40 protein-coding genes and 1 pseudogene are annotated in these 50,122 nt (G+C 43.4%); 36 read left to right on the forward strand and 5 right to left on the reverse strand.

Annotated features, from left to right (window positions below; all coding sequences use genetic code 11):
- The 6 genes from G625_RS20590 to G625_RS20600 form a co-directional block, all read left to right on the forward strand.
- The coding region (locus G625_RS20590) for a transposase (protein WP_044933332.1) at positions 1-140 on the forward strand (140 nt) is incomplete at its 5' end.
- Positions 141-533: 393 nt separating this feature from the next.
- A complete protein-coding gene (locus G625_RS0116470) occupies positions 534-926 on the forward strand; it encodes a pyridoxamine 5'-phosphate oxidase family protein (protein WP_029201969.1) in 393 nt (130 codons plus the stop codon).
- Between the two features lie 275 nt (positions 927-1,201).
- On the forward strand, positions 1,202-1,966 hold the full coding sequence (locus tag G625_RS0116475; RefSeq protein ID WP_029201970.1) for an enhanced serine sensitivity protein SseB C-terminal domain-containing protein: 765 nt from the start codon (positions 1,202-1,204) through the stop codon (positions 1,964-1,966).
- A gap of 102 nt (positions 1,967-2,068) precedes the next feature.
- Entirely contained in the window at positions 2,069-2,215 is a 147-nt protein-coding gene (gene scfA / locus G625_RS22145) for a six-cysteine ranthipeptide SCIFF (RefSeq protein WP_081828078.1), read from the forward strand.
- Between the two features lie 221 nt (positions 2,216-2,436).
- Entirely contained in the window at positions 2,437-3,846 is a 1,410-nt protein-coding gene (gene scfB / locus G625_RS20595) for a thioether cross-link-forming SCIFF peptide maturase (protein ID WP_044933336.1), read from the forward strand.
- Entirely contained in the window at positions 3,821-5,344 is a 1,524-nt protein-coding gene (locus G625_RS20600; RefSeq protein ID WP_049895978.1) for an aminotransferase class I/II-fold pyridoxal phosphate-dependent enzyme, read from the forward strand. The genes scfB and G625_RS20600 overlap by 26 nt, the downstream gene beginning before the upstream one ends.
- 135 nt (positions 5,345-5,479) lie before the next feature.
- Here the strand turns inward: G625_RS20600 and G625_RS23545 are convergent.
- Positions 5,480-5,581 (reverse strand): annotated as a pseudogene (locus tag G625_RS23545) (transposase); the annotation flags it as partial.
- Positions 5,582-5,937: 356 nt separating this feature from the next.
- On the opposite strand from G625_RS23545, the gene G625_RS0116500 reads away from it, so the two are divergent.
- From G625_RS0116500 to G625_RS0116530, 6 genes are all read left to right on the forward strand, one after another.
- Positions 5,938-7,077 carry an RNA-guided endonuclease TnpB family protein gene (locus G625_RS0116500; RefSeq protein ID WP_029201972.1) on the forward strand — a complete coding sequence of 380 codons (1,140 nt, stop codon included), beginning with the start codon at positions 5,938-5,940 and terminating at the stop codon, positions 7,075-7,077.
- A gap of 688 nt (positions 7,078-7,765) precedes the next feature.
- Complete coding sequence (locus G625_RS0116505; RefSeq protein WP_029201973.1) at positions 7,766-8,989, forward strand: NAD(P)-dependent oxidoreductase; 1,224 nt, start codon at positions 7,766-7,768, stop codon at positions 8,987-8,989.
- A 399-nt stretch (positions 8,990-9,388) separates the two neighbouring features.
- Positions 9,389-10,129, forward strand: coding sequence for a DeoR/GlpR family DNA-binding transcription regulator (locus G625_RS0116510; protein WP_029201974.1), 741 nt, complete (start codon positions 9,389-9,391; stop codon positions 10,127-10,129).
- 3 nt (positions 10,130-10,132) lie between these two features.
- Entirely contained in the window at positions 10,133-11,056 is a 924-nt protein-coding gene (gene pfkB, locus G625_RS0116515; protein ID WP_029201975.1) for a 1-phosphofructokinase, read from the forward strand.
- An 18-nt stretch (positions 11,057-11,074) separates the two neighbouring features.
- Positions 11,075-13,111 carry a PTS fructose transporter subunit IIABC gene (locus G625_RS0116520; protein ID WP_029201976.1) on the forward strand — a complete coding sequence of 679 codons (2,037 nt, stop codon included), beginning with the start codon at positions 11,075-11,077 and terminating at the stop codon, positions 13,109-13,111.
- Between the two features lie 576 nt (positions 13,112-13,687).
- Entirely contained in the window at positions 13,688-13,915 is a 228-nt protein-coding gene (locus tag G625_RS0116530) for a hypothetical protein (RefSeq protein WP_029201977.1), read from the forward strand.
- A 184-nt stretch (positions 13,916-14,099) separates the two neighbouring features.
- On the opposite strand, the gene G625_RS0116535 is transcribed toward G625_RS0116530, so the two are convergent.
- Positions 14,100-14,720 (reverse strand): uridine kinase family protein, encoded by a 621-nt coding sequence (locus G625_RS0116535; RefSeq protein WP_044933338.1) that lies wholly within the window; start codon positions 14,718-14,720, stop codon positions 14,100-14,102.
- A 259-nt stretch (positions 14,721-14,979) separates the two neighbouring features.
- Between G625_RS0116535 and G625_RS0116540 the strand changes: the two genes are divergently transcribed.
- The 3 genes from G625_RS0116540 (at position 14,980) to G625_RS0116550 (ending at position 19,775) form a co-directional block, all read left to right on the forward strand.
- Positions 14,980-17,157, forward strand: coding sequence for a Tex family protein (locus tag G625_RS0116540; protein ID WP_029201979.1), 2,178 nt, complete (start codon positions 14,980-14,982; stop codon positions 17,155-17,157).
- A gap of 287 nt (positions 17,158-17,444) precedes the next feature.
- On the forward strand, positions 17,445-19,184 hold the full coding sequence (locus tag G625_RS0116545; protein WP_029201980.1) for an ABC-F family ATP-binding cassette domain-containing protein: 1,740 nt from the start codon (positions 17,445-17,447) through the stop codon (positions 19,182-19,184).
- Positions 19,185-19,346: 162 nt separating this feature from the next.
- On the forward strand, positions 19,347-19,775 hold the full coding sequence (locus G625_RS0116550; protein ID WP_044933340.1) for a DUF3237 family protein: 429 nt from the start codon (positions 19,347-19,349) through the stop codon (positions 19,773-19,775).
- Between the two features lie 133 nt (positions 19,776-19,908).
- On the opposite strand, the gene G625_RS0116555 is transcribed toward G625_RS0116550, so the two are convergent.
- A complete protein-coding gene (locus tag G625_RS0116555; protein ID WP_029201982.1) occupies positions 19,909-20,817 on the reverse strand; it encodes a LysR family transcriptional regulator in 909 nt (302 codons plus the stop codon).
- 192 nt (positions 20,818-21,009) lie between these two features.
- Between G625_RS0116555 and G625_RS0116560 the strand changes: the two genes are divergently transcribed.
- The gene (locus G625_RS0116560; RefSeq protein WP_029201983.1) at positions 21,010-22,533 is read left to right on the forward strand and encodes a UxaA family hydrolase; all 1,524 of its coding nucleotides are present in this window, start codon (positions 21,010-21,012) and stop codon (positions 22,531-22,533) included.
- A gap of 269 nt (positions 22,534-22,802) precedes the next feature.
- Here G625_RS0116560 and G625_RS0116565 read toward each other — a convergent pair whose 3' ends face one another.
- Complete coding sequence (locus G625_RS0116565; RefSeq protein ID WP_029201984.1) at positions 22,803-23,732, reverse strand: LysR family transcriptional regulator; 930 nt, start codon at positions 23,730-23,732, stop codon at positions 22,803-22,805.
- A 202-nt stretch (positions 23,733-23,934) separates the two neighbouring features.
- Between G625_RS0116565 and G625_RS0116570 the strand changes: the two genes are divergently transcribed.
- The 10 genes from G625_RS0116570 to G625_RS0116620 all read left to right on the forward strand — a co-directional run bounded on the left by G625_RS0116570 (position 23,935) and on the right by G625_RS0116620 (position 36,807).
- On the forward strand, positions 23,935-25,266 hold the full coding sequence (locus tag G625_RS0116570) for an enolase C-terminal domain-like protein (RefSeq protein ID WP_029201985.1): 1,332 nt from the start codon (positions 23,935-23,937) through the stop codon (positions 25,264-25,266).
- 479 nt (positions 25,267-25,745) lie between these two features.
- Positions 25,746-26,240 carry a tripartite tricarboxylate transporter TctB family protein gene (locus G625_RS0116580; protein ID WP_029201986.1) on the forward strand — a complete coding sequence of 165 codons (495 nt, stop codon included), beginning with the start codon at positions 25,746-25,748 and terminating at the stop codon, positions 26,238-26,240.
- 16 nt (positions 26,241-26,256) lie between these two features.
- Entirely contained in the window at positions 26,257-27,768 is a 1,512-nt protein-coding gene (locus tag G625_RS0116585) for a tripartite tricarboxylate transporter permease (protein WP_029201987.1), read from the forward strand.
- A 172-nt stretch (positions 27,769-27,940) separates the two neighbouring features.
- Positions 27,941-29,002 (forward strand): tripartite tricarboxylate transporter substrate binding protein, encoded by a 1,062-nt coding sequence (locus tag G625_RS0116590; protein WP_029201988.1) that lies wholly within the window; start codon positions 27,941-27,943, stop codon positions 29,000-29,002.
- A gap of 214 nt (positions 29,003-29,216) precedes the next feature.
- Positions 29,217-30,137, forward strand: a complete 921-nt coding sequence (locus tag G625_RS0116595) for a hypothetical protein (protein WP_029201989.1) — start codon at positions 29,217-29,219, stop codon at positions 30,135-30,137.
- Positions 30,138-30,268: 131 nt separating this feature from the next.
- Positions 30,269-31,600 carry an enolase C-terminal domain-like protein gene (locus G625_RS0116600; RefSeq protein ID WP_029201990.1) on the forward strand — a complete coding sequence of 444 codons (1,332 nt, stop codon included), beginning with the start codon at positions 30,269-30,271 and terminating at the stop codon, positions 31,598-31,600.
- Between the two features lie 180 nt (positions 31,601-31,780).
- The gene (locus tag G625_RS0116605; RefSeq protein WP_044933342.1) at positions 31,781-33,130 is read left to right on the forward strand and encodes an enolase C-terminal domain-like protein; all 1,350 of its coding nucleotides are present in this window, start codon (positions 31,781-31,783) and stop codon (positions 33,128-33,130) included.
- 446 nt (positions 33,131-33,576) lie between these two features.
- Positions 33,577-34,512: a phosphatase PAP2 family protein gene (locus G625_RS0116610; RefSeq protein ID WP_029201992.1), complete on the forward strand. Its 936-nt coding sequence runs from the start codon at positions 33,577-33,579 to the stop codon at positions 34,510-34,512.
- Positions 34,513-34,585: 73 nt separating this feature from the next.
- Positions 34,586-35,299, forward strand: coding sequence for a DUF975 family protein (locus G625_RS20605; protein ID WP_044933345.1), 714 nt, complete (start codon positions 34,586-34,588; stop codon positions 35,297-35,299).
- 248 nt (positions 35,300-35,547) lie between these two features.
- Positions 35,548-36,807 (forward strand): 6-phosphofructokinase, encoded by a 1,260-nt coding sequence (locus G625_RS0116620; RefSeq protein WP_029201993.1) that lies wholly within the window; start codon positions 35,548-35,550, stop codon positions 36,805-36,807.
- A gap of 157 nt (positions 36,808-36,964) precedes the next feature.
- Here G625_RS0116620 and G625_RS0116625 read toward each other — a convergent pair whose 3' ends face one another.
- The gene (locus G625_RS0116625; protein WP_029201994.1) at positions 36,965-37,894 is read right to left on the reverse strand and encodes a LysR family transcriptional regulator; all 930 of its coding nucleotides are present in this window, start codon (positions 37,892-37,894) and stop codon (positions 36,965-36,967) included.
- A 410-nt stretch (positions 37,895-38,304) separates the two neighbouring features.
- Between G625_RS0116625 and G625_RS0116630 the strand changes: the two genes are divergently transcribed.
- From G625_RS0116630 to G625_RS0116675, 10 genes are all read left to right on the forward strand, one after another.
- On the forward strand, positions 38,305-39,300 hold the full coding sequence (locus G625_RS0116630; protein WP_044933347.1) for a Bug family tripartite tricarboxylate transporter substrate binding protein: 996 nt from the start codon (positions 38,305-38,307) through the stop codon (positions 39,298-39,300).
- 308 nt (positions 39,301-39,608) lie between these two features.
- Complete coding sequence (locus G625_RS21665; protein WP_049895979.1) at positions 39,609-40,067, forward strand: tripartite tricarboxylate transporter TctB family protein; 459 nt, start codon at positions 39,609-39,611, stop codon at positions 40,065-40,067.
- 13 nt (positions 40,068-40,080) lie between these two features.
- Positions 40,081-41,571: a tripartite tricarboxylate transporter permease gene (locus G625_RS0116640; protein WP_029201996.1), complete on the forward strand. Its 1,491-nt coding sequence runs from the start codon at positions 40,081-40,083 to the stop codon at positions 41,569-41,571.
- Positions 41,572-41,595: 24 nt separating this feature from the next.
- On the forward strand, positions 41,596-42,432 hold the full coding sequence (locus G625_RS0116645) for an MBL fold metallo-hydrolase (RefSeq protein WP_029201997.1): 837 nt from the start codon (positions 41,596-41,598) through the stop codon (positions 42,430-42,432).
- Between the two features lie 461 nt (positions 42,433-42,893).
- Positions 42,894-43,796, forward strand: coding sequence for a 2-hydroxy-3-oxopropionate reductase (gene garR / locus G625_RS0116650; RefSeq protein ID WP_256377653.1), 903 nt, complete (start codon positions 42,894-42,896; stop codon positions 43,794-43,796).
- 67 nt (positions 43,797-43,863) lie between these two features.
- Positions 43,864-44,763 (forward strand): dihydrodipicolinate synthase family protein, encoded by a 900-nt coding sequence (locus tag G625_RS0116655; protein WP_029201999.1) that lies wholly within the window; start codon positions 43,864-43,866, stop codon positions 44,761-44,763.
- Positions 44,764-45,043: 280 nt separating this feature from the next.
- Positions 45,044-45,898 carry an aldo/keto reductase gene (locus G625_RS0116660; protein WP_029202000.1) on the forward strand — a complete coding sequence of 285 codons (855 nt, stop codon included), beginning with the start codon at positions 45,044-45,046 and terminating at the stop codon, positions 45,896-45,898.
- Positions 45,899-46,217: 319 nt separating this feature from the next.
- Positions 46,218-47,132 (forward strand): LysR family transcriptional regulator, encoded by a 915-nt coding sequence (locus G625_RS0116665; RefSeq protein ID WP_029202001.1) that lies wholly within the window; start codon positions 46,218-46,220, stop codon positions 47,130-47,132.
- A 243-nt stretch (positions 47,133-47,375) separates the two neighbouring features.
- Complete coding sequence (locus G625_RS0116670) at positions 47,376-48,698, forward strand: SLC13 family permease (protein ID WP_049895980.1); 1,323 nt, start codon at positions 47,376-47,378, stop codon at positions 48,696-48,698.
- Positions 48,699-48,812: 114 nt separating this feature from the next.
- Positions 48,813-49,727 (forward strand): MBL fold metallo-hydrolase, encoded by a 915-nt coding sequence (locus tag G625_RS0116675; RefSeq protein WP_029202003.1) that lies wholly within the window; start codon positions 48,813-48,815, stop codon positions 49,725-49,727.
- Positions 49,728-50,122: the final 395 nt, after the last annotated feature.

Consider the following 50,122-nt stretch of genomic DNA (forward strand, 5'->3'; position numbering starts at 1 on the left):
TGAAGCTGATCAAAATAGCTGCAAAAGTAGTTCGATCAGCAAGATACATGGTATTCAAACTCTGTAGCAGTTGTCCATATCAGGAAGAGTTCATTGAGACACTTTCAAACATCAGGCAACTTCAAGTTGAGTTGGAATAGCAACTTAGTGGAACTTTGACAGCTTAAAAGGATTTCTTTCCAACGATTACGGGATTTTTGCGCCCTTTTTTCGGTAGATAACTGTTGATTCTTTTAAGGTTGTTTTTAAAATTATCCGCAGAGGCTAAATTGAGTGAACTTATACCTCCGTGAATAATTCAGGTATAAGATGAAGAAGCTGTATGTGATTGATTTAATGCAGTCAGGATAAAAAATGAAAAGCAACGGGATTAAGGAAAATTCTATATTCCGTAGCTTTTTTGCTGCCAAAGAGTTGTATAATAAAGTAAATAAATGAACAAAGACTTTAGGCTGACTGACCAGCTGAGAGTTCTTTGTTCAAATGTGAAAAAGTATGTTGCGGAAAAACGTGACTGACAGAAAGGAAAAAATATGCAGAGAGCAGAAAAGTTTTTAAAGGAAGCAGGAACCTATTATCTTGCAACAGTTGAGGGAGATCAGCCCAGAGTAAGACCCTTCGGGACAGCAAACATTTTCGATGGAAAGCTGTACATCCAGACAGGAAAGAAGAAGGATGTTTCAAAGCAGATTCACAAAAATCCAAAGGTTGAGCTTTGCGCCTTCAAGGATGGCACCTGGCTTAGAATAGCTGGCGAGCTTGTTTCTGATGACAGACGTGAGGCAAAGCAGGCAATGCTTGATGCATATCCCTCACTTCAGGGTATGTATTCCGCTGATGATGACAACACAGAGGTGCTCTACCTCAAGGATGCAACAGCAACCTACTGTTCATTTACAGCAGCTCCGGAAGTTGAAAAGTTCTAATTTTATAAAGCAATGAAAAGCCGTTTGCGGTCGAGAGGCCTGCAGCCGGCTTTTTTTAAGAGACTGAATAACAATTTAAGTTCAGCCGGGAACTGCCCTATTTATGTCCCGGCTGAATTGCTATGAATGACCACTTGCGGGTTTCTCTTTGCAGAATAATCCCTTATCGACAGCAAAGTCAAACTATGGTAAAATACCTCGGTATCTTTAAGAAAAGAATAAGCGAATGCAGTGTACAGGATGTAGGTATTCGCCTGAACCAGGAGGTTTTATATATGGCAGATTATACAGAGAGAGCCAATGAAGAGTTCGTTGAGGCTATCACCAGGATCAAGGAATCAAAGGGCGCAGATAAGGAAGCAAATGAGAAAGTTACAGAGCTTCTTTTAAACGGCACAGCACAGTTCCTTATGCCGGTAATGATCACAGATGAGCCCGCAAAGGAAAGAAAGATTCTTTACGGAGTTATAGCTGGCAAGGACGGTCAGCCCTTCTACATGCTTTTTACAAGCAAGCAGAAGATCAAAGAGTGGAACAAGGAAGGCAGGAAAATAAAGACTGTTACACATACCTTTGAGGAAGCTGCAAACAAAGCGGTTGGAGATCCGAGAATCTTTGGATTTGTAATCAATCCTATGACAGACGACTTTATCATCGGCCGTGCAGTTATTCAGGGGCTTCTTACAAAAGTGAACGGAAAGGCTTTTGGTCTTGAAGGTGAGAAGGTCAATGAAGATGAGGATGTAACCTTCAAGGATGTCCGTGAGGATGAGGTTACGGAAGAGCTTAAGTCTTCTCTTACAGAATTCTGCGAGAAAAATGATGATATCATAAAGGTTTACCTCAGAGATATGATTAGAAACGGACACCTTGATTATGTTCTTGTTGTTTATCATACCGGCTCTATGGACGATGTATTCCCTGAAATCATGGAGGTTTGCAAGGCACATTCACATGGCAGAAGTGTGGCACTTCTTTCAGCCAAGGCACCTGTCGCATCAAAGGCCACCAACGGCGCAGAACCGTTTTTCATGAAATAATACATTGATGGAATGTGTTTTTCTTGACAAAGGTGTAGTTTGACTAGTAATATTTTTCTATATACTTTATTATAAGTAATCACTTAAGAAAGAGGTGTTAATATGAAGCATATCATGACATTAGATACCAGAGACATGAAGAGATCAGAAGAGAAGGGCGGATGCGGTGAGTGCCAGACATCCTGCCAGTCAGCTTGCAAGACAAGCTGCGGTATTGCTAACCAGCAGTGCGAGAACGAGAACGCTTGATTTTCAGATCCGCAAAGCCGGGGCGATTTAAGCCCCGGCTCTTTTTCTGTATAAAGCCGGGTTAATAGCATTTGCAAACTGAACACTTGCAGATTCTGACAATGCAATGCATTGAGTACGCCGGTGATTGTAGTCTTATGATGAATGAACCATACCAATCTGATAATGAATATCAGATAATAATGTTCCAAATACAGTATTGACAGGAGATTTAGAAATAAATGATTCACCAGTATAAAATGAACGGTTACAACATTGTCCTTGATATTTACAGCGCAAGCGTACATGTGACCGACGATCTTGCATATGATGCCATCAGGCTGTTGGATGAGGGAAAGTCCGAGGATGAAGCAAAAACTTCGCTCAAGGCAATGCATCAGGAGGCTTCCGAGGAAGACATCGATGATACTTTTTCAGATATTCGGGAGTTAAAGGACAACGGTAAGCTTTTCACTGAGGATGTTTATGAAAAGGCTGCCGGCTATTTGAAAAAGCAGACAACGGTTGTAAAAGCTCTTTGTCTTCTCGTGGCTCATACCTGTAACCTTAACTGCAGCTACTGCTTCGCTTCCCAGGGAAAGTTCAAGGGTGATGAAGGTCTCATGAGTTTTGAGACAGCTAAGAGGGCAATTGATTTTCTGGTTGAGAATTCCGGAAGACGCCGTAATCTTGAGGTAGACTTTTTCGGTGGAGAGCCTCTTGTGAACTTCGAAGTCTGCAAGAAGACTGTTGAGTATGCGAGATCCATCGAGAAGCAGCACAACAAGAATTTCCGTTTCACTCTCACAACCAACGGTGTCAATGTTACTGACGAAGTTATCGAGTGGGCCAACAAGGAGTGCTACAACGTGGTTCTTTCTCTCGACGGCCGCAAGGAGGTTAATGACAGATTCCGCGTGAACCTCGCAGGCAAGGGCTCCTATGACCGCATCGTGCCGAACTTCCAGAAGTTTGTTAAGGCAAGAGGCGATAAGAACTACTACATGAGAGGCACCTTCTCTCACTTCAATACCGATTTCACCAATGATATATTCCACATGGCAGATGATCTTGGCTTTACAGAACTTTCAATGGAACCTGTAGTTACGGATCCTTCAAGTCCAAGCGCGCTTACAGAAGAAGATCTTCCGGTACTTTATGAGCAGTACGAGCTCCTTGCCAAGGACATGATCCGCAGAGAGAAGGATGGCAAGCCTATAACATTCTACCACTACATGATAGACCTTGAGCACGGCCCATGTATCTACAAGAGAGTATCCGGCTGCGGTTCAGGAACAGAGTACATGGCAGTAACTGCCTGGGGCGACCTTTATCCATGCCACCAGTTTGTAAACGATCCTGAGTACAAGCTCGGTAATGTCTTCGACGGCGTAGATCGTCAGGATCTTGTAAATGCATTTAAGGAGTGCAATGTTTATTCACGCCCCGAGTGCGGAAAATGCTGGGCAAGAATGTACTGCGCAGGCGGATGCTCTGCAAATGCTCTTCACGCAACAGGAGACATTAAGGGCGTATATGAGTACGGCTGCAAGCTGTTCCGTAAGCGTATGGAATGTGCACTTATGCTGAAGATTGCTGAGGCTGAGATGATGCAGGAGCAGAAGAATGGAGAAGAGACAGAATCTGTATAAGGATTTAAGTCATTATCTTGAAAAGGGGTTGTATCCCTTTCATATGCCGGGGCATAAGAGGAATGTGGATTTCATAAGAAATCCGATTTCTTTTGATATGACCGAAGTATCCGGAACCGATGATCTTCATCACCCGGAGGGGATATTGAAAGCATCCATGGAGCGGACAGCCCGGGTTTTCGGTGCAGACAGAACCTGGTATATGGTTAACGGCAGCACCTGCGGAAACCTTGCGGGGATAAGCAGTATCTGCCCTTTGAACGGAGAACTGATCGTGGCGAGAAATTGCCATAGATCGGTTTTTCATGCATTAGAGCTTAGAAATATCACACCACACTGGGTATATCCCGGATTCGATGAGAAATTCGGAATACTTACCGACATATCTCCGGATTCGGTAAGAGAGCTATTGGAAAAGTACCCCGAAAGCCGCGGTGTAGTCATTACAAGCCCGACCTACGAGGGTGTAGTGTCGGACATCAAAGCCATAGCAGAAATCTGTCACAGCCACGGAGTACCCCTTTTCGTGGACGAAGCCCACGGAGCTCATTTGGGACTTGTGGAGTCAGCAGGTTTTCCGGACAGCTCAATAAAGTGCGGCGCAGATCTGGTGGTCCAGTCGGCTCATAAAACACTCATAGGACTTAACCAGACAGCATTACTCCATCTGAAAAGTGAGCTTATAAATCCAAAGACTATCGAAAGAAACCTAGACATTTTCGAAACCTCGTCACCTTCCTACATCCTGATGCTGTCTCTGGATGCCTGCACGGAAATGATCCTTGAAAAAGGCGAAGAAGTTTTCTCAGGATGGTCACACATGCTCGCCGCTTTTGATGAAGGAATAAAAGGATTACGGTATTTCAAAGTCCTTTGTCACGGAGATGACTGCTTGAACAATCATGATTTCTTTTCTTTTGATAAGAGCAAGACACTCATCAATTTCAGTAACACACATTTTTCCGGAGACAGCCTTACAGAACTTTTACGAGAGAAGTATCATTTTGAATTCGAAATGCAGCAAGGTAAAAACCTCCTCGCCATGACCGGCCCCGGCGACGAAGAAGCTGCCCTTATTCGACTTGCGGAAGCATTAAAAGAACTGGATAGGGAAGAAGACGATTTCAGGCAGAAAAATCCTGAAGTAAACCATTCTACCTGCATATTGAAGGATTCTCAAGAAGATCTATCTGCTGGCTTGATGACGGGTTCCAACGAGGATATTTCTATCTGCTGGCTTATTGCTTCCGAACAGGTCACAACCCTTCAGGAGGCAACTGAAGCAGAAGCTGAAGAAGTTGCTTTTACCGATGCCGAGGACAGAATTTCAGCGGAATATGTTTATTGCTATCCACCCGGAATTCCGATAGTAGTTCCGGGAGAAAGATTGACAGCAGAGAAGATAAACAGACTTAAAAAAATAAGTCGGGAAGGATACGACTTTCACTTCGCCGGATTCTCAAAGAACCAAGGGATTATTTATTGCACAAAAGATTAGCAGGACAAGAGTTTTTCTTCATAAGTCAAAAATATCGAGCTCCGGTCTTGATTTCATAAATAATATCCTTTCGGTTTCGTGGGCGGAAACCCACTGCCCTTGGGCGGTGGGAGGAGCCTTGTAAATTCGTAGCCATTAACCCTGGCTTTCTATGTACTTTTGTATAGTGGCTGATGATACTTCGCCAATACTGCAAGCAAAATATCCATCTGACCAAAATATCTTATGTTTCCAATAACACAAGAACTATATGCACTTTAAGACTATACTTACGCCTGTTATGGCGATTGTATCTGTTATCCATGACCTATTCCACGACAAGAGTAATGTCGTACTTATGCATAAAGTTATTCAAGTCTTGAATGCTGGCACACCAATCACTGCGCTCTACTGTAAGAGAATGCATATCCATAACAACTGCAGAATACCGTCCATTATTTTCTTTTACTCGTAGTACATGTTTCTGAGATATAGGAATTCCTGTATCTACGCCATAGTACTTAATTTGAGTCATTGAAATCTCTTTGCAAACAATTGACTTTCACTAATAATTATTATATCATATATTTAGTGAAATAACAATGAGGTACATTATGGAACAGATGACAGTCACGGCTAAAATTCAGATATCCGTTAGTGCAGACAATAAGGTTCTACTTGATAAAACCATGTCTGTTTATTCTGATGCCTGTAATTTTGTATCTGAATATGTGTTCCGTACTCATGACTTAAAACAGCTTTCACTTAACAAGGTTCTGTATTCTACACTCCGAGAGAAGTTTGGACTCAAATCTCAGATGGCTCAGTCTGTGTTTAAGACCGTCATCGCAAGATACAAGACCATCCTCGAAAATCAGAAAGAGTGGATTCGGCCATCCTTCAAAAAGCCACAGTATGACCTTGTATGGAACAGAGATTATTCTCTTACGCAAAACTGCTTTTCAGTAAACACGCTGAATGGACGTGTTAAGTTGCCCTATTTCGCTGAAGGCATGACAAAATACTTTGACCACGACATCTATAAGTTTGGAACTGCCAAGCTCGTAAATAAGCACGGAAAATATTTTTTACATATCCCTGTTACTTATGATATCGAAGAAAGTAATATCTCCGATATCTGTAACGTTGTAGGTATTGATAGAGGTATCAACTTTGTTGTTGCCACTTATGATAGTAAGCACAAGTCAAACTTTGTAAGTGGAAAGTCCATTAAGCAGAAACGCGCTCACTATTCTAAACTTCGTAAAGAACTCCAAATGCGTCAGACTCCATCATCAAGACGTAGACTCAAAGCTATCGGTCAGCGAGAAAACCGTTGGATGCAGGATGTTAACCACCAGGTATCAAAGGCACTCGTTGAATCCAATCCGAAGCATTCGCTCTTTGTTCTTGAAGATTTGTCAGGTGTCCGTAATGCCACAGAACGTGTCAGGACTAAAGACCGCTATGTTTCTGTATCATGGTCCTTCTATGACCTTGAACAGAAACTTATCTATAAGGCTAAACAGAATCAGTCTACTGTTATTAAGGTTGACCCTCGTTATACGAGCCAGTGCTGTCCTGTATGTGGACACGTTGAAAAAGCCAATCGTGATAAGAAGATGCATCTGTTTACTTGTAAGAACTGTGGCTATAAATCTAACGATGACCGCATTGGAGCTATGAATCTGTACCGCATGGGAATAAACTATCTCGAAGATAGTCAAGTACCTGATACAGTTACTGCAGAGTAAATCTTTGTCGTAAGGGGCGGTGTCAACCGTCCCATGATGCGACCCCACGGAAGTTACACCGACAAAATGTAGGAGTTATTGCAACGAACTACAGGGGAGTCGCAAGCCACGTACCTTTAGGCGCGTGGTAGTTGACATCCGATAATATCCGATATGGGTCAAGCTCGGACCTTAATATTTTTGACTTCAAATCCAGTAACGACTGATATGGGTCAAGCCCAGATGGTAATGTTTTTGACTTCAAACCCGGTAATAACTTATAAGAGTCAAACTCGGAGCTAGATATTGTTGACCTCATTTCAAGATATCCTCTGTGGAGTCATACGTCGAGTTTATCAGAATGATTCATAATTTTATAATCAATAATCTGGTTCAAATTTGCAGACTAAAATAGAAAACCCAGAGCCTTTTAGGGGTTAAGATGTGATTTTTTCGCCACGGTGTCTCTTTTCAAAATGAATGCCTGCCGGCTTATTCTAGTCTGATTTTGATTCATCACAGATTTACTTCAAATATGAATAGATCATCATCTACTCTGCCGCCTGCTTGGACTACCTTGTATTTAAACCTAAAATCAATGTCAATAAATTAACTTTTGTTGACTATGACTCCCTTTGTGTTTAAGGTTATTAGCGAACATGAAAAAGTAGAAAATATTTAACGTTTAATGTAAAGGGAGGAGATATTTATGGCTGTACATGTTTTAGACGAAGCTAAGCGTTGCCTTCAGTGCAAGAACCCGCGTTGTCGTACCGGTTGCCCTATCAACACAAATATTCCTGAGATGATCAGACTTTTCAAGAATGAGCAGATGATGGACGCAGCGGTAATGCTTTTCAATAACAATCCGCTTTCAATCGTATGTTCACTGGTATGCGATCATGAGAAACAGTGTGAGGGTCACTGCGTCCGCGGAATCAAGGAAACTCCGGTTCATATCTCCGCTATAGAGAACTATATTTCAGACTCCTGCTTCGAGCGTATCAAGCTTGAGAAGAAGCCCTACAACGGCAAGAAGGTTGCAGTTATCGGTGGAGGTCCTGCCGGAATCACCATCGCAGTACTTCTGGCACAGAAGGGTTATAAGATCACTATCTTCGAAGGACGCGAGAAGCTTGGCGGTATCATGAGATACGGCATTCCTGAGTTCCGTCTTCCGAGAACTGTTCTTGACAGATATGCTAAAAGACTTCATGAGCTTGGAATCCTTGTCCGTCCTAATTTCAATATCGGCGGTTCCACCAGCATAAAGGATCTCTTCGCAGACGGATACAAGTCAGTATTTATCGGAACCGGTGCATGGCGTCCCAAGCACCTTCGTATCCCCGGTGAGTCCTTTGGTAATGTAGCCTACGCTATCAATTATCTCAACAATCCTGATGTTTACTACATCGGAGAGACTGTTGCCATCATCGGTGCCGGTAATGCAGCCATGGACGCAGCCCGTACAGCTATCCGTAAGGGCGCAAGAAATGTTACTGTTTATGTTAGGAGAGATACAGCTTCTGCATCCCCCAAGGAGGTTGAGTACGCAAAGCTTGACGGCGTTAAATTTGAGTATTGCCAGTCACCGCTTGAGATAAAGGATGACGGCATAGTTATGGCTCCTGTTACCTATGATGAGGAAGGCAAGGGCACCGTACATGAGGATCAGGCAGTTAAGGTTCCCTGCGATTTCGTTATCATCTCAGTTTCCCAGGTTCCGAAGGACAAACTGGTTTCAAGAGACCATGAGCTTAAGCTCAATGACAAGGGAACTCTTCAGACAGATGAGAACGGTGAGACAACCATGCCTGGAGTATTTGCTTCAGGTGATGTTGTTACCGGTGCTAAGACAGTAGTTGCAGCCGTAAATGTATCAAAGCAGATTGCAGAAGATATGGACAAATATATGCAGGGACTTCCGGACTGAAAATTAATTCAGTCGGGTACGGACATGGCAGAATCGACGAGCGTTGATATTATGCTCCGTCAGTCAACTGTCTGTATATCAAAATATATTAGTTAAATATAATTCATGTGAGGAGGGGCAAACGCCCCTCCTTTTTCGATGCAAAAAAAATGAGAATGTACAAACCCCCTTTAAATTAACTTTGTTAATTATTCGTCAAATTGCACAAAAACACGTACAATTTTTCGTTAGCGGAACTGAACGAAAATAATTGAATGTGACTGAACGCATGATTTATAATAACCTCAGTTGAACGAAGTTGAACGAAAATCAACCAAACAGTATAGAGTTGGATAACCTGAAATCCATATAGAATATATGAAGATTTACGGGTTTTCAGATAAGAATGGAGGTGAAAAAATGCTGGCCGAGGAAAGATTTGTGAGGATTCTTTCCGTGGTGGATTCGGCAGGAACAGCCACTATAGCTGAACTGATGGAACAATTGAACGTGTCAGAATCGACCATCAAAAGAGATCTGTCGCAGCTTGACAAAGACGGACTTTTGAAACGCGTTCGTGGAGGTGCAACCAGTCTTAAAGGCTCGCTATTTATACATGACGACAGCGTTAGCAACAGAATGGAGCTTAATGTTGACGCCAAGCAACAGATCGGAGCCTATGCCGCATCACTTATAACCGACAATGATTTCGTCTACATTGACGCAGGTACAACTACCGCAAGGATGCTTCCCTATCTTACTAACCGGAACAGCATTTATGTGACGAATTCACTTCCGCTTGCTATGCAGCTTTCGGCAAATGGATTCAGAGTCTCTATCTTAGGAGGAGAGTTCAAGAATCTGACTGAAGCTATCGTTGGCGAAGAAGCCATTGAGTCACTTCTTAAGTACAACTTTACCAAAGGTTTTTTCGGAGCCAATGGCGTAAGCATTGAAAAAGGTTTTACAACTCCGGAACTGAAAGAGGCGATGGTCAAGAGGGCTGCCATGAGACAGTGCAGAACATCTTATGTTCTATGCGACAAGAGCAAATTTGACAATGTGGCATCCATCACCTTCGGAGCCTTTGAAAGTGCAACGGTAATAACCGATCATGCAACAAAAAAATATAAAGATAAAAAGAATGTTATGGAGGTATGAGCAGTGATCTATACGGTAACTTTTAATCCGTCTTTGGACTACATAGTTTCGGTAGAGGACTTCAAGGTTGGAATGACCAACCGGACCAACACCGAGTTAATGTTCCCGGGCGGCAAGGGCATCAATGTTTCCATGGTTCTTCAGAATCTGGGACTTGAGAGTATGGCTCTGGGATTTATGGCAGGCTTTACCGGTCGTGAGATCGAAAGACTTCTGGCAGTTAAAAATGTCAAGTCGGATTTCATCGAAGTGGCAAGCGGTATTTCCAGAATCAATGTAAAGCTCCGGAGCAACGAAGAATCGGAGATAAACGGTATGGGACCGGCCATCGGAAAGGATGAGATCGACAAGCTTTACAAGCAGCTGGATAAGCTTACAGAGGGAGACATCCTGGTACTCGCCGGAAGCATTCCTTCGGTAATGCCGGAGTCAATGTACAGCGATATCATGGATTATTTAAAGGAAAAGAACCTGAAGATAGTTGTTGATGCAACGAGAGATCTTCTGGTGAATGTTCTTAAGTACCATCCGTTCCTCATCAAACCCAACAATCATGAGCTTGGTGAGATATTTGGAGTAACTCTCAGCAAGAAGGAAGAAGTCATTCCTTATGCTAAGAAGATACAGGAGATGGGAGCAAGAAATGTTCTTATTTCCATGGCGGGAGAGGGCGCAGTTCTCGTTACCGAAACAGGCGAGATCTACCAGAGCAACCCGCCAAAGGGCAAAGTTAAAAATTCCGTTGGAGCAGGAGATTCAATGGTTGCCGGATTCCTGGCCGGATATCTCCACAGCGGAAACTATGAAGAGGCATTCTATATGGGTGTCTGCACCGGAAGTGCTTCTGCTTTTTCCGACAATCTGGCAACCAAGGAAGAAGTAAGAGAGTTATTAAAGCAATTCAACAAAGAGTCATATATAAGTTGAAGGAGAAGGAGTGTAAAAATGAGAGTAAGAGATTTATTGTCCCCGTCATGCATTGATCTTAACGGAATAGCATCAAGCAAGACAAATGCCATCGAGAAGATGGTTGACCTTATGGAGAAGCGCGGAAACCTCACAGACAAAGAGGTTTACAAGAAGGGCGTTTTCGCACGTGAAGAGGAGTCAACAACCGGAATCGGCGAAGGAATCGCTATTCCTCACTGCAAGTCTGATTCTGTTAAGGAGCCGGGACTTGCTGCAATGGTTCTTCCTGAGGGAGTTGAATATGATGCCCTTGACGGAAATCCCGTTAATCTGATTTTCCTTATTGCCGCACCAAATACAAAGGATAATGTTCATCTCGATGTTCTTTCACGTCTTTCTACTTTACTTATGGACGAGAAATTTGTAAGCGATCTTCGTGCTGCAAAGAGCCCTGAGGAGTTCCTCAATATCATTGAGAAGGCAGAGGATGCAAAGGATGCAGAGGAGGCTGCCAAGGCTTCTGCAGCTGCACCGAGCGACGGCTACGAGATTCTTGCGGTTACTTCATGTCCTACAGGTATTGCTCATACTTATATGGCAGCTGAGGCTCTTGAGAAGGCCGCAAAGGAAATGGGCGTTAAGATAAAGGTTGAGACCCGTGGAAGCGGTGGAGCTAAAAACATTATCACTGCTGACGAGATTAAGGCTGCCAAGGCTGTTATCATCGCAGCTGATGCCAAGGTTCCTGTAGATCGTTTCTCAGGCAAGCAGGTTCTTGAGGCAAGAGTTGCCGAAGGAATCAATAAGCCAAAGGAGCTTATCGAAAAGGCTATGAGCGGAACAGTTCCTGTATTCACAGGCTCAGGTGCATCTGAGAGCAAGGAGTCGGACAAGGCTCAGGGCAGTATGGGACACCAGGCTTATACACACCTTATGAGCGGTGTTTCACATATGCTTCCATTCGTTATCGGCGGAGGTATCCTGGTTGCTATAGCATTCCTGGTTGATACCCTTGCAGGTTACGGCGCAAGTGCAGGCGGAAGCTTCGGTTCAGCCACACCTCTTGCAGCATTCCTTAAGTACGTTGGCGGACAGGCTATGGGCCTCATGATTCCTGTTCTTTCAGGTTACATTGCATACTCAATCGCTGATCGTCCGGGTCTCGCAGTTGGTTTCACCGGCGGTATGCTTGCAGCTTCCGGTAATGCAGCTCTCTCGGGATTTGTGGATACCTGGACAAGTCTCGGCAGCAACACAGGTGCTTTTGGTCAGTTTATTTCCAAGTTTGCATTCTCAGCAGACGGTGTAAATACTGTATCTGGTTTCCTTGGCGGTATCGTAATCGGTTTCCTTTCAGGTTATGTTGTTAACTGGCTTAAGAAATCTACAGAGAAGCTTCCTGAGTCACTTGCAGGTATCCGTCCGATCCTCATCTATCCACTTTGCGGTATCTTTATCGTAGGTGTGCTGATGTGCTTCATCTTCAACCCGATCATAGGCTTCATCAATACAGCACTTTCTGCAGCTCTTAACGGTATCTACGCAAGCGGACAGATATGGCTCCTTGGTCTTCTCCTCGGTGCTATGATGGCTATCGATATGGGTGGCCCAATCAACAAGGCAGCTTACGTTTTCGGTTCAGGTATGCTTGCTCAGGCAGCTGTTGATCCTTCACTTGAGAGTGCAGCATTTATCTCTATGGCAGCAGTTATGGCCGGCGGTATGGTTCCTCCTGTAGGTATCGCTCTTGCTTGTAAGCTTTTCCCTAAGAAGTTTACAGCAGCAGAGAAGTCATCATGGATCACAAATATCATCATGGGTGCTTCTTTCATCACAGAGGGTGCTATCCCATTTGCAGCTGCTGATCCGGGACATGTTATCCCTGCAACTATGGCAGGCGCCGGTGTAGCAGGACTTCTTTCAGCTCTCTTCGGATGCACACTCAGAGCTCCTCACGGCGGAATCTTCGTTTTCGCAACTGTTGGTAACCCTGTAATGTATATCGTTGCATGGCTTGCAGGTTCTGCAGTAACATGTGCACTTCTTGGAATCCTCAAGAAGGATGTTGATTAATAACAATCTGAATTTACTATATGGCCCTCCGGAAGTTATGGCTTCCGGGGGGATTTTGAAATGGTACAGAAAATGCAAGGGATGCGTGACGGCCCACGGCGTTGAAATGGTACAGAAAATGCAAGGGATGTCCGCCGGCCCACGAGATTGAAAGAACAACAGGCTTTATATGTTCGCCTCAGCTGCACTGACGTGCATCTGCGACGTACATATAAAGCCTGTTGTTCTTTCAACTCGCAAGCCTAGGCAGACATCCCTTGCATTTTCTTCACGTTACGATAGCCCATACGCACCGGGGACGGTTCTCGCCGGCGAAAACCGTCCCCGGTGGAATTTCTATGTACATTTTTTTGTTTAGGTGATTGGTTATTATTTTCTTGTAGTAAAAAACAAACAATGATTTGCGGAACAGGTATTCACGAAACAAATATTTTGAGAACGGCTGTTTACAAAACGTTTGTACAGTGTTATACTGTGTATGTTGTCAGAGGGATGGCATCGGGTTTTGCAGATTGAAGGCCTTCAGTAAGGGTACTGATTGGCTGAGGTTTTCAAAGACATAAGGGGGATCATGACATGAGGATCAATATCAGAACATTTCAGTTTGTAGTTGGATTTTTATTAGTGCTGGGCCTTATAGCATCTCTTTGTGAGTTTAGGGAAGTTCGATATCTTGGATATGGGATAAGCCTTGGGAGTGTTTATCTTTTTTATCAGATTGACAGGGAGATAGAGAGACAGCGCCACAGGGCGAGATATTACAGACGCATATATAAGTTGGTAGAACAGAAGCTTTATTCATGATCATTTTCGATACAGTTGATTGGTTATATTGCTGTCACATAATTCTGATCTTAGTAGGTAGAGTTTTACTAAGTTTACAGCTATTTAATTGCAGGCAACTTCCAGATAAACAGTGATTGAAAACAATAAAATAGTGATGCGCTTGGTGTAGGAAACAATACACTTTGCGCATCACTTGTTAATTTCAATCATTCCAGTCTATATAGACGTCGGAGTTTTCGGATGTTTTGTTTTTCTCGAAATATTCGTTTTCTTTTGGAATCCAGATATCTTTGAATTTTGAAAGCATTTCGGGATCATCGCTTATACGGGCAGTAATGTTGGCTATCTGGTTCTCAGGATCTATGTCGCAGAAGATTTTTAACTGATAGGGTTCTCCAAAGTAGGGATGCAGGCTGTAGGAACCTTCTATGATGTTGATGCGTTTATGTTTAATGACCTGTTCCTTTTCTTTTTCGATAACCATGGTTTTACAGTTAAACGGACGGTAGACCACATCATCGCCGTACCATAAGGGAATAAGGACTTCTTCACGGAATCTTTCGTAATCTACATTGCCACCGATTTCGGCCATACGTTCCGGTGTACGCTGTGATTCCTGCAGGAAAAAATCATCCATGTGAAAGACATTGGCATCATATTTTTCGGCAAGGAAAGCAGCAAGTCGTGTTTTTCCGCTGCCTGATCGGCCGTCTATGGCGATAAGTATTACTTCTTCATCCATATATTCTTCATCACTCAGAAGATCATTTATAGCTTCAATGGCAGGTGCAAAACGGCGTTCTTTTATATCGATAGTATCCATAGGTTATCTCCTTTATCTGATATTTTCCATAAAACAGTTTAGCAGGGGCATGAGGTTTGTAATCCCTTTAACTTAGCTGACCTGTTAAATTTTCATGCAGAATCATTGCCGGTTTTAGGAAAGGATTAGTTTATTTTGTGCCTGCTATCATGATATAATAATCGGGATTTTTTAAAAAGCTTTTAGAGGAATTTAGTGTGAAAAATAGTTTTCATCACTATTTGTACCGCCGAACAAAGACGGCGGAATGGAGATTTATATGGATATTGTTGAAATCATTACCAAAGAACTGGGAATCAAAAAGACACAGACTGAAGCTGTGATCAAACTTATAGATGAGGGGAATACCATCCCTTTCATAGCCCGTTATCGTAAGGAAGCAACGGGTGCAATGCACGATGATGTTCTCCGTACTTTTGATGAGCGTTTAAAATATCTCCGTAACCTGGAGGACAGAAAGAATACTATTCTTGCTTCCATAGAAGAGCAGGGTAAACTTACTGACGAACTCAGAAAGCAGATCGACGAAGCTGAGACCGCGGTAAAACTGGAGGATATCTATCGTCCTTATAAACCGAAGCGCCGCACCAGAGCTATGATCGCTAAGGAAAGAGGTCTTGAGCCTCTGGCTGTATTTATTTTCTCAGGAAGATCAACTGTTCCTGTTACAGAGGAAGCTCTTAAGTATGTGAACGAAGAAAAGGAAGTTCCGGATGCCAAGACTGCAATTGCAGGTGCAGAAGATATCATCGCGGAGACATTGGCAGACAGTGCAAGTCTCAGAGAGTGGATACGTAAAAAGACCTATGCCGAAGGTCTCATAGTGTCTTCCGCAAAGACCAAGGCTCAGGCTGAAGAGAAAACAGTATATGACAACTATTATGATTATCAGGAACCCATTAAAAAGATTCCGGGCCATCGTATCCTTGCTCTTAACAGAGGAGAAAGTGAAAAGATCCTTACAGTTAAGATCGAGGCTCCCGAGGAGGAGATAATCAGTTTCATGAAGCGCCATATAGGTGCCGGAAGGAATAAGGAAACAACACCTTATCTTGAAGAGACAGCAATAGATGCATATAAGAGACTGATAAGTCCGTCAATTGAGACAGAGATACGAAATGATCTTACAGAAAAGGCTGAAGACGGAGCCATAAAGGTATTTGGCGAGAATCTGGGTCAGCTTCTCATGCAGCCGCCTATAATCGGAAAGACTGTTCTTGGATGGGATCCTGCTTTCAGAACCGGCTGTAAGATTTCTGTTGTTGATCCCACCGGAAAGGTTCTTGATACAACAGTTATATTCCCTACAGCACCTCAGAATAAGGTGGCTGAGGCTATGCACGTTATCGAAGGACTTATCCGAAAGTATAATGTTGATATCATATCTCTGGGAAACGGAACAGCTTCCAGAGAATCAGAGCAGATCATAGCTGATTTCATAAAGAAGAGTAAGCTGCCTGTGAAATATGTAATCGTAAACGAAGCCGGAGCTTCAGTTTATTCCGCATCAAAGCTTGCTACGGAAGAGTTCCCGAATTTTGACGTTGGACAGAGATCCGCAACCTCCATGGCGAGACGTTTACAGGATCCTCTGGCAGAGCTTGTTAAGATCGATCCCAAGTCCATCGGTGTCGGCCAGTATCAGCACGATATGAACCAGTCAAAGCTTGGAGAGCAGCTCGGAAACGTTGTGGAAGACTGTGTAAACAAGGTAGGTGTAGATGTCAATACAGCTTCATTCTCACTCCTTGAGTATGTTTCAGGTGTAAACAAGAATATCGCAAAGAATATCGTTGCATATCGTGAAGAGAACGGTGCTTTCACTTCCAGAAAAGATCTTCTGAAGGTTCCCAAGCTTGGACCAAAAGCCTATGAGCAGTGTGCCGGTTTCCTCCGCATCCGTGACGGTGAAGATGTTCTGGATATGACTTCGGTTCATCCGGAAAGTTACGAAGCAGCCAAAGAACTTTTGAAGCTTTTGGGATTTACCGCCGAAGACGTTAAGAACGGTAATACCAGAGACATTGAGAAAAAACTCAAAGAGGCAAAGGCATCTATACCGGAGCTTGCAAAGAAGATGAGCGTCGGAGAATATACCCTTCAGGATATAGTAAAGGAACTTGCCAAGCCTGGTCGTGATCCCCGTGAGGATGTACCTGCTCCTGTATTAAGATCCGATGTCCTTGATTTCGATGACCTCACTCCCGGAATGGTACTTGCCGGAACAGTCCGTAACGTCATCGACTTCGGTGCCTTCGTAGATATCGGAGTTCATCAGGACGGCCTCGTACACATCTCCCAGATCGCCGACAAATTCGTCAAGCACCCCCTTGACGTAGTGAAGGTTGGAGACATCGTAAACGTAAAAGTCCTTTCCGTTGACAAAGATCGTAAAAAGATATCCCTTTCCATGAAAGGCGTTCCGCAAAACAAGTAAAGTAGTGGCATTTGAAGGTCCGAGCCGGAGGGCAGCCATTGTAATGCGTTGAGCTGCGACGAGAAAAATCATAAGAGACCCCCTTAGAACCACTTGGTTCCTTTTTCCTTAGCTCCCTCGCCAAGTCAGATTTTTCATAAAGAAAATATCTGACATTGACGAGGGCCTAGTGGTTCTTAGGGGGGCTCTTATAGATTTTTCCGCTGCAGCGACTCGCATTACAATGGCTACCCTCCGGCTCGGACCCCCTTGCACCATTTCAAACTTTCGGATATACTAACTGAGCTATGATACTGAATGTTGCAAATTTAAATAAAACTTATGTAGGAAAACAGATCCTCAAAGGCGTAACCTTCCATCTTGAGGATAAAGAAAAAGCGGCGATTGTCGGAATCAACGGTTCCGGCAAGACGACGCTTATTCGTTGTATATTGGGAGTGGAGGAACCTGACGATTCCGAAACTGTCATTGCCTTTTCAAAAGACAAAAAGATAGGTTATCTGGCTCAGCAGCATGCCGACATCGAAACCGGCGTTGATGATTTCGATACTCTATCCGGTGGTCAGAAAACCAGAAAAAGACTGGAAGAGATACTTCAGGATAAGCCGGATCTTCTTATCCTGGATGAGCCCACAAACCATCTGGATATCGAATCCATCCAGTGGCTGGAAAAAGTACTTAAGCGTTATGACGGAGCCGTACTTCTGGTATCCCACGACAGATATTTCCTTGATCACGTAGTGACCAAGATCATTGACCTGGATAACGGAAAAGCCCGCATGTATAAGGGAAATTATTCAGAGTATGCCGTTAAGAAAAAGCAGATCCGTGATGCTGAGCTTAAGGCTTACCTCAATCAGCAACAGGAGATACAGCACCAGCAGGCGGTTATAGATAAGCTTAAACAGTTCAACAGAGAAAAGTCCATAAAGAGAGCAGAGTCCAGGGAGAAGGCATTGGCCAAGGTAGAACTTCTTGATAAGCCTGAAGAGCTTGATAATGAGATGAGGCTTGCCCTTACACCAAGCGTTCAGTCAGGAAATGATGTTCTTTCCGTGAAGGATCTAAGCAAGGCATTTGATGATAAGACATTGTTCTCAAATATTTCTTTTGAGATAAAGCGTGGGGAACATGTGGCTGTGATCGGCGCCAACGGAACCGGAAAGACAACGCTTCTGAAGATTTTAAATCAGCAGGTGGATGCAGATACAGGCTCCTTTAAGCTGGGCACTAATGTTGAGATCGGATATTATGATCAGGAGCATGCAGTACTCCATATGGATAAGACTATCTTTGATGAGATTCAGGATGAGTATCCTTATCTCAATAACACAAAGGTGCGTAATGTGCTTGCGGCATTTCTGTTCCGCGGAGATGACGTATATAAGCGTATAGGAGATCTCAGCGGTGGAGAACAGGGACGTGTGTCACTTGCAAAGCTTATGCTGAGTAATGCCAATTTCCTCATTCTTGACGAGCCTACAAACCACCTTGATATCCAGGGCAGAGAAGTTCTTGAGGATGCCATAAACAATTATGAGGGAACCGTACTGTACGTATCCCACGACCGATATTTCATAAACAAAACTTCAAGCCGTATACTGGAGCTTTTTGAGAACCGCTTTGACAATTACATCGGAAACTATGACTACTACCTCGAAAAGAAAGAGGATGTGAGAAGATACGGAGCTGCAGGAACTGACAATGCCGACAATAAGGGTGCAGTCCCGGTTCAGCCTGTGACCGTTCAGGAATCCGGGCAGAAAACAGACTGGCTTCAGCAGAAGGAGCTCAAAAAGAATCTTCAGAGACTTGAGAGAACACTCAAATCTACAGAGGATGAGATACAGAAGCTTGAAGCAAGAAATCAGGTGCTGGATGATGAATACCAGAATCCGGATATCGCAGCGGATGTAGGAAAACTCATGGAACTCCACAAGGAGCACGAGAAGAACGATGCGAGACTGGAAGAGCTGTACGAAATCTGGGAAACAACATCGGAAGAGCTTTCGGAAATAAAAGATTAATAGAAAAGAAGGCATGGGCGAAATTGAGCCCATGCCTTTGGTATAAGAAAAAATAATTGATGCAGTAGTTTCGTGACTTTTACTTTGGCTTAAGTTTGGGAGTAAAATAGCCGGGTAAATGTAGTTCGAAGTAAAAAAATAAATATAGAAAGAGAGGAAAAAATGGAAAAAGGCAAACTTGTAATGGAGCTAATGGTTGAAACATTCCCTGATAAAATCGTGGAGCTTGACAGTGAAATAGGCCATGTTAAGATGATACCTTTTGGAGGCACGGTCAAGAGTGATATCTTTAACGGAATCATTGAGCCCTGCGGTGTAGATACTCAGGTTACTAATCAGGCAGGGGTAAGACATATGTCAGCAAGATATATGCTTACAGGGAAAGATGCTGATGGAAATGACTGTCATATCTATCTTGAAAACAATGCCTGGTTCACCAATGGCGAGAGACCAAAGCCATGGATCAGCACTCCTAAATTCATTACAGACTCTAAAAAGCTTGCAGCATATCTTCATACTAACCAGTTTATCGGAGAAGGAATGAGAGTGGAGGAAGGCCTTCGTATCCGCTATTACGAAGTGGCAAGATAAAAAATCGTAAGCGGTTTTGAAAATAGCTAAAATGATATCTGCTGTCTGCCGGAGTTGTAGAAAATCCAGGTAAAATTTAAGCCGGAGCGTATCATTATAAAATGGATGCGCTCCGGCTTAAGTTTTATGGCGTTTATTCCTTCGTCCAGAACTCCGTTACCAGATCGATGAAATCCTTTGCGGCCTTGCTAAGGTAAGCATTCTTCTGATAAGTCACGCATACTTTCCAGGTTGGCCTGAAGGGAAGTCTGCAGAACAATATACCATCAGGCTTCTGTTTCACATAATGATAAGGCAGGAGGCCGCAGGCAAGTCGTGCTTTTATCATCGAAAGAATAGTCATATTACTTGACGTTTCGAAAAGGACGGTAGGAGCGAAACCTGCATCACGGAATATCTGATCCACCATCTTACGGATGGTGGATTCTTTGTACATCATAACAAAGGGCTCATATTGTAAAGCAGTAAGCGGAACCGTAGGATACTTGTCATCTGACTGAAGATATTCTTTACTGAGTGGATAATCCGCAGGTAAGGCGAGATATATTTCTTCCTTGAAAAGATCGATATATTCGTCAGCGGTCTTTTGCGCGTCTGTCAGAGTAACGAAGCCTATGTCCAGTTCTCCCTTATGAACGGCATCCTGCTGCTGTTTAACACTTAATTCACGAGGTTCCACGGTGAATTCAGGATACTTATCATGGAATATGGGATAAACATAGGAAAACATATCGAAGCCTCTTCCCGGAGTCATACCTACGGAGAGATAGCCATTGTGCTTATTAACCATATCGGCAATGATGGTGTAGGTCTTTTGCTTGATCCTAAGCATTTCCCTTGCATTATCCAAGTATATCTGACCTTCAGGGGTTGGTGCCCAGGCAGCTTTGCTTCTGACAAAAAGGGGAGTCCCGACTTCCTTCTCCAGCTTCTGAAGCTGCTGCGATAATGCTGACTGAGTGATGAAAAGCTTCTCAGCCGCTTTTGTTATGGAGCCTTCATCGGCTATCTTGATTATATACTCAATTAATTTAGTATCCATTATCTCCTCGATGAGAGCCGTTATATCCTGATATCAGGTATACAGATTTCAGGTAGAGCGGCCACTGATTGCAAATTAGCAAAACTTATAGAAGATTCACATTAATTAATTTTACTTATCTTATCGATGAAATTATACTTATTCTACACGGAACGAAAAGTTTTGTAAATGTTAATAGATACGGAGGTTCATATGGCCAAAAGATTATGTATCCAGATAACAGAAAAGGATAATGTTGCCATTGCAATTAATGACCTGCCTAAGGGAACAGAGGTTATGCCGGGTGTTGTAACTGCGGTTGATATTCCTCAGGCACATAAAATAGCATTAAAGGAATTAAAGAAAGGCACTGAGGTTATAAGATACGGTGTCTGCCTCGGAACTACATCAGAGGATATACCCGTTGGCGGATGGGTAAATGAGAAAAATCTCATTATGGCTCCGGCCCCGGATCTTGACAGCATGAAGTTTGCCACAAACCTAAGGACAGATCTTCCGAAGCCCAAGAGAACTACCTGGATGGGATATAAGAATCCTAACGGTTTCTATGCCGGAACCAGAAACATTCTCGGCATCAACACCACAGTACAGTGCGTTGCCGGAGTTCTCAACGTTGCCATTAAAAAGATCAAGGCTGAGATCCTTCCCAAGTATCCTAATGTTGACGACGTTGTGGCTATCAATCATCCCTACGGCTGCGGTGTTGCCATTGATGCACCCGATGCCTACATTCCACAGAAGATTATCAGAAACATTGCCATGCACCCGAATTTCGGCGGTGTATTTATGCTTGTAGGTCTCGGCTGCGAGAAGTTCACAGTTGACCGTTTCTGTGAGTGGTGGCCTGAGCTTAACAATAAGGATAATGTTGTTGTCCTCCAGGAACACAAAGGTTATCAGGCTATGATGGATGCCATCATTGAAATGGCGGAAAAGAAGCTTAAGATCCTTAATGAAAGAAAGAGAGAGGAGCTTCCTTTGTCAGATCTTCTGGTTGGTATGCAGTGCGGAGGTTCGGATGCATTCTCAGGAATCACAGCTAATCCTACAGCCGGCTATGCGGCAGATCTCATAGTTTCCGGCGGCGGAACAGTTATGTTCTCAGAGGTAACTGAGGTAAGAGACGGAGTTCAGTTTATAGCTGAGAGATGTATAAATGAAGAAGTCGGCAAGAGACTTGTAGAGGAAATGAAGTGGTACGACAGCTACCTGAGAAACGGCGGAGTTGACCGTGGGGCCAATACCACACCGGGTAACAAGAAGGGTGGTCTTTCCAATATCATCGAGAAGTCCATGGGATCCATCGCCAAGTCCGGCTCATCACCAATTGTTGAGGTCCTTTCACCCGGAGACCGTCCAACAAAACATGGTGAGATTTTTGCGGCAACACCTGCGTCAGATCTCGTATGCGGTCCTTCACAGCTTGCATCCGGAATGGGTCTTGAAGTATTTATGACAGGCCGCGGCACACCTTACGGTCTTGCTGCTGCACCGGTTATCAAGCTTTGCTCCAGAAACGAGATGAAGGATCAGTGGTTTGATATCATTGATTTCAATGCAGGTCCTGCGGCAGTAGGCGACAAGACCATCGCAGAGCAGGGCGAAGAGCTTCTGGATTTTATCCTTGATGTTGCATCAGGCATCAAGAAGCCATACACCGAGCAGTACGGTTTTGCAAACGACCTCTGCGTATTCAATCCGGCTCCGATAACCTAGAATAAAAGATGATCACACCCGGAAGTGAGATACAGGATATCTTACTTCCGGGTGTTTATTATATATAATATTTGACTTAGTTTGCAAGATGACAAAAAAGTAACCGCCCTCAGCCTAGGAAACTGAACGGTTACTTTTAACCAAAATGTCTGTGGGCTAACCGTCTACCGGTAGCACCTTTTTTCAATTAAAATGATAGCATTCACGTTTATCTTAGTCAATACACACTACATGGATTAACATGATCTATATAGCCTATTTGTAACAGTTCAGTTTGTCTGTACGGGGATCAGATGTCTTAACCAATATTCCTTTGCGAGTTTTATAAATTCCTTCTCGGCGTCGGTGAGATAGGAACCTTTACGGGTTGCTACGCATAGATCCCAGGAGGGGTGGCTTGGAAGGGCGAAGCACCTGTATTTTTCGCTTTGAGTATCCGCATAGTATCGTGGGATTATAGCGCAGCAAAGGGAAGTCTCAACCAGGGAGGGAATACTTGCAGTGTTGTTGGTTTCCATCAGTATGGTGGGTATAAATCCGTTTCGGCTGAAAATGTCATCAACAATTTGACGGTTACTGGATTTTGATGACATGAGAGTAAAGGGCTCAAATTCAAGGCTCTTTAGATTGATGATGGGGAGTTGCCCATTATCCATACTGTAATCCCCGCACATAGGATGCATGGCGGGAACCAGAACGATCATTTCTTCTTTACCTACAAGGGTATAATCAAAGTTGCCACGCTGGTCGTCTCTTAACGTTACAAAGCCAATGTCTATCTCGCCGCTTGCCAGAGCTTCTGTCTGTTTGAACAATCCCATTTCAATGGGTGTAATTATTAGGTCAGGGAACTTTGAATGGAGATCCGGGTAAATTGAAGTGAACATATGGATTCCTCTTCCGGTAGTAAGCCCAATTTTAAGATCTGACTCTCCGGTATGGGCGATATCATGTATCTTTTTATAGGTTTCCCGCTTGATAAGAAGAGCTTTTTTTGCTCCTTCAAGATATATCTTCCCGGCTTCCGTAGGATGCCAGTCTGTCCTTGAGCGGAAGAAAAGCTGGGTGCCCAGATCCTTTTCCAGTTTCAGTAATTGCTGATTCAAAGCTGACTGGGAGATGAAAAGATTCCTGGCCGCTTTGGTGATATTTTCTTCTTTTTCAATTTCAACAATGTATTCACAGATTCTGAAATCCATATATCCTCCGATCCGTATTTCCTATATAAGAGTATTCTACATTTATGAGCAAAACTTAGCAATACACCAACTTCAAGAAGTTTTACTTAGTCATCTCTCAGTTATATGTGTTTTACTTAGCATTCACATCGGAATAAACTTCAGTCATAGAAATAAGCGTGAAACAAACGCAAGGTTATAGAGATAGATAAGGAGAGAAAAAATGATTCCAACAATAACAAAAATGGAAGTATTCCCTGTAGCAGGTCACGATTGTATGGAGCTTAACCTTTCAGGAGCTCACGCACCATACTTCACAAGAAATATAGTTATCCTTACAGATTCAAACGGTGTTGAAGGTGTAGGTGAGGTTCCCGGCGGACAGAAGATCACAAACGCGCTTGAGGCAGTAAAGGATCTGGTTATAGGAACAAAGATTTCTGATTATAAGAACACACTTAACAAGGTAAGAGCATGGCTTGATGAGAATATAAAAGATGACGTAAGAGGTCTTCAGACCTTCGATCTTCGTACCGGTGTGCATGTAGTAACTGCTATAGAGGCACCTCTCCTTGACCTTATGGGCAAGTTCCTGGAGGTTCCCGCAGCATCCCTTATGGGTGACGGAATCCAGAGAACATCTGTAAGATTCCTTTCATATCTTTTCTATGTAGGAGACAGAAAGAAGACAGACCTTCCTTATGAGGAAGAGCCTGATTCAGACTGTGACTGGTACAGACTCCGTCATGAGGAGGCTATGGATCCGGAGCATATCGTAGCTCTTGCAAAGGCAACTCATGAGAAGTACGGCTTTGAGGATTTCAAGCTTAAGGGTGGTGTTCTCACTCCTGATGAGGAAGTTAAGGCTGTTACAGCAATAAAGGAAGCATTCCCTAATGCAAGAGTAGACCTTGACCCTAACGGCTGCTGGAGCCTTGCAGAGGCTGTACGTGTTGCACCTGCACTCAAGAAGGTTCTTGCATACATTGAGGATCCCTGCGGAGCCGAGAACGGTTTCTCAGGACGTGAGATCATGGCTGAGTTCAAGCAGGAGACAGGTATGCCTACTGCCACAAATATGATCGATACAGACTGGAGACAGATGAGACACTGCATCCAGCTCAAAAGCGTAGACATCCCTCTTGCAGATCCTCACTTCTGGACAATGGAGGGTTCCGTACGTGTAGGTCAGCTTTGCAATGACTTCGGTCTTATGTGGGGCTGCCACTCCAACAACCACTTCGATATCTCACTTGCAATGGTAGCACAGTGCGCAGCTGCAGTACCGGGCAAGCTTAACGGAATCGACACACACTGGATCTGGCAGGAAGGCAGAGAGCGCCTCACAAAGAACCCTATGCAGATCGTAGGCGGATGCATTAATGATATCGACAAGACTGTAGGTCTCGGGATCGAGGTTGACCGTGAGCAGATCATGAAGGCAAACAAGCTTTACGTCGACAATTGCCTCGGCGCACGTGATGATGCCATCGGAATGCAGTATCTCATTCCGGGATGGAAGTTCGATAACAAGCGTCCATGCATGATAAGATGATCAGATAATAGAGCCTTTGACAATTTATCAGATTTTCCGTTTAAAGAAATCCACGGGGGATGGTTCTCGCAGGCGAGAATCGTCCCCCGTGGATTTCAAAGATTAGGATAGCGAAAACTCCCATAAGTTTCGTTATCCTTTTTTTGTTGAAAAATCTTGGAACAAAGTATTAATTACAAAAATTTGCATTAATATAACTTTGTGTCAAATTATTAACATTAGATTTGCTAATGTATCCATTAGTTAAACTGAAAGTAAAACTTATGGTTAACGTGTTATGCATAAGTTTTGCTTAATTTTGCATTAGAATTACGAGTTTTACATGAGGTTTCACATCAGTTATTCTAATATTACAACAGATAAGGAAATTCCTTCCGAATTTATTATCGAATTGAATAAGATTTCAAATCTTATGAAAGATAAACTTTCTGCTGAATGGCAGAACATCCGGGTCACCGGTAAAGAAAGGGGGAACTTAAATGTTCTTTAAAAAATATGGCGACTTCGTTGTCGGCATCTTTTACGCAGTTCTGGGCATCGCTCTTATCATCGGAGCAAAGGCTCTTCCGAAATCCAAGGTCATGGAGATCGGACCGGACTTCATGCCAACCTTAGTAGGAGCTATCATCCTGATTCTTGCAGGCATCCTTTTGGTTCAGACCTTTGCAGGTTTCAAGGCCAATGCAGCTGAGCTTGAGGCTTCAGGCTTCAAGGATACATCGGACTATAAGAGAGTTCTCGGAAGTCTTGTATCTGCCATCATCTATGTTAACATTCTTAAGCCTGTAGGCTTCATCGTAAGCACACTGGTTTATCTCATCATTCAGATCTACATCCTGGCTCCTGATAATAAGAGAACCAAAAAGGATCTCATCCAGTACGCGATCATCGATGTAGTATTCACAGTAGTTGTTTATTTCCTTTTCCGTTACGGCTTCAAGATCGTTCTTCCCGGCGGAATCCTGGCATTTTAATTAAGGAGGGTTCAAAATGAATGCATTAGCACAGTTAGGAGCTGCTTTCCTTGGTGTCTGCCAGCCGATTTCAATAGCATTTATGGTTGCCGGTGTAGCAATCGGTATCGTATTCGGATCCATCCCGGGTCTTTCAGCATCCATGGCGGTTGCCCTGATGCTTCCTCTTACTTTCACAATGGAAGCTTCACTTGGTATGAACGTCCTGGTTGCGGTTTATATCGGAGGTATCTCCGGTGGTCTTATCTCGGCAATACTTCTCAACATGCCGGGTACAGCATCATCCATAGCAACAACCTTTGACGGTTACCCAATGGCTCAGAAGGGCGAGGCCATGAGAGCACTCGGAATCGGAATCGTGTTCTCCTTCCTTGGATCACTTTTCTCATTCTTCATCCTTTCCTTCTTCGCGCCTATGCTTGCGGATGTAGCCCTCAAGTTCACACCGGTTGAGAACTTCGGTATCTGCTTCTTCGCACTTACCATGGTGGCGATCCTTTCCTCAGGGAACATGGTAAAGGGTCTCCTGGCAGGTCTCTTCGGACTTGTATTCTGCTTCGTAGGTATGGCACCTATCGACGGAACTCCGAGATTCATATTTGGAAATCAGGATCTCCTGGCAGGTTTCAACCAGCTTACAACACTTATCGGAATTTTCGCCGTAGCAGATATCCTTATTTCGGCAGAGGAGATGAATGCCAAGGGCGTTCAGACAATCCCTGTAACAAAGGTTAAGGGCTTCGGCTTCTCAATGAAGGAATTTATTTCATGGCTCCCGGGAGCTTTGAGATCAGCCATTATCGGTACCGGTATCGGTATCCTTCCCGGTATCGGCGGTTCAACCTCAGGTATGCTTTCATACGTAACAGCAAAGAACATGAGTAAGCATCCTGAGACCTTCGGACAGGGCGAGCCTGAAGGTATCGTAGCTACAGAGTGTGCCAACAATGCTACCATCGGTGGTGCAATGATTCCGCTTCTGGTTCTTGGTATCCCGGGTGACGGTGTTACCGCTATGATGCTCGGTGGTTTCCTTATTCACGGGCTTTCGGCAGGTCCGCTTCTCTTCGTAAAGAATGCAGACGTTGTATACGGTATTTTCGCTGCATGTATGGTCTGCGACCTTATCATGCTGGTAGTTGAATGGACATGTATCAAGGCATTCGTACAGGTACTTAAGGTTCCAAAGCACATCCTTATGCCTCTTATCCTTGTACTTTGCGCAGTTGGTGCTTATGCAACAAACAACAGAGTATTTGATGTACAGTCAATCATCGTATTCGGTATCGTCGGATATATTTACCACAAGTTCAAGCTTCCGACCACACCATTCGTTCTTTGTTTCCTGGTAGGTTCAATGACAGAGACTTACCTGAGAAGAGGTATCATGAGCTACAAGAGCTTCGGTGCTTTCTTTACACATCCGATCTTCGATTTCTTCTGGTTCGTAGCCTGCGGCGTACTTATCTGGTCAGTATTTAAAGAGGTAAAAGCAGCACAGCAGAAGAAGGCAGCGGCAAAAGCATAAAAACAAATAACCGGATCAATGCACAGACTTTGGTTGATCCGGGAATTAAAAAGAACTTTTATACATTCGAATCAACGTAACCTAAGTAAATATCTTCCCTAAAGGAAGAGTAAATAAAGGTGAGGTAACACGCACCTAAACATCAAGGGCAAAGCCCAAAAGGAGAAAAACTATGAAAAAAAGAATCTTATCAGCAGTACTTGCAGGTGGAATGGCATTAAGCCTTGCAGCATGTGGCTCATCACAGCCGGCAGAGACAAAGGCTCAGGAGACAAAGGCCGCTGAAACAACAGCCGCAGCTGCAGCAGCAGAGACAACAGCAGCTTCAGGAGATGCTGCAGCAGCATCATCAGACTGGACACCATCAGGACCTATCTCTCTGGTTCTTCCCGCAGGTGCAGGTGGAGATACAGACCTTTCAGCAAGAATCTTCGCACAGTATGCAAAGGAAGCTACAGGTGCTGACTTCGTAGTAGTTAACGCTTCAGGTGCTTCAGGATCTGTAGCAGCTAACCAGGTTCTTTCAGCGGCTAATGATGGTCTTACAGTTCTTTACGGCCACAACCTTGTAAACGTTGCTAACGTTGCAGGTATCACAGATTATGATTACACAGCATTTACACTCGGACCAACATTTGCAAAGAATGATGCACAGGGTCTCTATGTAAATCCTGAGAAGTATGCAGACCTTAATGCCTTCCTTGATGCTGCAAAAGCAAATCCGGGAACACTTAAGGCATGTACAGAGGTTGGTGCTTATACATACTATGAGTTCCTTAAGTTCGAGCAGATTGCAGGTATCGACCTTGATCTCGTAGACGTTGGATCAAACTCAGATAAGGTTACTGCAATGCTTTCAGGCCAGGTTGACATGATGCCGGGTGCCTTCGTTAACACAAAGGATTACATCGATGCAGGCCAGTTCCTTTGCGTAGGTATCCCTACAGAGAAGAGATCAGAGCTTATGCCGGATGTTCCTACACTTAAGGAGCAGGGAATCGATTTCGTATATCCTGACTGTGACTATTCATTCTACTTCCCTGCAGGAACAGATGCTTCTGTTATCGCGTGGTTCGAGAACACAACAAAGGCTGTAGTTGACAATGAGAAGTGCCAGGAAGATCTCAAGAACATGCAGATCAATCCTTACTATCTCTCAGCAGCTGATTCAGAGGCTAATGACAAGGCTTACCTTGAGACATTCAAGGAGATCGCAGCTTCTGTAGAAGGCTAATGCTTAATCACCCTGAAATTTCTTTATAAATAATCTTACTCCTAAGATCTAAATGAGTGGGAGAGGATGCTGTCCCTCCCACTCACTTTTTAAAAGAGTTTAAGATGATGAAAAGAGTATCTTTTTATGATCTTAAATCCTGTTAAAATAAAGCTGATTATTATTACATTCCGATAAAGAATGTAAAACGGCTTTTTATAAGGAGGACGATAAATTGAATACGTCAAAATCAGTAAATGAGTACATTTCGGAGTTAAAAAGCGAAAACAAAAAGGTTCGCTATACAGCATATCTGATGATAGCAGTACTGGTAATGGTACTGGCAGTTTCGGTTTTGAAACAATTTTATATCACACTGGCACTTCTGGTTGTGGCGCTGTTTCTTCAGCTTTTTGTATTTCGCAGGTTTCAGAAGGATTACGTCAGGAATTGTGAAAATGCCAACATTTCACTGACTACCCTTAAGAAGATCAATGCCTCGGAAATAGAGGAAAAGGGTACTTCTGTTGATGAATCCATGGTTAAAAGCGCCCATATATTTCCATTTGTTGAAAAGACCTTTGCGGCTTTTAAAAGTATAAAGGGCAGTAAAGATAATACAGTTATTTCATCTTCTGATATTACTGTTGTTGAAAGAAAAAATGATAAGGGAATAGCAGCAGAAGTAAGTACCGGAAACTGGTCTCACCTGGAGTTTCCAAAAACCACAGGTATAAAAGCCGTAATCGTGGAAGATGAGCTTATGAGTGAAGCTGCAAGAAAATCATTTTTTGACATGTCAGGTTACAAAGAGGCCGAACTTCCGGAAGGATTTCCAAAGCGGTTTCATTTATACATAACAGCGTGTGAATCCGGAGATACTGAAGCGTCCAGAGCGGCATCTGATGGATCTGCCGATAATGCTTTATCATCAAGGCTTCCAAATGACAGCTTTTTGAATAAGGTTAAAGCACTTTCTGATTATACACCGGGCAAGATTGGGGTAGCTGTATCTGAAAATACTTTAGATGTTTTCATAAAAAACAGATTTCTTGCTGCAGGTTTCTCATCTAAATATGAACCGGATGAGAAAACGCTGATGCGTGATCCCTACCCTGAGCTTACTCACATTGCAGAGCTGGCTCAATATATATAATTACTGTTGAGATAAGACCACGTAAGTCGACAGCGGGGTTTTACCATAAAAAATTAGAAATGATGTACCGGAAGGTACAATAAAAAAGAAGCAGACATTATACTGCTCTCACATGGAAAAGGAGAAGAAAAATGATTCCAGTAATTTCTAAGATGGAAGTATTCCCTGTTGCAGGTCACGATTGTATGGAGCTTAACCTTTCAGGAGCTCATGCACCATATTTCACAAGAAATATCGTTATCCTTACAGATTCAAACGGTGTTGAAGGTGTAGGTGAGGTTCCGGGCGGACAGAAGATCACAAACGCTCTTGAGGCAGTTAAGGATCTTGTTATCGGAACAAAGATTTCAGATTATAAGAACACTCTTAACAAGGTAAGAGCATGGCTTGATGAGAACATAAAGGATGACGTAAGAGGTCTCCAGACCTTCGATCTCCGTACCGGTGTACATGTAGTTACTGCGATTGAAGCACCACTCCTTGACCTTATGGGCAAGTTCCTTGAGGTTCCTGCAGCATCCCTTATGGGTGACGGAATCCAGAGAACGTCAGTAAGATTCCTTTCATATCTTTTCTATGTAGGAGACAGAAAGAAGACAGATCTTCCATACGAGGAAGAGCCTGATTCAGACTGTGACTGGTACAGACTACGTCATGAGGAGGCTATGGATCCGGAGCATATCGTAGCTCTTGCAAAGGCAACTCATGAGAAGTACGGCTTTGAGGATTTCAAGCTTAAGGGTGGTGTTCTCACTCCTGATGAGGAAGTTAAGGCTGTTACAGCAATAAAGGAAGCATTCCCTAATGCAAGAGTAGACCTCGATCCTAACGGCTGCTGGAGTCTTGCAGAGGCAGTACGTGTAGCACCTGCACTCAAGAAGGTTCTTGCATATATCGAAGATCCATGCGGAGCCGAGAACGGTTTCTCAGGACGTGAGATCATGGCTGAGTTCAAGCAGGAGACAGGTATGCCGACTGCCACAAACATGATCGATACAGACTGGAGACAGATGAGACACTGCATCCAGCTCAAGAGCGTAGATATCCCTCTTGCAGATCCTCACTTCTGGACCATGGAAGGATCCGTACGTGTAGGTCAGCTTTGCAACGACTTCGGTCTTATGTGGGGCTGCCACTCCAACAACCACTTCGATATATCACTTGCAATGGTAGCACAGTGTGCAGCTGCGGTTCCCGGCAAGCTTAACGGAATCGACACCCACTGGATCTGGCAGGAAGGCAGAGAGCGCCTTACAAAGAACCCTATGCAGATCGTAGGCGGATGCATTAATGATATCGACAAGACTGTAGGTCTAGGCATCGAGGTTGACCGTGAGCAGATCATGAAGGCTAACAAGCTTTACGTTGATAACTGCCTTGGAGCACGTGATGACGCTATCGGGATGCAGTATCTGATTCCGGGATGGAAGTTCGATAACAAGCGTCCATGCATGGTCAGATGATTAATGAAAATAGTATCTGATTACCTGATGCAGGTCTATCTGCGTGATCAGGCAATTAAAAAAAATTACGGGTAGAGGGATAAGTTTTCCTCTACTCGTTGGCTGATTTAAATAAATATGAAGCGTCAGAACTTCACATCATTAATAGTCTGACGTATTTAGACTTTAGGGGGGATTACAATGACTGACTCACCAATTATTACCAAAATGCAGGTGATTCCCGTTGCGGGATATGACAGCATGATGATGACATTATCAGGATGTCATGCTCCATGCTTTACCAGAAACCTGGTTATCCTTGAGGATAATGCCGGACATCAGGGTATCGGCGAAATCCACGGAGGCGATTATACATGCGAATGTTTAAAAGCTGTAAGACCGCTGGTTGAGGGACAGCCCATAGCAAAGTACCGTCAGATACTTCAGAAGATCCATAAAGCTGCAAATCCTTCTGCCGCTGATGACGGAGAGGGCATACAGACACTGGATATTTCAAAGCTTAAGTTTGTAGTAAAGAGTGAGTGGGCAATCGAGTGTGCCATGCTTGACCTTATGGGACAGTATCTCAGTGTTCCCATGTGTGACCTTCTCGGAGAGGGCCAGCAGCGTAAAGAGGTTGAGATGCTTGGATACCTTTTCTATGTTTCCGACAAGAAGAAGGTTCCTGCAGGAGATATGCAGTATCTTGATGAGAGCAGCAGTATGGATCCCTGGTTCCGTTTAAGAAGAGAAGAGATCCTTACTCCTGAAAGAATCGTTGAAGAGGCTGAAGCGCTAACCGAGAAGTATGGCTTCAAGAACTTTAAGCTTAAGGGCGGTGTTCTGGCAGGCGCTGATGAAATGGAGGCCTGCAGAGCACTTAAGAAGCGTTTTCCGAATGCGCGTATAAACATTGACCCTAACGGCGCATGGAGCCTTAAGGAGGCTATAGACCTTTGTAAGGATATGCATAATGTCATTACCTATATGGAAGACCCTTGCGGTCCTGAGGCAGGTTACTCAAGCCGTGAGATAATGCGTGAGTTTAAGAATGCAACACAGTTCCAGGTGGCTACGAACATGATCGCTACAGACTGGCGTCAGTTCTATCACACAGTAAGTCTCAATGCCTGCGATATCATCCTTGCGGATCCTCATTTCTGGGGCTTTGACGGTGCTATCCGTATGTCACAGCTACTGGATTCCTGGGGACTTACATGGGGTGTTCACTCCAACAACCATTTTGATATCACCCTTGCTGCATTTGCACAGGTTGGTGCAGCTGCGGTTGGTGATCCTGCTCCTCTGGATACTCACTGGATCTGGCAGGATGGCCAGAATCTCCTGTATGATACACCGCAGATCGTAGACGGTAAGCTTCAGGTTCCTGAGGCACCGGGCCTCGGAGTTCATCTCAACATGGAGAGGGTTATGGAGGCTAACAAGCTGTACAACAGTCTTCCAAGCCATGACAGAGATGATGCGAAGTCAATGCAGTATCTCATTCCCGGATGGAAATATGATCATAAGAAGCCTTGTCTCGTGAGATGAGTATAGGTTTTCTAAGGCGGACGAAAAAAATGAGTCTTCATGCTGACGGGAGTCTGTGGCTTCGCGGACGAAAAAAAGAGTCTTCATGTCAACGCCCCACTGCGTTGAAAGTACATTACGTTCAAAAATTCCGTCATGGATGTACACTTACGTGTTCATCCATGACGGAATTTTTTCGCTCCATGTTCTTTCAAGCAGCAAGGCTAGTTGCCATTGAAGACTCTTTTTTTCTGTTTTCCTAAAACGGCACTGTGAGGATTGCTTGACATTGAAGACTCATTTATTTTCTGGTTTTCGAAATGGTGAAAACTATTTCAATTGATGACGGGAAAAGGCGAGGAGGTCAGTATCCGTCCCTATTGGTTTCTGATAGTTTATGTTTATAATCCTTTGGAAAAGTGTCGAAGTAAGCACATAGAATAGACCATCTATAAGGAGGGAAATCAATGGATATTCAGTATCTGTTATGGCTTCAGGAACTAAGAAATGCTTCCGGCGGAGTGTTTGATGAGTTTTTTAACGGTATATCAAAGGTGGCGGTGGATCTGATGCCGTTTTTGCCGTTTTTTATTTTCTGGTGTGTCGATAAGAAATGGGGATATCGGTTCATCACAACCTTCGGTTTGGCGGGACTTTTGAATGGAATCATCAAACTGACAGTATGTGCATACCGTCCCTGGATACGTTCTGATCTCATCGAACCGGCTGGAGATTCCAAGGTGGCTGCCACAGGATACTCTTTCCCCAGCGGGCATACCACGGAGGCAACGGCTGTGTACGGAACCGTTACTTTATGGCAAAAGGATGTACGTAGGTGGCTTGCCATATTGGGCGGAGTTCTCATAGCATTGACCGGTTTCTCGCGGAATTTTCTGGGTGTTCATACTCCGCAGGATGTTGTTGTCGGATTCGTTTCAACATTGATCATTATCATCGCAGTTGATAAAGCTATTAAGAAAATTGATGGTGATGAAAAGATACTTGACGGATTGTCTTTTATCGGTCTTTTGGTGGTTATAGCTTCATTGATCTATATCATGGTGAAGCCTTATCCCATGGATTATGTAGACGGTAAGCTTCTGGTGGATCCGGTCAAGATGATGAATGACACTTTTAAAGCCTGCGGCGCATTTACAGGCTTTTTGGCCGGCAGTTATTTTGAAAGACATTTTATCAAATACGAAATACCGGTAGGGTCAAAGAATCTTCCGATTCTTGGATTTGTCGGATTCCTGATCACTTTTTCCTGGAAAGAGTTCTTTGCACCTGCAACAATCGTTGCAGCCCTTGGCGGCCATTGGGGACACTTTATCGCACGATTTTTGATGTGGTTCTTCGTTGTGGCTGTCTGGCCGGTAGTGATAACGAAAAATGCGGAGTGAAATAGTTTGTGATACAATTATCAGTGGAAGATAATATTAATATACGTTTTTACATTACTGAGGGGGATTTTTTATGTGGAACAGAGCAGAGATTAAAGCCCGCGGAAAAGCGGCATTCAAAAACAATTACTGGAATTCGGTTCTGGTATCCTTGATCTACTCAATCTTCTTTATGGCATCAGGTTCAACCTACAGATCAAGACAGGGGCAGATCAAAGAGCAGCTTGAAAATAATCCTGATGCAGCAAAGATACTGGTGGCAGTGCTTGCTGTGCTTGGTGTGATAATTGTGTTTGGAATTGTGTTAAAGATTCTTGTTATAAATCCTTTGGAAGTAGGCTGCAGCAAATTCTTCCTGATGAATCAGACAGGAAGACCACAGCCCATGATTATAGGAGACGGATATTCACAGAACTATAAGAACAATGTTCTGGGCATTTTCCTGAAGGATCTGTTTATCGGCCTGGGATATATAGCTTTCATCATTCCGGGAGTCATACTCAGCTACTCCTTCAGACTGGTTCCTTATATCCTTGCCGAAAACCCTGGCATCAGCGGACCGGATGCACTCAGAAAATCAAGGGAAATGATGCAGGGACAGAAGATGAACTGCTTCATCTATGACTGGTCCTTTATCCTTTGGAATCTTCTGGTTTTAGTAACCTGCGGTATCGCCGGTCTCTTCTATGTTCGTCCATATAAGATGAATGCTGACGCCGTGCTGTATCAGGCTATAAAGGGAGAAGCCTCAAATCCTGATGCATATAACCAGTACGTTAATTTCTGATAAACAAAGTTTTGATCATCTATATATAATAATCAGGCAGGTTGGCATTTGGCTGACCTGTCTTTTTGTTTATGAAAAAACGACCCGGAGCACATGCTTTAATCTGTTTATTCCGAGCTGATCTGACTCATTTTTTGGAGAAAATTGGAAAAAATATCCTATTATTTTTCAAAATCGGAGATTTTTATGGTATAATGTACCAATAAATAGATGCACCAGGGGAGTGCAGGAAAGGTTGGGGATACCCTATGAGCAAAAAAGTAAAGAGAAATGTTATAGTTGGACAGTCCGGAGGTCCTACAGCAGCCATCAATTCATCTCTGGCTGGAGTTTTTAGAACAGCCAAGGACAGAGGATACAAGAAGGTTTACGGAATGATCCACGGTGTTCAGGGACTTCTGGAGGGAAGATATATCGATCTTTCAGAGCATATCCGTACAGGACTTGATGCAGAGCTTCTGAAGAGAACTCCGTCAGCTTACCTCGGATCCTGCAGATACAAGCTTCCAGATATCTATGAGAACAAGGAAGTTTACGAGAAGATCTTCAAGATCCTCGAAGACCTCGAAATCGACTGCTTCATCTATATCGGTGGTAATGACTCCATGGATACCATCAAGAAGCTTTCAGATTACGCAATCGTAACAGGTTCAGACGTTCGCTTTGTAGGATGCCCTAAGACAATTGATAATGACCTTGCTCTTACAGATCACACACCGGGCTATGGTTCAGCAGCCAAGTACATCGGAACCTCTGTAAAGGAAATCATCCGTGACGGATGGAGCCTTGAGACCAGCAAGGGACAGATAATCGTTGTTGAGATCATGGGAAGAAATGCAGGCTGGCTCACCGGTGCGGCAGCACTTTCAAAGGGTGAGGACTGTGACGGACCTGATGCTATCTATCTTCCTGAGTTACCGTTTGATGTTCCGGCATTTGTTCAGAAGTGCAGGGAGCTTCTTGAGAAGAAACGTTCGATAGTTATAGCTATTTCAGAAGGTATCCATACAGCAGACGGAACCTATATCAGTGAGCTCGGAAATGCTACAGAGTATGTAGATGCCTTCGGACATAAGCAGCTTACAGGAACAGCAAGATATCTCTGCAATGTTCTCTCACAGGAGATCGGCTGCAAGACCCGTTCCATCGAGCTTTCAACTCTTCAGAGAGCAGCAAGCCACTGTGCTTCCAGAGTTGATATCCTTGAAGCTTACGAGGTAGGCGGTGCCGCAATGAAGGCCGCAGACGAAGGCGACAGCGGAAAGATGGTTGTTATCCAGAGACTTTCCGACGATCCATATCAGGCCGGAACAGAAGTTAAGGACGTTCACAAGATCGCTAACGACGAGCGTCTCGTTCCGAGAAACTGGATTACCCCGGACGGAACATATGTAACAAACGAGTTCATCACATATGTTCGTCCTCTCATTCAGGGTGATGTTGGAGCCGTAATGGTAGACGGAATTCCAAGACACCTCTACGTTCCTGGTTACCAGGAGCTCCTGTAATAGTTTGATAAGTAGATCGATACGGTACTTGATAGTGATATCAGGTACCGTATTTTTTCACCATCGAAGCCATCGGGGACGGTTCTCGCCGGCAGAGAACCGTCCCTACCGGCGAGAACCGTCCCCGAAGGGCAGCCGATTTCGAGCTCCGTACCATTTATACCATGATAATAGACGGACTTGATATCACCTGTTTCCAAAGCTCAAAGAGCCGCCTCTCAGGCGTGGTGATATACGTCCCCTTGAGATAGGCCACACACCTCATCCAGTTGAGATCCTCCTTGATTCTGAAATACGCAAGCGGGAAATTCTCGTTAACATAGGACTGAGGAAAGAACGCAGGCCCCATCTGGTTAATGGCCATTTTGAGTATAGTAACAGAGCTGCTTGACTCAAATAGAATTTTCGGATGAATATTATATTCACTAAAAACCTTATCCAGCATTCCACGGAGCATGGTTTCGTAGGAAGGCATGATGAAATTCTCATCTTTTAACAGATTAAGATCTATAAGCGGAAGAGTCTTCCAGCTTTCTTTTCCTGCAAGGTGAGCCAAAGGATGCGAAGACGGAAGCCCCAGTATCACATCCTCGGGAGCCAGATCTATATGCTCAAAAGAAGGGTTCAGAGGCCTTTCTTTTGAGTAACTCAGAAAAGCATATTCTGTTTCACGATGCAGGAGCATTTGCTCCATTCTGGGAACTCTTGCGCACTGAAATTTGATGCTGAAATCCGGATATTCCTGATGAAACTGAGGATAAAGGTCCGAAAATGTAGCCGCTCCACGTTCCGGAGTGCAGGCGATTGAGATTTCACCAACTGAATTCCTGGCACTGTCTCTTATGATCTTATAGGTCTCGTTTTTTATCTGTAAAACATTTTTTGCGGCATTCACATAGATACGACCTGCAAAAGTCGGAATAAGCTTATGATAGCGTCTTTCGAAAAGGGGAGTACCAAGCTCAGCTTCAAGTTTCAGAAGCTGCTGGTTAAGGGCAGACTGAGTCATATACATCTTTTCAGCCGCTTTTGCTATGCTTTCCTCGTTATAAATTGCAATGATATTTTCTAAAGGTTTCAGATCCATTCAATTCATTTCCTTATCTTTTTTGTTTGCTTTGAAATTACAAATTGCAGCAAAAGGTTTATGCAAAAAGCTTATACATGTCATGAGGAACATAAAAAAGAATAGATATATAAGCAACTTGCATAAAGACCTTGATATTTATTTGTTATTAAATACCAGTCGATTAGTCTGATTTTTAATCCTGGATGTAAACTTAATATAATTAAGTCTTAGAAGCAGTTCTGATTAAGTTTTACTTAGTTTAACTGCATAATATAATGACGTCAACACTTAAGTGAGGCAGGTAATTGTGAAATATCACCAATAAAATTCGTTTCTCAGTAAGAAATGAGTATACGGCATGATCACCAAAACCGATCACCGTGACAAAATTATAATGCGAAAGGCTTCACTAAATTCAGGAGGATGAGATGAATAAGAAAACATTATTAACCGGCATCGTAATCGCAGCAATTTCAGCAGCACTTATGGGCTGCGGCGCATCAGGCGGAGCAAAGGCTTCCAGCGAGCTTCCCAAGAACATCGAAGTTCAGGTACCTGCAAAGGCCGGCGGCGGAACCGACGTTATGGCAAGAACCCTTGGTCAGGAGGTTGCCTCAAAGACAGGTTCCAATGTTACTATCGTAAACAATACTGATGGCGGCGGAGTTGTTGCCATGGAGACAGTTCGTACAGCAAAGGGCGACGGAGCCAAGATCCTTCAGTATCACACATCAATGCTTATCAAGTCAGCTACAAAGGTTTATGACAAGACAGCAAATGACGACTTCAAGGTATGGGGCGTAAGCCAGGGTACAGAGAAGGGACAGTACGTTCTTGTTACTTCAGCTGATTCAGATATGAAGACAATTGAGGATTTCGTAAACAAGGGTAAGTCAGCAGAGATCAAGATGGGTATCGAGACCGGCGGAACAACACACGTTATCACAGGTCTTATGGCTAAGGCTTCAGGCGTTCAGGTTAAGTATGTTGAAGCTGGTTCAGATACAGAGAAGCTTACAGCTCTTGTCGGAAACACAATCGATGCCTGCATCGTAAACGTTAACCAGGCTAAGCAGTATGTTGAGTCCGGCAAGGCTAATGCACTCGCAGTTATCACAAACGGCGAAGAGGGCGCAAGATCTTCAGTTCTTCCTGATGTTCCTTCAATGACCGAGTCCGGAATTGACTGCTCATGGGCTTCCTACAACATTTTCGCAGGTCCTAAAGACATGAACGAGGACATTGCCAAGAAGCTTTATGATGCATATGCAGAGGCTGCAAAGGCAGATGCTGTTAACGAAGTACTCGAACCTGCAGGTATGGCAATGGAATTCCTTTCATATGAGGAAGGCCCCAAAAAACTTGCAGAACAGCAGGCAGACATCAACTCTGTAGTTGAAGAGCTTGGACTTGTTCAGAAATAATCAAGTCACGTTATAAAGGTTCAGGACCTGACCGGATACAGGACAAAGGTTTTGAATCGAAACATTAGCCCGCATTGCTCATATGAACCATGTGAGGATGTGGGCTAATATTTTGCCAAGATTCTGATTAAGAGTGTATAAGTCACTGTCCGTGTGAATCCATTAAGACTCTAAAAAATTATGAGTTCACTAAACTGTATACACAAGATCAGAAGATGTGTTTGAATGAAAACCCCAAATTTGATAATTGAGTCAGATGCGTATCGGATCAAATCCAATCCAAACGGTGTCTGACCTGGAGGACATCAATGAAAGTTTCAAGAGATCAGATCACAGGTGCAGTGATCGTTGCACTGGGAATATTTGTGTTTGCAATGATAAGCACTTTTAAGGTTCCGTTTACAGCAAGTTATCCCGGACCGAAAGCATTACCGGGACTGGCAGCCGTAGGTTTCGTTATCTGCGGTGCAGGCATTTTCCTTGAAGGCTGCAAGGATAAAGAGCAGAAGACCTTTCTCATAAAAGAGGGCTGGATCAAGCTTATCATCAATATCGCTGCCATCGCTTTATACATTCTTGCGATGCAGTTTATCGGATTCTTTATTTCGACACCGATTTACCTTTACTGCCTGTCCACATGGTATGCAAAGGGCTACGTAACAAAGCCGGTATCAAGGATCATTTTTTCGGCAGCCGTAACGCTGGTTATCTTCCTGGCTTATCAGGTTGCCTTTGGATACCAACTGCCTATGGGCATCTTCGGCTAAGGAGGAATGAGAAATGATTGAGAATGCAGGATTTATAATCACTCAGGTCACAAACCCGATAAATCTTTTACTTTTACTTGTGGGTAATGTTATCGGCATCATCTTCGGTGCCATCCCCGGACTTAACGGAACCATGGCGGTAATGCTTTTCATGCCGCTTACCTATGGTATGGAAACAGGCCCGGCCATCATGTTCCTTCTTTCACTCTGGATCGGGGGATGCTCAGGCGGATTCATCGGTTCTGTTCTTCTGGGTATTCCGGGTTCACCTTCATCGGTTGCCACATGTTTTGACGGCCATCCGATGGCTAAGAAGGGTCAGGCAGGAAGAGCTCTTGCCATAGGTATGACAGCTTCCTTTATCGGAACCTTCTTCAGTGCCATCGCCGGTGCCTTCCTTGCGCAGTCTGTAGCAAACATTGCCTTTGCCATCGGTCCATGGGAATATTTCGGCCTCTGCTTCATGGCCATCACCATGGTACTTGCCATCTCCAAGGGCAATATGCTTAAGGGTCTTACCAGTGCATGTATCGGACTTCTCCTTGCATCCGTTGGTTACTCACCTATCGATGCTCAGGCAAGATTTACTTTTGACAATATGTACCTTATGGGCGGTCTCGGAATGACAGTCGTACTTATCGGTATCTTCGGTGTAAGCATGATGATCCTTGCTCACGCCAAGGGCTTTGATCCGCTTCCTGAAGTAGATACAAATATGATAAAGGGAATCGGAATCAAGTTCTCTGACATTCAGGAAAATCTCGTAAACATTTGCCGTTCCTTCCTTATCGGTCTCGGAATCGGTTTCCTTCCGGGTATGGGAGCAGGTCTCTCAAACCTCGTGGCTTACTCGGTTGCAAAGAACAATTCAAAGCATCCGGAAACCTTCGGAACAGGTAACCCTGAGGGTGTATGGGCTTCTGAGGCTTCCAACAATGCTTCCATCGGCGGTGCCATGATCCCAATGGCAGCTCTCGGTATCCCCGGAGATTCAAGTACTGCGCTTCTTATCGGTGCACTTACTATTCACGGTCTTGAGATGGGACCAATGGTATTTAAGAACAGTGGTCACATCGTTTACCTTATGTTCGTTGTAGTTGCGATTTGTGCAATTATATGTTTCTTCCTCCAGGCCATCGGTATGAGAGTGTTCCCTCAGATTCTGAAGGTACCTTATCACTACATGTATCCGGCACTTATCGTGGTTTCTCTTATCAGTGCTTACGTTGATTCTTCAAGCCTTTATAAGTGCGGAATGATGCTTTTCTTCGCAGTCATCGGATGTCTCATGGCATACGGCGGACTTCCGCAGTCACCGCTTATCCTTGCATTCATCCTGGGACCTACCATGGAGAGCAACATGCTCAAGGCATTCCAGAATACCGAGACAGTGGCAACCTTCTTCACACGTCCCATTTCCTGTGTATTCAACCTTATTGCCATAGCATGTATTTTCTCACCGATACTTAAAACGCTTTATGCGAAGTATGTGAAGAAGAATTAATAATAATGAAAGGTGGAAAGAATAATGCCATTTAGAGTTTCAAAACCTACTCCTCATCCGGTGGAAACACTTTGTGAGGAACCCTGGAAGCTTGCCGTAGAGCCCTTCCAGGTGTCACCCAGAACCTGGTATGTTGCAGGCCAAACCTGGGTTGGTGCATATCTTATAGATACAGGAGCAGGCCTCATACTTCTTGATACGGGAATCGCAGAGAGTGCTTATATGTTGGTGGATTCCATTTATAAGCTTGGTCACAAGCCGACAGATATCAAGATGATACTTATAAGTCACGCACACCTTGATCACTTTGGAGGAGCTGCCATAATGCATGCTCTTACAGGAGCACCTATCTACATGTCAAAGGAAGACGATGAATTCATGCAGAAGGATCCGGAGGAAACTGAGCTGCCTCATGATATCTGGCACGTTCAGCATATAAAGGTGGATCGACATTATGATGATAATGTTGCCATCACGCTTGGTGACATTTCCATCAGAACTCTGCTTACACCGGGACACACCTTGGGCTGTACCAGCTTCTTCTGGGACGAGAAGAATCCTGTGACAGGCGAGACTTATACTGTTGCCATGCATGGAGGCGTAGGCGCCAATACCATGAATGATGACTACTACAAGACTAGCAAGATGCTTACTCCGGCACACAGGGAGAGATTCCTGAATGATGCGGAGAAGATTAAGAAGATTCATGTGGATATCGCACTTCCGTCTCATCCGAATCAGATTGAGATTTTGGATAAGGCCGGAACCTATACTCACGAGAGCCAGCCATATCTTGACGATACGGTTTGGGCTGATTTCATTGATGAGAGAGTGAGACAGGTTAAAGTGCTCATGAAGTGAAAGGACTCATGAAGTGAAAGTGCTCATGAAGTAATATATAGGTCTTTCGCGCGGAGCCGGTGGATGCCCACCGGCTTCTTTACTTTTCTTGGGTATCATAAAAAAACAGCCAATATGACTCATAACATGTGACTTCATGCCGTAGTTTAACGGATTACAATGGATGCCTGTCGGTTCTGAGCTTCTAATACTCCAAACTATCAGATGATAAATAAAAAAAGTATAAACTTAGAGTATTGCTTACGATTATGAGCAATGTTGGTGAAATTCCATGAATACTAATGAAATATAATGGAATGGATTGAGACGAGATTTTTACTTTTGACGAAAGTAACATAATTGAATTAATTTTTGGCCATTTTACAAATTGAGAATAAGTCGTCGATTTTATATCATGGCTTTGCGAGTTGAAAATGACTCGGTTGTAAAGGTTTTTATTTAACAAATATACATTTAAGAAAGTGAGGATTTCACAAATGAAAGTTGGTTTTCTTGGACTTGGTATCATGGGACGCCCGATGGCAAAGAATCTTGTAAAGGCCGGTCACGAGCTTATGGTTTATGACTTCAACCAGGAGGCAGTAAACGATCTTGTTGCCTGTGGTGCTAAGGCCGGTACATGCGGTAAGGATCTTGCTGAGTTCGCTGACGTAGTTATCACTATGGTTCCTAACTCACCTCATGTTCGTGCAGCTGTATTTAACGAGAAGGGTCTTGCTGAGGGCTTCCGTAAGGGTGAGTCAGTTCTTATCGATATGTCATCTATCGACCCGGTTGAGTCAAAGAAGATTTCAGCTGATCTTGAGAAGATCGGTGTAGATATGCTTGATGCTCCTGTATCAGGTGGAGAGCCAAAGGCTATCGACGGAACACTTTCTGTAATGGTTGGTGGCAAGAAGGAGACATTTGATAAGTACTATGACATGCTTATGGTTATGGCAGGTTCTGTAGTTTATGTTGGACCTATCGGTTCAGGTAATGTTGCTAAGCTTGCTAACCAGATGATCGTTGCTGCAAACATCGGTATCGTTGCAGAGGCTCTTACATTTGCAAAGAAGGCAGGAACAGATCCTGAGCTTGTATATCAGGCTATCCGCGGCGGCCTTGCAGGTTCAACAGTTCTTGATGCTAAGGCTCCTATGATGCTTTCAGGAAACTACAAGCCTGGTTTCAGAATCGATCTTCACATTAAGGATCTTACAAATGCTCTTAATGCTTCACATGCTATCAACATGCCTGTTCCTATGACAGCTCATATGATGGAAGTTATGCAGGAGCTTAAGAACCACGATGAGGGTTCATGTGACCACGACGATATCGTTAAGTACTACGAGAGAATCTCAGGAACATCAATCGTTAAGTAAATAAATGTCTAATGTCAGCCCTTTTGAAAAAACATGGGCTGACATTCTTTTAAGGAAAGGTCTATAGATGAATACAGATTTTATAAAGGGCGTAGTGGTGCCTATCATCACAGTAATCGATAAGGATGAAAAGATCGATGAGGCAGGAATGCGTAAGCAGGTTGATTATGTTATCAACGGTGGAATGCACGGAATTCTTGCTTTCGGTTCTAATGGTGAGTTCTATCAGCTTGAGGAAGACGAGATGGAGAGAGGCCTTAAGATCATGGTTGATCAGGCCGCAGGAAGAGTTCCTGTTTACTTCGGTATCGGCGCTATCAATACAAAGAAGTGCATCCGCCTTGCAAAGATGGCAGCAGCAAACGGTGCTGCATGTGTATCTATTCTTCAGCCAATGTTCCTGAAGCCTACACATGACGAGCTTTTCAATCATTTTAAGGCTATAGCTGAGGCTATTCCTGAGACTCCGGTACTCCTTTACAATAACCCCGGCCGTGTTGGCTACGGTATGACTGCTGATTTCGTAACAGAGATCGCTCATGCGGTCCCTAACATTGTTGGTATGAAGGATACTTCAGGAGATATCACTCTTACAGAGGAATGCATTCGCAGAAACCGTGATGTGAACTTCAAGGTATTCGGCGGAAAGGACACACTTCTTTTTGCATCAATGTGTGTAGGTGCAGTTGGCGGTGTATGTACAGCAGGAAACTTCATGCCTGAGCTTATCGGTGCAGTTTATGAGAAGTATGTAGCAGGTGATTTCGAGGGTTCACGTGAGGCTCAGTTCAAGCTTAATCCTGTAAGACTTGCTATGGATAAGGCTTCATTCCCGGTTGCTGCAAAGGATATGGCTAATATCCGCGGCGAGAATGTGGGGGATCCTTACCTGCCGTCACTTCCGACAACTAATGAGGCTACTCTTGAGCTTTTCAAGAAGGTTATGAAGGAAGCGGGGCTTATTTAAATAATACGAAAAATCAAGGGACGTGCGCCGGCCCACTCGATTGAAAAGACATCCGGTCAGTTATGTTCGCCCCTGTCACACTGACGTGTGTCATGGTCGTACATAACTGACCGGATGTCTTTTCAACTCGCAAGCCTAGGCACCCGTCCCTTGATTTTTCTCACGTTATGGTAAAATATACTACTTATTATGCTGTAAAAAGTCTATGGAGCCGATTAGATGTGCATCAGCATGTCAGAAATAAACGGCAAAAAATATGCGTTTATGGTGGAGGTCTAATATGAAGCACGAAGTGAAGTTAGCGAATGGGGTGACGGTTCCGGCGCTGGGGCAGGGGACCTGGTATCTGGGAGAGAACCGTTTTCAGAGAAAAAGAGAGATAGAGGGTATAAGACAGGGTGTTGAAGCGGGAATGACTCTGATCGATACTGCTGAGATGTACGGAAGCGGTGCGGCAGAGGATATGCTGGGAGAGGCTATCAGCACTCTTGACAGAAGTAAGCTGTATCTGGTTTCAAAGGTACTTCCCAATAATGCGGGCGGCAGCCGGATGCGTCAGGCTCTGAAGGGCAGTCTTTCACGTATGGGAGTCGATTATCTTGACCTTTATCTTTATCACTGGAGAGGTTCATATCCTTTATATGAGACTGTTTCAAGACTTGAAGAGTTAAAGGCTGAGGGTCTCATTAAGGCATGGGGCGTTTCCAATTTTGATATCGATGATATGGAGGAGCTTTGGAGGATTCCTGAGGGAAGAAACTGTCTTGTGAATCAGGTGCTTTATCACACAGGTTCACGTGGAATTGAGTTTTCACTTCTTCCCTGGATGGTGGAGCATGATGTTGCTTTGATGTCATACTGTCCGCTGGCTCAGGCTGGTTCTCTGAGACGTGGTCTTTTCCAGAATAAGACTCTTCAGGAGCTGGCAGCCAGGCATGGAGTTACTGTCCCTGAAATCATGCTTGCCTGGAACATAAGAAACGGTCACACCATTGCAATCCCTAGAAGTTCGAAACCTGAGCATACTATGTCCAATGCTCATGCCGACAACATTGACCTTACAGCGGAGGAACTCGTCATGATCGATATGGCATATCCGAAGCCGACACATAAGGAATATCTCGATATGCAATAACATAATGATTTTGTAAGGGGGTCAGACCCCAATGTGGGAGAGCTCACGCTGATGAGTACGAAATAGATAAAAACCGTATCAAAACGCGGAGTTCTTTGACAGACATCTGAAAGGTGAATAAATCGTAACATAACTTCAGCGGACTTCCTTCGCAATAGCTCATGCCTCGGATGGACTATTGCGGAGGAAGTCCGCTGAAGTTATATTTCAGTACGCTTCATTCTGTAAATCAGAGTGTTTTGTGTTAAAATATTTTCAGTAACAGGTAGACTTTTCAGCTTCCGGATTTGCCATTACTGAAGAACGAGGATTTTAATCAATGAACATAAGGGATATTATATATATTACGTCTATTGCAGAAGCAGGCAGTATTGGAAAAGCAGCTGAGAAACTTTTTGTTGCGCAGCCATCGCTTAGCAAGTGTGTAAAAAAAGTAGAGAAGGAATATGATATTTCGTTGTTCAAGCGTGTTAAGGGAGTATCAGTCAAGTTGACAAAAGAAGGAGAACTTTTTTTGGAAATGGCGAGAGATATAGTAATATCTCATTCTAGGTTTGAAGAACAACTAAGAAGGCTTAAACAACAGAGAGATACGTTGGTTTTGGGATTGACATATCAGAGAACAGTATGCTTAGCGGGAACCATTTTAGAAAAATTCTACAGAGAAAATCCGCAACAGATATTACAAATTCAAACCAGAGACACTCAAAGTTTGAAATATGGATTGTTGGATCAATCTTTGGATGCAGTAATCCTTGCAACATTAGATAGAGAGGATTATATGCATTATGAGCCTCTGCAAGACGTTTGTGTTGGAGTCAGACTACGTACAGGGAGTCCACTGGCTAAAAAAGCTTGTTTTGTGGATGGGATAAAATACCCTGTATTGCGTCTTGAAGATCTCAAGAATGAAACATTCACGGTTAATGCGCCTGGTAGTTCCAGCAGAAATATAGTTGAAAGAATGCTAAAGCAGAATGAGGTGTCTCTGGAAATAATGGATGTTACAAACAGTCAAAGCAGAGCTGCTATGGTTAAGTCCGGGATAGCCAGTACTTTTGTTCCTGTAGAAAAGAATGGTTGGAATAGTTCTGACAAGAAAGAGAATCTCTATTTGATACATCCGGAGCAAAATATAAATTATCAGGTATACTTGACATGTTTAAATGAATTTTACAATACAGCGTCATATATACGTCTCATTAATGTGGTAAAGGCCATTTTTATGCAGTAGACTCCAGATGACATGAAAAGCTCGCTACAAAGTAGCGAGCTTTTCTGTACAAAAAAATGTATACAATCAGGTGCAAACTCATGCCAAATAGCTATGAGTTTCACGTTATGTGATATTGGACACATTGAGGTACGACTAATTAGAATAATCTCATCAAAGGTACCAAAAATAATATTTAAAGGCAGTCTTGACTTGTACAAAAACCTGCATGCGATTAAAAAAGAAAAAGGAGAACAAGTAATAATGACTATTCAAATGATACTATGTCTGGCGATTTTGATATTTATGATGTTGGGCTATGTGTTTGGAAAAAAATTCAAAATATCCAACGGCGCAGTTGCTATGATGGCAATTCTTATGATTGATATAACTGGTATATTGCCGTCAAAAACTATAGTGGCGGATATTCTCACGTCTAATTCGATTCAAATCATATGTATGTTTATTATAGCCGCAGGTTTTAGCAGAACTCAGGCTGTAAAGAAAGTAACTCAACTTGTATATAAAGTAAGTGGTGGTAGATTTACTGTCATGCTTGCGGGATATGCGATTTTGACATTTGCGCTTGTCAACCTTGGACTTCTTCCTACAACGGCATTTGCTATCATTGGACCATTGGCAGTATGTTGTTGTGATGATTTTAATGTAAGTCCTTCTAAGATGATTTTTCCGCTTGCACTTGTAGATATCGCTGGATGCGGAGTAGTACCGCTCAGTGTTGCTGCAACTACCTATGCATCGCAAAATGCCTATCTTGAAAGTTACGGTTATACAGATTACGCAATGACTTTACTTGACCCCATGAAGGGGCGGCTTCCTATAGCACTGATGATAATGATCTATGCTATCTTTTTTGCACCTAAATTATGTCCAGATCAGCCTTCGGCGGAGATCAATATTGGTGTAGCTGATGCAAAGAAAAAGAATAAGGAAGAGCTTCCGCCACTTGATCCGGTAAGGGAAGCCTTGGGATATATTATTTTTGCGGTTGTTACATTTTGTCTCATTTTCCAAAGTCAGCTGGGCGATATAAAAGCCTGGGAAATAGCATTTGCAGGCGCTACGATAGTCATGTTTACCGGTGTTCTTACACCTAAAGAGGGTATCAAAGCAATTCCTATGCGTATCATCCTGATGTTGGCTGCAGCGGGTGTTGTTGGAGGCGCTATGGTGGAATGTGGCCTTGGCGAAGTTATAGGTGATGTCCTTGCCGCTTTAGTTGGAAACACAAGAAATGGTTATATAATTGGCGGAATGTTTTTCTTTATACCATTCATAATGACTCAATTTATGAACAATACCAGTGTAGGTCAGATTTTTACGCCTATCGTGATTCTTACATGTCAGTCATTGCATTGTAATCCTGTGGGACCTTTGCTTCTTCTTTTTTGCGCAAGACAGAGTGCATTCTGGACACCGGCTTCAACCGGAACTATAGCTCTTGCTGTAGGACTTGGAGGTTATGATCAGAAAGATCTCATTAAGATGAGTTGGATTCCAAGTCTTATCATCGGAATATTTGGTGTATTGTGGATCATGACTATATTTCCGGCTTACACAGCATGAATTTGAATACGGAAAATGAAGATAAGAATTAGGTCATTCAACCGACTTATAGATAGAATTATTTGCCAAAATTGTAAAATACATATGCTTAAAGAGAAATGAAAGGGATTATAAATGAGTGAAGATTATAAAACAGAGATAATATCCTGTTCTTTAAAGATTAGATGGATATCTGTTCAATGCTACGAGATAGTGCTGCCTAATGGAAAAGTTATTGTAACAGATCCATTTTACCTGGATGCATCAAAATATGATGGGATAACTGATCTTAGCAAAAGTCAAAAAATGGAAAGGGATATTTATTCACAGACTGGTTTTTCTGTTGATGATTTTACAGGTGCCGATTATATTATCTTGAATCATGTTCATGGAGATCATTGTAATCTTGTTGGTGAACTTTGGAACAAGTTTTACGGCAGAGTGCTGTGTCCGGCAGGATGCTGCGAAGAACTGGCGAGAACATTTGATATACCATATGGGACAATATATCCTTTGTATCCAGGTAATACTTATTATTTTGATGATTTTACATTAAAAACATATCCGGGAGCCCACGATAACAGATCTTTCAGAGAAGGCAGGTTTCGCAGGCCGAGTGATCCGGGTAACCTTACAGGAGGGCTTGAGGGATTTGGTGTTCCATGTCCGACTCGACTTGGAGCACTGGGGTCAATCTTTAATATGAATTTTATGATTGAAACCCATGAGAATTTCAAAATAGATTTTTCTGCAGGACGTGACTATGAGGAACATGTAAAGCATATGACTGAGGAAAAGCCCAATCTTATGCTTCGCCACAGAATCAGAAGCTATAGCCCTGAATATTGTGCTCAGCAGATCTTAGATATGGGGGCGCAGTTGATGATGCCGTTACATCACAATAATGCAAGAGCTTCCAGAGAAGATCTCAATGAATACTTTAGTAAGGTGAATGAAATTCTTTCAAGTAAAGGAAGCCCTTCCAGAGCCTTTAATCCCGAACCATATCGCTGGTATAGTGTAAATCTTTCAATAGTAGCTAACGATTAGTATACCCCCTTCCCCCTTAAGGGTATATTTAGCTGAATAAGGAGATTGAGAAAAACTTATAACGAAATCAGTATTTCTAATCTGACTAAGAGCATGGTACTCTGTACTGTGCTCATTTTTGTGCTAAAATACAAAAATGAAACAAGATGAAATAATTTGAAATCAATATTACATGTCAAGGGCTTAATAAAATTGAGATATAAGCAATCAGGTCGGAATCAGAATGAATTTACGTAGTGTATGCTCAATAAATTAGAAGCATTTAAATTATTTGATAAAATAGAGTTATGAAGGAAGCCGGGCTTATCTGATCGGAGGATTCATATGCGGCATGAAGTGAAGTTAGCGAATGGGGTGACGGTTCCGGCGCTGGGGCAGGGGACCTGGTATCTGGG

It is taken from the genome of Oribacterium sp. NK2B42, from assembly GCF_000424445.1.
Lineage (GTDB): Bacteria > Bacillota > Clostridia > Lachnospirales > Lachnospiraceae > Oribacterium.

Coding starts and splice junctions, on each gene's coding strand:
- G625_RS0116620 (WP_029201993.1), top strand. CDS start 35,548: ATGAGCAAAAAAGTAAAGAGAAATGTTATAGTTGGACAGTCCGGAGGT.
- G625_RS0116500 (WP_029201972.1), top strand. CDS start 5,938: ATGGAACAGATGACAGTCACGGCTAAAATTCAGATATCCGTTAGTGCA.
- G625_RS0116645 (WP_029201997.1), top strand. CDS start 41,596: ATGCCATTTAGAGTTTCAAAACCTACTCCTCATCCGGTGGAAACACTT.
- G625_RS21665 (WP_049895979.1), top strand. CDS start 39,609: ATGAAAGTTTCAAGAGATCAGATCACAGGTGCAGTGATCGTTGCACTG.
- G625_RS0116605 (WP_044933342.1), top strand. CDS start 31,781: ATGACTGACTCACCAATTATTACCAAAATGCAGGTGATTCCCGTTGCG.
- G625_RS0116530 (WP_029201977.1), top strand. CDS start 13,688: ATGAGGATCAATATCAGAACATTTCAGTTTGTAGTTGGATTTTTATTA.
- G625_RS0116625 (WP_029201994.1), bottom strand. CDS start 37,894: ATGGATCTGAAACCTTTAGAAAATATCATTGCAATTTATAACGAGGAA.
- G625_RS0116565 (WP_029201984.1), bottom strand. CDS start 23,732: ATGGATTTCAGAATCTGTGAATACATTGTTGAAATTGAAAAAGAAGAA.
- G625_RS0116600 (WP_029201990.1), top strand. CDS start 30,269: ATGATTCCAGTAATTTCTAAGATGGAAGTATTCCCTGTTGCAGGTCAC.
- G625_RS0116550 (WP_044933340.1), top strand. CDS start 19,347: ATGGAAAAAGGCAAACTTGTAATGGAGCTAATGGTTGAAACATTCCCT.
- G625_RS20600 (WP_049895978.1), top strand. CDS start 3,821: ATGGAGAAGAGACAGAATCTGTATAAGGATTTAAGTCATTATCTTGAA.
- G625_RS0116535 (WP_044933338.1), bottom strand. CDS start 14,720: ATGGATACTATCGATATAAAAGAACGCCGTTTTGCACCTGCCATTGAA.
- scfA (WP_081828078.1), top strand. CDS start 2,069: ATGAAGCATATCATGACATTAGATACCAGAGACATGAAGAGATCAGAA.
- G625_RS0116660 (WP_029202000.1), top strand. CDS start 45,044: ATGAAGCACGAAGTGAAGTTAGCGAATGGGGTGACGGTTCCGGCGCTG.
- G625_RS0116665 (WP_029202001.1), top strand. CDS start 46,218: ATGAACATAAGGGATATTATATATATTACGTCTATTGCAGAAGCAGGC.
- G625_RS0116640 (WP_029201996.1), top strand. CDS start 40,081: ATGATTGAGAATGCAGGATTTATAATCACTCAGGTCACAAACCCGATA.
- G625_RS0116545 (WP_029201980.1), top strand. CDS start 17,445: ATGATACTGAATGTTGCAAATTTAAATAAAACTTATGTAGGAAAACAG.
- G625_RS0116520 (WP_029201976.1), top strand. CDS start 11,075: ATGAGAGTAAGAGATTTATTGTCCCCGTCATGCATTGATCTTAACGGA.
- G625_RS0116655 (WP_029201999.1), top strand. CDS start 43,864: ATGAATACAGATTTTATAAAGGGCGTAGTGGTGCCTATCATCACAGTA.
- G625_RS0116570 (WP_029201985.1), top strand. CDS start 23,935: ATGATTCCAACAATAACAAAAATGGAAGTATTCCCTGTAGCAGGTCAC.
- G625_RS0116670 (WP_049895980.1), top strand. CDS start 47,376: ATGACTATTCAAATGATACTATGTCTGGCGATTTTGATATTTATGATG.
- G625_RS0116590 (WP_029201988.1), top strand. CDS start 27,941: ATGAAAAAAAGAATCTTATCAGCAGTACTTGCAGGTGGAATGGCATTA.
- G625_RS0116580 (WP_029201986.1), top strand. CDS start 25,746: ATGTTCTTTAAAAAATATGGCGACTTCGTTGTCGGCATCTTTTACGCA.
- G625_RS0116505 (WP_029201973.1), top strand. CDS start 7,766: ATGGCTGTACATGTTTTAGACGAAGCTAAGCGTTGCCTTCAGTGCAAG.
- G625_RS0116555 (WP_029201982.1), bottom strand. CDS start 20,817: ATGGATACTAAATTAATTGAGTATATAATCAAGATAGCCGATGAAGGC.
- G625_RS0116610 (WP_029201992.1), top strand. CDS start 33,577: ATGGATATTCAGTATCTGTTATGGCTTCAGGAACTAAGAAATGCTTCC.
- G625_RS0116470 (WP_029201969.1), top strand. CDS start 534: ATGCAGAGAGCAGAAAAGTTTTTAAAGGAAGCAGGAACCTATTATCTT.
- scfB (WP_044933336.1), top strand. CDS start 2,437: ATGATTCACCAGTATAAAATGAACGGTTACAACATTGTCCTTGATATT.
- G625_RS0116630 (WP_044933347.1), top strand. CDS start 38,305: ATGAATAAGAAAACATTATTAACCGGCATCGTAATCGCAGCAATTTCA.
- G625_RS0116585 (WP_029201987.1), top strand. CDS start 26,257: ATGAATGCATTAGCACAGTTAGGAGCTGCTTTCCTTGGTGTCTGCCAG.
- G625_RS0116510 (WP_029201974.1), top strand. CDS start 9,389: ATGCTGGCCGAGGAAAGATTTGTGAGGATTCTTTCCGTGGTGGATTCG.
- G625_RS0116560 (WP_029201983.1), top strand. CDS start 21,010: ATGGCCAAAAGATTATGTATCCAGATAACAGAAAAGGATAATGTTGCC.
- G625_RS0116475 (WP_029201970.1), top strand. CDS start 1,202: ATGGCAGATTATACAGAGAGAGCCAATGAAGAGTTCGTTGAGGCTATC.
- G625_RS0116675 (WP_029202003.1), top strand. CDS start 48,813: ATGAGTGAAGATTATAAAACAGAGATAATATCCTGTTCTTTAAAGATT.
- G625_RS20605 (WP_044933345.1), top strand. CDS start 34,586: ATGTGGAACAGAGCAGAGATTAAAGCCCGCGGAAAAGCGGCATTCAAA.
- G625_RS0116540 (WP_029201979.1), top strand. CDS start 14,980: ATGGATATTGTTGAAATCATTACCAAAGAACTGGGAATCAAAAAGACA.